We start from the raw sequence: 42222 nt of genomic DNA on the forward strand, positions 1-42222 counted from the left end.
CTCCCGAATCCCCGCCCCTCGCTGTCAAGCCTTGCCCGGCTCGCCCCCCGCCGCTACCCTGCCCGGGCATCGCTCTGGTTCCGCATGTCCACTTCCCGCTTCGCCCATCTGCACATCCACACCGAGTTCTCGCTGGCGGATTCGACCATCCGTGTGCCCGAGAAACCGGATCAGGCCGACCCGAAGAAAGCCAAGCAGGCCAACCTGCTCAGCCGCGCGGTGGAGTTGGACCTGCCCGCGCTGGCGGTCACCGACCTCAACAACCTGTTCGCGCTGGTCAAGTTCTACAAGGCCGCCGAGGGCGTGGGCATCAAGCCGATCGCTGGCGCCGACCTGCTGATCGCCGACGGCACCCAGGCGCCGTGGCGGCTGACCGTGCTGTGCCGCAATCGCGACGGCTACCTGAGCCTGTCGCGGCTGCTGACCCGCGCCTGGCTGGAAGGCCACCGCAGCGAAGGCGGCGTGGCGCTGCGCCCGGAATGGCTGCAGACCGGCAGCGACAACCTGTTCGCGCTGGCCGGCCGCGAGAGCCTGGCCGGGCGCCTGGCCAGCGAAGGCCGCCACGACCTGGCCGAGCAGCAACTGGCCGACTGGCAGCGCATCTTCGGCGACGGCCTGCACCTGGAACTGACCCGCACCGGCCGCGATGGCGAGGAGGCGTTCAACCAGTTCGCCCTGCACGCCGCCGGCACCCGCGGCCTGCCGGTGATCGCCAGCAACGACGTGCGCTTTCTGTACGCCAGCGACTTCGCCGCGCACGAGGCGCGCGTGTGCATCTCCTCCGGCCGCGTGCTCGACGATCCCAAGCGCCCGCGCGACTACAGCGACCAGCAGTACCTGAAGTCGGCCGAGGAAATGGCCGCGCTGTTCGCCGACATCCCCGACGCGATCGACAACACCCTGGCGCTGGCGCAACGCTGCAACATCGAGATGCAGCTGGGCACCTACTTCCTGCCCGCCTATCCGGTACCCGACGACGAGACGCTGGACAGCTGGATCCGCAGCCAGTCGCGCGACGGCCTGGCCGCGCGCCTGGAGAAGAACCCGCTGGCGCCCGGCAAGACCCGCCAGGACTACGTGGACCGGCTCGAGTTCGAGCTGGACACCATCATCAAGATGGGCTTCCCCGGCTACTTCCTGATCGTGGCCGACTTCATCCAGTGGGGCAAGAACCAGGGCATCCCGATCGGCCCAGGCCGCGGTTCCGGCGCCGGTTCGCTGGTGGCGTGGGCGCTGCAGATCACCGACCTGGATCCGCTGCCGTACAACCTGCTGTTCGAGCGCTTCCTCAACCCGGAACGCGTGTCGATGCCCGACTTCGACATCGACTTCTGCATGGATCGCCGCGACGAGGTGATCGACTACGTGGCGCGCAAGTACGGCCGCGACCGGGTCAGCCAGATCATCACCTACGGCACCATGGCGGCCAAGGCGGTGGTGCGCGACTGCGGCCGCGTGCTCGGCTTCCCGTACGGCCTGGTCGACGGCGTCGCCAAGCTGATCCCCAACATCCTCGGCATCACGCTGAAGGATGCGATGGGCGAAGGCAAGGACAGCGAGATGGCCTCGCCGGAGCTGATCCAGCGCTACCAGGCCGAGGACGACGTCCGCGACCTGATGGACCTGGCGCGGCAGCTCGAGGACCTGACCCGCAACGCCGGCAAGCACGCCGGCGGCGTGGTGATCGCACCGACGCCGCTGTCCGACTTCTGCCCGCTGTTCGCCGAACACGACGTCGACAATTTCGGCAAGAACCCGGTCACCCAGTTCGACAAGGACGATGTCGAGCAGGTCGGCCTGGTCAAGTTCGACTTCCTCGGCCTGCGCACCCTGACCATCATCGACTGGGCGGTGAAGGCGATCAACGTGCGCCACGCGCGCGCCGGCATCCCGCCGGTGGAGATCGCCGCGATCCCGCTCGACGACGCGCCGACCTACAAGGGCATCTTCGCCTCGGGCAACACCGGTGCGGTGTTCCAGTTCGAATCCTCGGGCATGCGCCGGCTGCTGAAGGACGCCCGCCCCGACCGCTTCGAGGACCTCATCGCGCTGGTCTCGCTGTACCGCCCCGGCCCGATGGACCTGATCCCCTCGTTCAACGCGCGCAAGCACGGGCAGGAGGAGATCGTCTATCCCGATCCGCGCACCGAAGCGATCCTGAAGGACACCTACGGCATCATGGTGTACCAGGAGCAGGTGATGCAGATGGCGCAGATCGTCGGCGGCTACTCGCTGGGCGGCGCCGACCTGCTACGCCGCGCGATGGGCAAGAAGGTGCCGGCGGAAATGGCCAAGCACCGCGAGATCTTCCGCGAGGGTGCGGCCAAGGGCGGCGTCGGCGAGGCCAAGGCCGACGAAATCTTCGACCTGATGGAGAAGTTCGCCGGCTACGGCTTCAACAAGTCGCACGCCGCCGCCTACGCGCTGGTCAGCTACCAGACCGCGTGGCTGAAACGCCATTACCCGGCCGAGTTCATGGCGGCCACGCTGTCCTCGGACATGGACAACACCGACAAGGTGGTCGGCTTCCTCGACGAGGTGCGCAACCTCGGCCTGACCGTGCTGCCGCCGCGCATCAACGCCTCGGCCTACATGTTCGAGGCGGCCACCCCGGACACCATCCAGTACGGCCTGGGCGCGATCAAAGGCGTGGGCCGCGGCGCCTGCGAGGCGATCGTGGCCGAGCGCGAGCGTGGCGGCGAGTACGCCTCGCTGCTGGATTTCTGCACCCGCGTGGAATCGGCCAAGCTCAACAAGCGCACCCTCGAGGCGATGATCAACGCCGGCGCGATGGACGGGCTGGGCGCCAACCGCGCCACGCTGATGCTGCAGCTGCCGGAGGTGATGAAGGCCACCGAGCAGATGGCGCGCGAGCGCGCCTCCGGGCAGAACTCGCTGTTCGGCGGCGCCGACACCAGCGCCCCGGCGCTGCGCCTGGACCTGCCGGAGAGCAAGGAATGGCCGCTGGGCCAGTTGCTGGCCGGCGAGCGCGAGACGCTGGGCTTCTACCTCAGCGGCCATCCGTTCGATCCGTACCGCGACGAAGTGCGCGAACTGGTCGGCTGCGACCTGAGCGCGCTGGAGAAGATCTGCGCGCAATCCGGCGGCGGCCGCGGTGGTGGCGGCGATGGCGAGAAGCGCGCCTGGCGCCCGGAGGTCAGCGCGATCCTCGCCGGCCAGGTGGTCGGCGTGCGCCGCAAGGGCGACAGCCAGGTGTTCGTGCAACTGGAGGACGGCCGCGGCCGCATCGAGTGCAGCGCGTTCTCCGACGCCATCGCCGAGTTCGGCCACCTGCTGACCCGCGACCGCATCCTGATCGTCAAGGGCGGTGTGCGCGAGGACGAATTCAACGGCGGCTACGCGATGCGCATCCGCCAGTGCTGGGACTACGAACAGATCTGCACGCACCACGCGCAGCGCCTGTCGCTGCGCCTGGACCTGCGCCAGCGCAGCGCCTGGCCGCGCATCGATGGCCTGCTCGCCCGCCACCGCCCGGGCAAGACCCCCCTGCGCCTGGACCTGCTGCTGCAGTCGGCGCAGGGCGGCATCGCCGGCATGCTCGACCTCAACGGCAGCCATTCGGTGCGCGTGGACCCGCAGCTGCTGGACGCCCTGCGCGGCGACCCGGCGGTGCGCGCGGTGAAGGTCAAATACAACCCGCCATGGGCGAACTGAGCCTGGCGCGCAGCGCGGCGCGCCCGTTGCACATGGCCGAAGGAAGGAGGCCGCGATGAAGACCGTGCTGTTCCCATTCGCTGCCGCGCTCGTGCTGGCGGCGTGTTCCTCGTCCAAGGTCGACTTCCAGATCGACAACCCCACCGCCGCGCCGCTGTCGATCACGCTCGACGGCAAGACCCTGCAGGTGCCGGCGCAGCAGGCGCAGCCGGTGACGTTGGCGGCCGGCGAGCACCACCTGCGCAGCGAACGCCTGGGCGATGTGCGCTTCATCGTCTACGCCGATACCAGGGGCGGGCTGATCAATCCGACCCTGAGCGAGTACGTGACCGCGAACGCGATCTACCTCACCGGCCCGGACAAGGCGAAGAACTTCGGTTCGATCAACGCGCGGATCGAACTGAACGGCGTCACCTTCGAAGGCCCCTTCAAACAGACCCACGACCTGTTCATCGACAAGGACTGGACCTTCGGCGTGCGCGAGCCGTTCCCGGACGAGCAGGTCGTCGCGCATGTCGATGCCAGCGGCGGCAAGATCGACCGCAAGATCTTCACTGCGCCGGACTTCATCGCCTACGTCGAGACCGGCATGGGCCAGCCCGGCGCGTTCGAGCGCGCGCGGCCGGGCCGTTACGTGACGCCGCGCTTCGCGCTGGAGAAGGCCCCGGCGACGTTGCCGCCGCTGGACCCGGCCTACGAGGCCCATGCCGGCCCGCTGCGCGCGCTCTACGCGCGCCACCTGCGCGCGACCGGCGCCGACGCGCAGCGGGCCCTGCGCAAGGAAGCCTTCCAGGCGCAGATGGCGTTCACCGCCGCGACCGCGACGCTGGGCGCCTCGCTGCCGCCCTCGGCCAACGAGGCCTACAACACCTTCGTGCACGCCTTCGGCGAGCTGACCGGGCGCAGTGCGCTGGTCGTTCCCTGAACCGCCGCCGCCCTCGGCCAGCCGCGCCCCGCCGGCCTTTCCACACCGGAGCGTACGGGCAGTTGCCGTACATTCGGCTAAGCTTCCCCACCTTTGATCCATCCGACGGCTTCCAATGAACCCGAACTACCTCGACTTCGAGCAACCCATCGCCGATCTGGAAGCCAAGATCCAGGAACTGCGCAACGCCAGCACCGGCCCGGCGGTCAACGTCGATGCCGAGGTCAGCGCGCTGGAAGACAAGCTGCGGGTGCGCACGGCGCAGATCTTCCGCGACCTGTCCTCGTGGCAGATCTCGCAGTTGGCGCGGCATCCGCAGCGCCCGTACACGCTGGACTACATCAACGTGTTCTGCGACGAGTTCCAGGAACTGGCCGGCGACCGCGCGTTCGCCGACGACAAGGCCATCGTCGGCGGCCTCGGCCGCATCGATGGCCGCGCGGTGGTGATCATCGGCCACCAGAAGGGCCGCGACACCAAGAGCAAGATCGCGCGCAATTTCGGCATGCCGCGCCCGGAGGGCTACCGCAAGGCGCTGCGCCTGATGAAGCTGGCCGAGCGCTTCAAGCTGCCGCTGCTGACCTTCATCGACACCCCCGGCGCCTACCCCGGCATCGGCGCCGAGGAGCGCGGCCAGAGCGAGGCGATCGCGCGCAACCTGCTGGAAATGGCCGAACTGAAGGTGCCGGTGATCTGCACCGTGATCGGCGAAGGCGGCTCCGGCGGCGCACTGGCGATCGGCGTGGGCGACCGCACCCTGATGCTGGAATACGGCACCTATTCGGTGATCTCGCCGGAAGGCTGCGCCTCGATCCTGTGGAAGGACGCCTCCAAGGCCAAGGATGCCGCCGAACAGCTCGGCCTGACCGCCAAGCGCCTGTCCGCGCTGGGCCTGGTCGACAAGGTGATCCGCGAACCGATCGGCGGCGCCCACCGCAACCCCACGCAGATGGCCAAGCGCCTGAAGGCGGTCCTGCTCAACGAACTGCATGCCCTGGAACAGCAGCCGATCGAGCAGTTGCTGGAGAAGCGCTACGCGCGCCTGCGCAGCTACGGGGCGTACGAAGCGGCCTGATCGCGACACAAGGAAGCGTTGTCCATGAATCCCATCGTCCTGCTGTCGCTGGCCTTGCAGTTGGCCTGCTGCGTGCACGTGGTGCGCAGCGGCCGCCCGCTGTATTGGATCTTCATCCTGCTGATCTTTTCGTATCTGGGGATCCTGATCTACGTGATCGCCGAACTGCTGCCGGAGTGGCGCAACGATCCGCGCGCGCGCCGCCACCTGCGCAAGGTCGGTGCCACGCTCGATCCGAACCGCGACAAGCGCACCGCCGGCAATCGCCTGGAACTGGCCGACACCGTGGACAACCGCCGGCAACTGGCCGAGGTGCACCTGGATAACGGCGAGTACGCGCAGGCGGCCGAGGTGTTCGAGAGCGGCTTGCGCGGCATCCACCGCGACGACCCCGGACTACTGCTCGGACTGGCCAAGGCGCAGTTCGGCCTGGACCAGCCGGCCGCGGTGAAAGCCACGCTGGACCGGCTGATCGCCGCCAACCCGCAGTTCCGCTCGCAAGACGGCCACCTGCTATACGCGCGCGCCACCGAGGCGCTGGGCCAGACCGACGCGGCGCTGGAGGAATACGCCGCGCTCGCCGACGACTACCCCGGCGAAGAAGCGCGCGTGCGCTACGCGCAACTGCTTCAGCGCGCGGGCCAGCCGCAGCGCGCCGGCGAAGTGTTCAACGAAGTACTGAAGCGCTCCAGCCTGGCCCCACGCTACTACCAGCGCGACCAACGCCAGTGGATCGACCTGGCCCGCAGCGAACTGAAGCAACTCGACAGCCGCAACGCCTAGCTGCTGGCGCAAGCCCGGAAAGGGTCGGAAACGGGGACTTTCGAATCCCCAATCCCCAATCCCCAATCCCCGCTCAAAACGGCTTGGCCAGCACCAGCCAGATCACCACCAGCAGCGCGAGCACCGGCAGCTCGTTGAACAGGCGCAGCGCGCGCGAGGATGGCAGGGGCTGCGTCTGCCCCACGCGCTTGAGCCAGCGGCCGGTGAAGATGTAGTAGGCCAGCATCAGCGCCACCAGGCCGAGCTTGGCGTGCAGCCAGCCGCTGTGGCCGGGCGCGACCATGGTCGGGAAGTCCGGCAGCACCTTGTAGCCCAGCCACAACGCCAGCCCCAGCAGCAGCGCCAGGCCGAACATCATGTGGCCGAAGCGGTACAGGCGCCGGCCCATCAGCGCCAGGCGCTCCTGCACCTGCGGCTGGCCCGCGCTCTCGGCGACGTTGACCAGGATCCGCGGCAGGTAGAACACCGCCGCCATCCATGCGATCACGAACAGCAGATGCAGGGACTTGATCCACAGGTAGAGTTGCATGCGCTGGCTCCGTGTCGCTGGCGTAGGATGTGCGGCCATTTTCGCCGATTCGTCCGGCGCCCGCACGGACCACACGCCCGCATGGACAAACAGTACGACGCCGACTACTTCCAGCGCTGGTATCGCCGCGACGGCATCGGCGATGCCTCGCGCCTGGCGCGCAAGGTCGCGCTCGCCGTGGCCCAGGCCGAGTACTACCTGGAACGGCCGATCCGCAGCGTGCTCGACATCGGCTGCGGCGAAGGCGCCTGGCGCGCGCCGCTGCTGAAGCTGCGGCCGAAACTGCGCTACCTCGGCTTCGACAGCAGCGATTACGCGGTCGCCCGCTACGGCCGCCACCGCAACCTGCACCCGGCGCGCTTCGGCGATTTCGCCTGGCTGCGGCCGTGCGCGCCGGTGGACCTGCTGGTGTGCTCGGACGTGCTGCACTACGTGCCCAGCCGCGAACTGCGCCAGGGCCTGCCCGGCCTGGTGGAGCTGTGCGGCGGCGTGGCGTTCCTGGAGACCTTCGCCGCCGAGGACGATTTCGACGGCGACCACGCCGGCTTCCAGCCCCGCGCGGCGCGCTGGTACCGGCGCCAGTTCGGTGCGCTCGGGCTGCGCCCGGTCGGCAGTCATTGCTGGCTGGCGCCAGCGCTGGCGGGGGATGCGGCGGCCCTGGAGACGATTGGTCTGGTGCCCCATTAAGGTGCAAACCGCGCGGATGCGTTATGCTGCACGGCAGCATACGCTCAGGATGGAAACACCGGCATGCTCTACCAGTGGCACGAACTGACCCGTAACCTGCTCGCCCCCTGGGTGCACCAGGCCGAAGCCAACGCCAAGATCTTCTCCGACCCCAACAGCCTGTGGTCGACGCTGCCCGGCGCCGAGCGCCTGGCCGCCAGCAACGAGTTGATGCACCGCCTGGGCAAGGACTACGAGAAGCCGGCCTGGGCGCTGGACCATGTCGAGGTCGACGGCCACGCCCTGCCGATCGTCGAGCAGGAAGTGCTGCGCAAGCCGTTCTGCCGCCTGCTGCGCTTCAAGCGCTTCAGCGACGACGCCAAGGTCGTGGACGGACTCAAGAAGCAGCCGGCCGTGCTGGTGGTGGCGCCGCTGTCCGGCCACCACGCCACGCTGCTGCGCGACACCGTGCGCACCCTGCTGCGCGACCACAAGGTCTACGTCACCGACTGGATCGACGCGCGCATGGTGCCGCAGTCCGAAGGCGACTTCGGCCTGGACGACTACGTGCGCTACGTGCAGGACTTCATCCGCCACATCGGCGCCGAATCGCTGCACGTGATGAGCGTGTGCCAGCCGACCGTGCCGGTGCTGGCGGCAGTCTCGCTGATGGCCGGACGTGGCGAGACCACGCCGCGCTCGCTGGTGATGATGGGTGGCCCGATCGATGCGCGCCGCAGCCCCACCGAAGTCAACAACCTGGCCACGCGCAATCCGCTGTCCTGGTTCGAGCACAACGTCATCCATACCGTGCCGCCGGCCTATCCCGGCCACGGCCGCGCCGTCTATCCGGGCTTCCTGCAGCACATCGGCTTCCTGGCGATGAACCCGAGCCGGCACTTCATGTCGCACTGGGATTTCTACGCCAACCTGGTCAAGGGCGACCTGCAGGACGCCGAGGCGCACCGCCGCTTCTACGACGAGTACAACGCGGTGCTGGACATGCCGGCCACCTACTACCTGGACACCATCCGCGTGGTGTTCCAGGAATTCCTGCTGCCGCGCGGCGAATGGGTGATCGACGGCGAACGCGTCGACCCGGCCGCGATCCGCGACACCGCGCTGCTCAGCATCGAAGGCGAACTGGACGACATCTCCGGCCTGGGCCAGACCGCCGCCGCGCAGGACCTGTGCACCGGCATTCCCGCGGCGCGGCGCCAGCACCTGGAAGTGCAAGGCGCCGGCCATTACGGCATCTTCAGCGGCCGTCGCTGGCGCGACATCGTGTATCCGCAGGTGCGCAGTTTCATCGCCGCCAACGCCGGCGCCAGCCGCGCGCCGGCAGCCGGCAACGTCACCCCGCTCAAGCGCCGCGGCAGCCGCAAGGCGGGCTGAGCGGCATCTCGCCCGCGGCGACCACGCCGCGGGCGATCGTGTATCAGGACATCAGAGCGCCTCGCTGCGCACCAGCAGGTGCTTGGCCAGCAGGCCATGCGCCTTGCCGAAGCCGCGCGACAGGTGCAGCGTGACGAAGAACAGCGCCGCGCCCAGCACGCTGGCCAGCAGCAACGGCAGCCACGCCTCGCTGCCGATCCAGTGCAGCGGACCGACATGAACGGTCAGATCAGCGACGTCCGGGGCAAACAGCGCGGCAGGCGCCAGCAGCATCAGCAGCGACGTACTCAGCAAGGCCGCGAATACCGTGAAGTAGAAGATGCCCAGCGGCAGCATCAGCAGGAAGTACAGCATCGTGGTCCAGGTGCGCGCATCGGTGAACATCTGCCCGATGCGCTGCAGCCACGGCTGTTCGGGCGCGCTGTACAGCGGCCGCCGCGGCATGCGCTCGCCCAGCAGCACTTCCACCACGCGCCCTTCCACCAGCGACAGCAGCCGCACCGACCCGAAGAACAGCACCAGCAGCGGCACCCCGACGATCAGGATCAGCAAGCCCGCCGACACGCTGACGCCGGTGACCAGCCAGGTGAAGTAGAAGATGCCGGTGACCAGCGACAGCAGCATGTAGAACAGGCTGCCGTAGGCGCGCGGGTCGGCGACCACGCCAAAGAAGCGGCCGGGCAACGATTTGCGCTTGGGCGGCGCCGGCGGCTTCAGCGCGCGGTTCACCGTCACTTCGGTCTCGCGGTAGATCTCGGCCACCTCGTCCGGCGCACCGTAGCTGCCGGCCACGCCGGCGATGACCTCGGCCTCGCTCTTGCCCGGCTGCTCGGCCAGCTCCGAGCGCAGGTATTCCTCCGCGTCGTACAGCGCGTCCTGGATCAGCGCCGGGTCGGCGCCGCCCAATGCCGCACGCAGTTGCGCCAGGTAGTCGGGAATGGTGGTCGGCAAGGGCCGCGGTGCGGTGTGTGCGCTGCTCATTCTGAAATCCCCTTCAGCACGGAATCGACGGAATCGCGGGTGGCGCGCCACGCCGCGGCCCATTGCCGCAGCGTGGAAAGACCCGCCGCGGTGATGCGGTAGTAACGCCGTGGCGGCCCCGCCACCGACGGCTCGACATGGCTGGACAGCAGGCCGGCAGCCTCCAGGTTGCGCAGCACCGGATACAGCGCACTCTGCTTGCCGCTGAGCACGCCCTCGCCCACCTGCTCCAGGCGCTTGGCGATGAGGTAGCCGTACAGCGGCGCCTCGGCCGCGGCCAAGACCGCCAGCAGGGCCAGCGACACGGTGCCGGCACTCAGCTCCTTCTGGAATTTCTTCAGCTGCGCATCCGGCTCGACCATGGCGCCCTCGCTAGGTTGAGCTAGATACTAGTAACGAGTTCGACATAGTGATCGTGCCATTGGTCATGCACGCCGCCCAAGCGCCGCGATTGCCGCGGCAAACGTTTCGACAACGTCGCGCGCCCTACACTCGTGACGGTTCCGTTCCACATGCATTCCAGGAGGTATCGCATGAGCCCGTCCCCCACCGAACAGCAACCCGGCCAGGCCACCGACCCGAGCTTCGCCAGTTCCGGCAACCAATACTCCGCTGGCCCGATCAAGCGGGATCCGAACGCTGGCGCAGGCTCGCTCGAGTACAGCCGTACGGTCACCGAAGCCAGGCGTGGCCCACTGGAGTACGCCTTGGTGCAGACCGGCAAGGTCGGCGCCGGCAGCAAACAGGAAGACGGCAAGACCGTGTTCAACGTGGAGATGGAGTTCACCCAGGGCCATCGCATCGAGGGCGCATTCAAGGCCGGGCGCCTGGCCGTCGACGGCAGCCTGACCCAGGCGGTCGGCGAGCGCGGCCGTTACGAGGTGCGCCTGCCCGGCGAGGCCAAGGCCGAAGCCGCTGCCCAGGTGAATCCGTTCGACCCGCAGACCATCCCGGTGGACGGTAGCGTCAAGCTCGATGGCCAGGCCTTCGCCAAGACCTCGATGGAGGCGACGTTTCGCGGCTTGGCCACCTCCAGCGAGCGCACCGATGCGGCCGGCATGAGCTACGCCGTGCAGCGCGTGGACGAGCACAGCGTGCGCGTGGCGGTCGGCCCGACCCAGGCGCTGGAGCGGCTGGAGGCGGTCGGATTCAAGACCGACATCGCCCAGGCCATGCTCGGCCGCCAGGACGCGCTCGGCCAGGCGAACATGCGCACCGCCACCTTCGACCTGCGCGAGCCGCAGGCGCAAGCCGCCTATCGCGACTTCCTGGTCAGCGGCAAGCTCGCCGCCAACGTACCCGGCGTCAGCGACGTACAGAAGGTCGAAAGCCTCACGATGAGTTCGGAAACCCGTGCCCAACTCGGGGTAGGCCCGTTCAAGGCCGAGCTGGGCGGCCAGCGCAACACCGGGGAGAACGTGCGCACCACCTATGCCGACGGCAGCTACAGCCTGGTCGGCAAGGTGCAGTACGCCGGCAACGTGCCGATGACCATGACCCGCCAGTTCGACGCCGCGAACAACGAGCGCGTGGACGAACGCAGCTACCAGTTCAAGTTCGACAAGGTCGACGAGAACCAGGCGCAACTGCTCAACTCGGTGCTCGCCGGCAAGGCCGGTGCCGCGGGTCCGGCGAAGGCCGGCCAGGACCTCACCCTGCACTTCTCCGAGCGGCAGATGGATGCGCTGCGTCAGCAGTACCAGCGCGCAGCGCAGGCCAGCCCGATGACCGCGCACGAGGCGGCGCAGTACGCCAAGCAAAGTCCGCAGGACTTCGCGATCGGCCTGGCGCGCAACCTTGGCAATTCCCAGTACGGCCTGAGCGAGCGCCTGTTCCGCGTGGCCGACAGCGCCGGCGGCACGCCGGGCGGCGATCTGCAACGCATCGACGCCAAGGCCGAAACGCCAGAGCAGAAGTCGCCGACGGCGCCGACACGCGCCACCGGCAGCGGGCCGGAGCCGCACGCCGCTGCCGCCGCCGACCCGCGGCAACAGGCGATGCAGCAGGCGATCGAGCACAAGCTCACCCCGTACGATGCCAACGTCGCCAGCAACTTGCTGCTGGCAGCCAGGCGCGATGGCCTGACCCAGGTCGATCACGTGCTGCGCAACGACAACGGCCGCGTGTTCGCGGTGCAGGGCGACCCCGGCGCCGGCGACAAGCGGGTGGCCTACGTGGACGCCGCGCAGGCGGCCACCATCCCGGCGGCGGAAAGCGCCAGGCAACTGGCCGCGCTGCCGCCGCTGCCGAACCAGGCGCCAGTGCAGGACACACAGGAACCGCAGAAGCGCGCGCTGTCGTAGACAGCGCTGTCGGCGGCACGGCGGTCGCGCCATGCCGCCGGCACATTGGCAGCGGCCGCCGCTTCGGTGAGAATCGGGCGCTCACCGACCGGGCCGCCCTCATGCCGCTGCGCACTTCCCTGCTCGCCCTCGCGTTGTCGCTGTCCACCTTCGCCGCGTCGGCCGGGGCACCGCCGCCGGCCGTGCCCTACCGCAGCCCGCAACAGATCCTGGACGCATCCAAGCCCAGCGACTGGCGCACGCTGGATCCGGCCAACACGCTGTACCTGGAGCTGGACACCGGCCGGGTGATCATCGAACTGGCACCGGCGTTCGCGCCGCAGCACGTCGGCAACATCCGCACCCTGGCCCACGAGCACTTCTGGGACGGCCTGAGCATCTACCGCGCGCAGGACAATTTCGTGGTGCAGTTCGGCGACCCCGACGGCGAGGAGCCGGGCAAGGCCAGGTCGCTGGGCAGTGCCAAGACCCACCTGCCCGCCGAATTCCAGCGCCCGGCCGCGGGCCTGGCGTTCCAGCCCCTGCCCGACCGCGACGGCTGGGCGCCGCAGGTCGGCTTCGTCGACGGCTTTCCGGTGGCGCGCGATCCCAAGGCCGGCACCGCCTGGCTGGCGCATTGCTACGGCACGCTCGGCGCCGGCCGCAACAACGACGAGGACAGCAGCATCGGCGCCGAACTGTACGTGGTCACCGGGCAATCGCCGCGGCAACTGGACCGCAACATCACCGTGGTCGGCCGCGTGGTCAAGGGCATGGAACTGCTCAGCGTGATCCCGCGCGGACCTGACCCGATGGGCTTCTACGAAAAACCCGAACAACGCACCCCGATCCGCGCCATCCGCCTAGCCAGCGACGTGCCGGAGAACGAGCGCACCCCGCTGCAATTGCTGCGCACGGATACGCGCACCTTCCGCGAGGTGGTCGAGGCGCGACGCAACCGCCGCGACGCGTTCTACAAGCGGCCTGCCGGGCACATCGACCTGTGCAATGTGCCGCTGCCGGTGCGTACGCCGCCGAAGTGACGCGTCATGCGCGCGCCGGACGGTGCGCGCTCAGGCGCCGCCGACGCTGCGCCGCTGCGGTTGCTGCGCGTGCAGGAAGCGGGTGAACAGTTCGCGCGGCTGCTCCACGCCGCACTCGGTCAGCAGCATGGCGATGTTGCCGCGGTGGAAAGCGCCATGCGCGAGCACGTGGAACAGCATTTCCTCTCGGCGCATGCGGCCGGCATCGCCATCGGTGAAATGGAACGCCAGTGTCTGCTGCAAGGCGGGCGCGTCGATCCGGGCGACATAGTCGGCATACCACCGGTCCGATTCGGCCATCGCCGCACCCAGCGCCTCCAGTTCCGGCGTCTGCGGCGTATTGCTCGCGGTGAACGCATGCGTGCCGCCCTCCAGGTGCGCAGCGAAGATCCGGTCCACCACGTAGGTATGGTTCAACAGCCGGATCGCGCGCTGCCGCTGCGCCGGAAACGCCGCACCATCGATCTGCGCCAACGCCTGCAGCAGTTCGGCGTTGGCCCAGGCCTTGAAGGCGAACTGCGATGCGAGCAGGGAATCGGTCATTGCGTCGTTCTCAGGCAAAGGGGGGACACGGAATTTGCGGCGCGCCGACGTCCTCGCGCACGCCTGCCAGTTGCGCCGCTACCGCGCGCGCTGGCTGAAGGCGACGCTGCCCAGGATCAGCATGCCGGCCAGCAACATGGTCCAGGTCAGCGGCTCGCCGAGGATCGCCCAGGCCAGCAGCGCGCCGAACACCGGCACCAGATAGGTCACCGTCGACGCGCGCGCCGGGCCGATGCGCTGGATCAACCGGTAGTACAACAGGAACGCCAGGCCGGTGCAGAGCACGCCCAGGCCGCCGGCGCAGGCCCAGGCCACCGCCGGCACCGGTGCGGCCGGCCAGTGCGTCCAGGCCAGCGGCGCCAGCAGCAACGCGCTGCACCCCAGCGTCGACGCCGCCGCCGCGGCTGGCGGCAGATCGCTCATGTGCCGCTTCACCAGGCTGTAGCCGATGCCGTACAGCAGGGAGGCAGTGGTGCCGGCCAGCGCGGCGGGGCCCACGCTGATGCCGGCCGACTTGCCGGTGGCGAGCACCACGATGCCGGCGAAGCCGATCAACAGCGCCAGCGCGCGGCGCGTGCCGATCTTCTCGCCGAAGAACAGGAAGGCGATCAAGGCGGTGAACAGCACGGTCATCGCGTTGCAGATCGCGCCGATCGCCGCCGGCGCATGCTGCGCGCCCCAGGCGAAGAGCAGGAACGGCAGCGCCGAGTTGAGCATGCCGATCGCCGCCAGGGTCGGCCAGCGCCGCAACGGGAAGCGCGCCCGCGCCAGCCACAGGAACGGCAGCAGCACCGCCGCGCCCAGCGCCAGGCGCAGTTCCACCAGCGCGTAGGCGCCGAACTGCGGCGCGGCCACGCGCATGAACAGGAACGAGCAGCCCCAGACGACGCCGAGGAAACCCAGTTCCAGCGGCGTGCGCCAGTCGCGGGCGGGCGCGCCGTCGGATGCGGAGGCAGCAGCGGCGGAGGCGATGGCCGGCTGCAGGGAAGGATCGGAGGTGGGCATGGAAGAGGCTCGCGGTCGATCGGACACGCGCCGCAGCGGTCGTGCGACGCCACCCATCCGCTGCCGGCTGAGGACGCCGGGCGGCGCATCCGCGCCGACGCCGCATCACCGCTGCCCGCCGCGCATGTCGTGTTCGGCTGCCAGCATCGCCCTGCGCCACGGGGCTGACAAGCGCGTAGTATCGTCGCGAGCCACAAATCTGCCGCGTGCCTGCTCATGCAACTGCGCCCGTCCCTGCTGCCCGCACTCGGCGTGTTCGCCGCCGCGGCGCGCCACCAGAACTTCGCCCATGCCGCGGAGGAACTGCATCTCACCGCCAGCGCGGTCAGCCACCATGTGCGGCGCCTGGAAGCCCTGCTCGGCGCCACGCTGTTCCAGCGCCACGCGCGCGGGGTCAAGCTGACCGCCGAGGGCCGGCAACTGGCCGATGCCGCCAGCGCGGCGCTGGCCGACATCGCCGCGGTCGCCGGCAACCTGCATCCGCAGGCCGACACCGCGCCGCTGCGCCTCACCACGCTGCGCTCGCTCTCGTACTGCTGGCTGCTGCCGCGCCTGCCGCGCTTCTGCCAGGCCTATCCGCACGTGCGGCTGGACATCCAGACCGATGCGGCGTTCTCGCGCTTCGAGGAGGGCGGCCCGGATCTGGGCATCCGCTACGGCCAGGGCGCCTGGCCGGGCCTGACCTCGCACCATCTGATGGACGACGAACTGTTCCCGGTGGCCTCGCCGGCTCTGCCGCAACTGCCGACGCTGCGCCGGCCCGAGCAGATCGCGCAACTGCCGCTGCTCACCGACATGTCGCCGCAGGGCTGGCGCGACTGGTTCCGCGCCGCCGGCGTGCGCGGCGTGGCGCTGCCGCCGATGCACACCTTCAACGACAGCACCGATGCGATGCGCGCGGCGGTGTACGGCGTGGGCGCGGTGCTGGCACGCAAGCACATCGCCCAGCCCTACCTGCAGCGTTACGAACTGGTGCGCCTGCCCGGCCCGGCGCTGACCGCGCGCTATTCCTACTACATCGTGCATCCGACCCACCGCCTGCTCAGCCCGGCCGCCAGCCACTTCGTCGACTGGCTCAAGCGCGAGGCGCTGGACGAGCGCACCCCGATGCCGGCGCTGCCGGCGGAACTGCTCGGGTTGCCGCCGAAGGCGGGTTAGCGCCCCTCTCCGCACGCATTCGCAGGCGCGGCCTCCGCCGCGACGGACGCGACGGAGAGCGCCTTGCGACGACGCAGTCGTACGGCGACGAAGCCGAACGCAGCGCGCGTCAGGGCGACGTTCCTGCGGCTCCTGCGACCTGCGCCGCACGTGCGCCCGGCTGCAGGCGCGGCAACGGCCGGATGCGCACGCGGTGGGCACAGACGTCCACATCCGGATACAGCATCGAACGTCCGTTGCGAAAGGTGAAGCGGAGGTCGTAGCGGCATGCGGCGCCTGCGAGCGGGAAGGTCGCTGCGTCGCCGCCACCCCGCAACGGCGCACCGAGCGCGACGTCACGAAAAGCATGGCTGCCTGGCGCAGCGACCGCCAGCGCCGTCAGCGCGTCGTAGGCGCGGTTGCTCAATTCCAGATAGCGAACCGGCTCGGCAGCGGCCGCCGCTGCGGTCGCGACGGACAGGGAAAGGGTCAAGGCAAGGACACGAATCGAGGGCATGACAGAGCTCCGATAGGAAGGATTCGCCAGCCGCGAGGAAACAGATTCCTTTGGTGCTGACGTGCCCATCAGGCCGCGTGGCCGCGTGGCTGCAAATCGATTCGGGACGAATCGTCGTTCTCGCGCTCCCAATCGTAGTGCGCGCGCATCGGCGCTTTCCATGGCGTGTCGCTGCGCCTAGGATGCGCCCGTCACCCCTCGGCCATCGCTGGATGAACGTCCGACTCGGCAGTACCGAAATCAGCCTATGGCGCTATGTCGCGCTGTGGACGCTGGTGGCCATGGTGTTCATGCTCCAGAACATCATCAACAACGGTGCGTCTGCCGGCAGGTGGCCTCTGGAGGTGCTCATCCGGTGGTCGCTGATCCAGTGGTACAGCTGGGCCCTCCTGGCGCCCACCGTCTTCCGGCTCGCCGAACATTTCCCTGTCCGCGGCGCCCAGCGCTTCCACGGGCTTGGCGCGCAGGCAGCCGCAAGCCTGTGCGTGACGTTCGCCACGATGGTCATCGGCGCGCTGGTCTCCACCCTGTTCGAGCCCAGCGGCTTCGCTGAACAACTGGGGTATTTCCTGGAGCAGCACTTCGCCATCGGGTTGCTGACCTACTGGACCTTGTTCGCGATCCAGCAAGCGCTGCACTTCCACGCCGAGAAGGCCCGGCGCGAGGTGGAAGCCAGCCGTCTGGCCGCCGAACTCGCGCAGTCGCGCCTGCAAGCGCTCAAGAGCCAGCTGCAACCGCATTTCCTGTTCAACACGCTGCATGCCATCGTCACCCTGCTGGACGAAGACACCGTCGCCGCCGAGGACATGCTGCTGCGGTTGAGCGAACTGCTGCGCGCCTTCCTGGAAGACTACGACGGCCAGGAAATCACCCTGGAACGCGAACTGGCCCTGCTCGACCTGTATCTCGGCATCCAGCGCAAGCGCTATGGCGAGCGCCTGAGCACGAAGCTCTATGTCGCGCCCGGCACGCTGCACTGCGCAGTGCCCAGCCTGCTGCTGCAACCGCTGGTGGAAAATGCGATCCGCCATGGCATCGGCCAACATGTCGGCAGCGACCGCATCGAGATCGAGTGCCGACGCGAAGGCGAAACGCTGTCCATCGAAGTGCGCAACGGCAACAGCACGCTGCAGGACAACAGCAGTGCGGGCGGACACGGCATCGGTTTCTCCAATAGCCGCCTGCGACTGAAGGAACTCTACGGCGACAACGCCGACATCCGGCTCGACATGCTCTATCCGCAAGGCGTTGCCTGCCGTATCCGGCTGCCGTTCCGCAAACTGGACGCCGAGGACGCCCCGGAGCACGTCGCAGCATGAGCATCACGGCGCTGGTCATCGACGACGAACCGATCGCGCGCCACGCCATCGTGCGACTGCTGCGTGCCGATCCGGCCATCGCGCTGCTGGGCGAATGCGGCGATGGCGCCTCTGCGGTGATCGCGATCCGCAGCCAGTCGCCCGACCTGGTGTTCCTGGACATCCAGATGCCGGCCATGACCGGCATGGACGTCGTCGCCACGATCGGCGCGGCCAACATGCCGGCGACGATCTTCGTCACCGCCTACGAGCAGTACGCGGTCCGTGCGTTCGAGGCCAATGCGGTGGACTATCTGGTCAAGCCCTTCAGCCGCGAACGCTTCGCCGAGACGTTGCAACGCGCCAAACGACGAATGTCCTTCAGCAGCGGCGCGGGTTCCCTTGTCGAGACGCGCATTCTGCAGACCCTGGATGCGCTGCGCCAACGCGAAGACTATCTGCAACGGATTCCGGTACGCGTCGACGAAGCGGTGGTGCTGGTCGCCGTCGAGGACATCGTCTGGATCAAGGCCAGTCGCAACACGGCGCTGATCCACCTGGCCGACCGCACCCATGAACTGCGCGAGACCATGGCCACGCTGGCCGCACGGCTGGACCCGCGCCACTTCGCCCGCGTGCATCGATCGGCGATCGTCAACCTGCGTCGGGTGAGGGCGATCCACCCCTGGTTCAACGGTCACCACGTGGTCACCATGGAGACGGGGCAGCAACTGCGCATGAGCCGCTACCAGCACGAAGCCTTCCTGCGCCTGGTGACGACGCACAAGGAAGGTTGACGAACGGGGGGCTGCGCCCGTCACCTCTTCAACACAGCGGCTCTTCTCATGCATGGCGAACCTCCTTGGGGGAAACCGCGTCACCGCGTCGATTCGACACTTGACATAGACAAGGCAACACGTCATTAATTAACTAATTCGTTAATTAGCTAATCCCCGATGTCCATCGACCGCGTCTTCGAAGCCCTCGCCTCGCGCCCGCGCCGCGAGATCCTGGCCTACCTGTCGGCACAGGAACTCACGGCCGGCGAGATCGCGCAGCGCTTCGCGATGAGCGCGCCGGCGATCTCGCGGCACCTGTCGGTGCTGGAAGCGGCGGGGCTGGTGGCGAGCGAGCGTCGCGGCCAGTTCGTGGTCTACCGGCTCACCCCCGACAACCTGGTCAACACCCTCAGCGGTTTCGCCTTCGAGATCTGCCCCAGCGCCGGCCCGCTCAAACGCGAGTCGCGCAAGCGAGCCAAGCGCACCGCCTGATCCTTCCGCCACGGCAACAGGAGTCCGCCGATGACCGCCGCACCGCTCAGCGAACACGCCGCCGCGCAAACCGGATTCCCCTCGGTGCGCCTGCCGTCCTACAGCGGCGGCCTGCCGGTGGAGGTCATCCTGATCGCCCAGCTCGGCGTCGGCGCCGGCGATCCGCTGATCGCCCAGGCCTGCCTGCGCCAGCGCGCGCATCCTCAGTTCCGCGATGCGCTGGACGAACCCTCGGCGCGCCTGGCCGGCACCGATTTCGGCAACGGCGAGTCGACCGCGCTGTATTCGTTCGCGGTCGGCAGCGGCGGCCATCCGTTCCATTGCCATGCCGGGCATCGTATGTTCACCGCGATCACCGGCAGCGGCGGCGCGCTGCTGCGTTTCAGCACCGCCTCGCCGACGCAGCTGGCGCAGGATCCGCAGCATTTCCTCGCCGCGCTGCGCCATGTCGAATTGCCCGCCGACTGCTTGTTCAGCGTGCGCTTCGGCGGGGGCACCTGGCACCAGTTCGCGCCGCTGCGTGCGCAGTCCGGGCATCCGGCGTTCTTCGCCCTGTCCTGCCACAGCGACGAAGCAGGCGGCGCGCTTACCGAGGACGTACGCGCGCAGGTTTTGGCCGGCACTGCCGATATCGCCACGCTCACCGAATTGCTGCCGGCGCCGGTCGCGACCCTGCTGGCGTCGCCGCAGGCGCAGGGGCTGGCCGTACCGACCGTGCGATTGTCGCTGGCGGCCTCGCCGGGCAGCCGGCGCCTGGCCTGGTGTGCCGGCCTGCGCGCCCTCAGCGGTCGCCTGCGGCAGCGGCTGGGTGCCTGGCGGCATCCGGCCGGCTTCGCGGCACTGGCGCCGCGCCTGTCGCGGGCGCGGGTGACGCCGCAGTTGCTGCCCGGCTCGCTGCTCGAACCGCAGCTGCCCGCGCACCATCACCAGGACAGCGTGCGGCTGACGGTGCCGGCGCAGGCGCTGCGGCGGCTGGGTGCGCATGCGCTGATGACGGCGTTGCTGGACGGTTTCCTGCAGCACCCGCCGCGCGGCGTGACCTGGCTGATGCGCCTGCGCAACGTGCTGGTGGCGCCGCTGCGGCTGCGCACCTCGCCGCTGGGCTGCCCGGTGTCCTCGCTGCTGTCGCCGCAGCGCGATCAACTGTTTGCCGGGCGGTTCCCGGTGCTGGCGCAGGCCTCCACCGCGCAGGCGCGGCGCGTGCAGGTGCTGCTCGGTGCCGACGATCGCCACCTGGTGTTCCGCAGTTGCGTCGGGGTGACGCTGCGCGACGACGGCAGCGCCGAACTGAGCCTGGAAACGCGGGTGGCCTGCCGCAACCGCTTCGGGCACCTGTACATGGCGCTGATCGCCGCCGCGCATCGCCGCTACATTGCCCCGACGCTGCTGCGCGCGGCCGCCGAGGCGCTGCTGCTGCCCGTGGCCGAACATGCCGGGCCGGATGCGGTCGCGCCGATGCATTGAGCGCGTCATCACCCCGCCTTAGCCGATGCCTGCCTAGCCTGCGCCTTCCCCCCAAGAGGAAGGCCCATGCCCCAGCTCCGCATCCGCATCACCGGTAGCGAGGACGATGCCCGCGCCATCATCAACCTGCTGTCGAGCCTGGACGGCATCGAACACGTCGAGGAAATCGACGACCTGATGCCGCACATGGACGACGACGATTCCAGTTCCGCCGGCCTGCCCGACGACCAGGGACCGGGCACCCACGAAGTGGAAGTGGAGGCCGGCAACGCCGCCACCGCCCAGAAGGTGCGCGAGGCCGTGGAAGCCCTGGCGTTCGAACTGGACGTGGTCGTGGAGTTCGAACAGGACGAAGGCTGAGGGCCTGCATCCAGGACGTTGCGCCGCATGGCGCAGCGTCCTTGCGTGCCCATGGGCAGCATCCTTGCTTTCCAGCGGCGCCAGCCGTGCCTCAGGTACCCGACTTCAAGGCGTCGGGACTGAAGTCCCTCCCACAGTGCTCCCAGCCAATGTATCGCGAGCCCCGGCAGGAGTCGTTTTGCTGTTGCTCAAGCTTGAGTGTCAGACGAGAAGAACGGTAGCAGCCGCTTCAGCCGCGACCCGCCACCCATCGTCGTTCACGGCTGCTGGATGACATGCCACCGTTCCGTCGGCAACGCGTGGCAACACCGCGCGCGCTCACCTCCATCCGCTCCCGCCCGATTTCATCGGACGGGAACCGCGCCTGTCTCCTAGGCCGAACGACGCCGCCGTCGGCGCCAGGCGATCAGCCGCCAGAACGCATAGCCGAGCAGCACGAACGGGGCCAACCCCACCACCGCGCGGATCGCCCAGGCGATCGATCCGGCGAAGATTTCGCCGCTGTCGTGCAGCGCCTCGCCGATGTCGCTGCGGCTCCGCTCGGCGGTCGGCGCCGAGAACGTCAGCGTCACCCGCTGCGTATCCAGGCGCCGGCGCTGCTGTGCGGCTTCCTGGCTGGTGGCGAGCAATTGCGTCTCCACGGCGGCCAGTTTCTCCGACAGCGCGATCATGTCGGCCACGCTGAGATCGCGGCGCTGCTGGAACTCCTGCAGGCGCCGCTGCTCGGCCTGTAGGCGCTGGCGCTGCGCGTCGTTGTCCTGCACCGCCTGCGCCAGGTCCTCGGCATGGGTGGTGCGGCTTTCGATCTGGCCATCCTGGCCCGCCTGCGCGATCAACGGCTCGACCCCGGCCGGCGCGATCCGCACGCTGAGCTCACCGCGCGGCTGCTCGCCGCCGCGCTGCTCGACCTGCAACACGGTGCATGCGCCGAAACTGGATTTCAGGCAGCTTTCCTGGAGTTGCTTGAGGCGTGCGGGAATCTGCGCCACCGGCAATGCCACATCGACCTCGTGCTCATAGGCCAGGGACGGCATGGCGAAAGCGCCGGGACTCGGCGGCGGCGCTGCGACGGCTGCCTCTGCCGCCTGCGCTGCGGCCTCGGCGGCACCGGCCGCGCTACTGGCGGCATCGGCGGAATAGAGATGAGCGGCCGGCAGCGCCGCGCTCTCGCCGCCGCGGCTGCAGGCAGCGATCGACACCGCCAGCGCCAGGGAAGCGCCCCAGCGACACCAGCGCCCACGCGCAGGCGCTACGACATCGAGCGTGCCAGCCGCTGCTGCGACGCCATCCGGATCGAACGCGGTGTCGCGTACGACATGGCCACGATGGCGACGTCCCTTGTCCTGCATTGCAGTGCTCCTGAATGGCGAAAGCCTTCAGGGTAATCCAATGGCAGGGGCGCCGGCAGCCACAGCGGCGCTACCCTGACAGATCGACCCACTCCAGGAACCCCGATGCGCAAGCACCTGCTCGCCGCCGCCCTGCTCGCCGCCCTCGCCGGCTGCCAGAAACCCGCCGACGCGCCCGCCGCCAGCAACGCAGCCCCCGGCCAGGCCGCGGCCGCGCCCGATGCAGCCGCTGACGCCAGCTTCGCCGCGCTCTCCAAGCGCGCCGTCGACACCTGGATGCAACTGTCCCCGGTCGGCGCCACCCAGACCGGCGATCACCGCTACGACAGCGAGCTGGACGACCTCAGCGCCGCCGGCCGGCAGAAGAGCCTGGACGCGAGCAAGCAGTTGCTGGCCGAACTGGACAAGCTCGACACCACCAAGCTCTCGCGCGAGAACCAGGTGGACGCGGCGATCCTGCGCAACCAGTTGCAGTCGGACATCTGGAACAGCGAGGTCGCACAAGGCTGGGCGACCGACCCGCAGGTCTACAACGGCCTGGCCGGCGGCGCGATCTACGGGCTGATGGCGCGCGAGTTCGCGCCGCTGCCGGAGCGGCTGAAGTCTGCCACTGCGCGCATGGAGAAGATCCCGGCGCTGTTCGCGCAGGCGCGCGCCAACCTCGACCCGGCCCGCGTGTCGGAGATCAGCGCCAAGACCGTGGCCAAGCAGAACCGCGGCATCCTCAGCATCGTCGACAGTTTCATCGTCCCGCACATCCAGGAACTGCCGCAGGCCGACGCACAGCGCCTGCAGGCGGCGATCGAGGGCCTGAAGAAGGCCGTGGCCGAACAGCAGACCTGGCTGGACCAGACCCTGGTGCCCAACGCCAAGGGCGACTTCCGCCTCGGCGCGGAGAAGTACGACCAGAAGCTGAAGTTCGCGCTCAACTCATCGCTGTCGCGCGCCGAGATCAAGCAGCGCGCCGAGGCCGAGCTCTCGCGCGTGCGCCAGGACATGTACGGCATCGCCCGCACCGTGCTCAAGGACAAACCCGGCGCGCCGGCCCTGGTCGATGCGCCCAGCGACGAACAGCAGCAGAAGGCGATCGAGGCGGCGCTGGAGCTGGCCTATGCGCAGCATCCTGCGCGCGACAAGGTGGTCGAGGCCGCCAAGGCCTCGCTGGCCGATGCCACCGACTTCGTGCGCAAGAAGGATCTGGTGACCCTGCCCGACGCGCCGGTGGACATCATCCTGATGCCCGAGTTCCAGCGCGGCGTGGCGGTGGCGTACTGCGATTCGCCCGGTCCGCTGGACAAGAACCTGAAGACCTTCTACGCGGTGTCGCCGATTCCCGACGACTGGACCACGCAGCAGGCCGACTCGTTCCTGCGCGAATACAACAGCCGCATGATCCACCTGCTGAGCATCCACGAGGGCGTGCCCGGGCATTACGTGGAAGGCTGGCATTCGGCCAAGTTCCCCTCCACCCTGCGCGGCGTGCTGCGCTCGGGCGTGTTCGCCGAAGGCTGGGCGGTGTACACCGAGCGAATGATGCAGGAGCAGGGTTATCTGGACAACGATCCGCTGTTCCACCTGGTGCAGCTGAAGTTCTACCTGCGCAGCATCGCCAACGCACTGCTCGACCAAGGCGTGCACGTGGACGGCTGGAGCAAGGAACAGGCGCTGCACCTGATGGTCCACGACACCTTCCAGCAGCAGAGCGAGGCCGAGGGCAAGTGGGTGCGCGCACAGCTGACCTCGGCGCAGCTGCCCACCTACTTCGTCGGCGTGCAGGAACACCTGGACCTGCGCAAGGCGATGCAGGACAAGCTCGGCGACAAGTTCAACCTCAAGGCCTACCACGACCAGGTGCTGTCCTACGGCGCCCCGCCGGTACGGTTCGTGCGCGAACTGATGCTGGACGAGCCGATCAAGTAGTCGGGATTGGGGGGTCGGGATGACGGGCCTGCGGCCGTGGTGAAGCTCTTGAGGATTGGCAAGAACGTCTGGCCCCTGCTGCTGCATGGTCGTTGATACGGGCGCGATACCGTGTCTGCGCGATGCGGGGTTGATGGGCTGTCGCTGCGCGCTGCCTCACCCCAACCCCTCTCCCGGAGGGAGGGGGGTTTTGGCCTCTCCCTTCCCCCCTCGGGAGAAGGTGCCCCGAAGGAGCGGATGAGGGTACGGGCGCCGCCTCGTGCAATCACACGGGTACAGGCTGGTTTCGCGACGCTTCGCGGTGGCTTGCATTTTGTGCAGCGGCAGGCCAGAGGTGAGGCGCGAGGTCATGCACCGCCAGCGCGACGACGCCTGCTCATCGGTGCGCGGCGCACGCGTCGTCGATGCGTTCACCGACTGGGCGTAACAACGCCACCATCTTCGCCAACGCGTTCGATCGACGGCCGCCACGACCGCACGACCTCACGCGGGTCAGCCCACGCGGTCTGCCGGCGTCTCGCTGCTCCACAGCAGCATCGCGTCGCCGTAGCTGAAGAAGCGGTAGCGCTGGGCGATGGCGTGGCGATAGGCGGCGAAGATGCGCTCGCGGCCGGCGAAGGCCGAGACCATCATCAGCAGCGTGCTTTCCGGCAGATGGAAGTTGGTCACCATCGCGTCGACGCTGCGGATGCGGTAGCCCGGCAGGATGAAGATCTGCGTCTCGCCGGCGAACGGATGCAGTTCGCCGTCCTTGGAGGCGCTCTCCAGCGCGCGCACCACCGTGGTCCCCACCGCAATCACGCGCCCGCCTGCCGCGCGCGTGCGCCGCACCTGCTCGACCAGGCTGGCGCCGACGTTGAGCCACTCGCGATGCATCTGGTGCTGCTCCAGCGCTTCCACCCGCACCGGCTGGAAGGTGCCGGCACCGACGTGCAGGGTCACATGCCCGACCTCGACCCCGCGCTGCTGCAGCGCCTGCAGCAGCGGCGCGTCGAAATGCAGCCCGGCGGTCGGTGCGGCGACCGCACCGGCCTCGCGCGCGAACACGGTCTGGTAGCGCTCGCGATCGTCCAGGCCCGGCTCGCGGCGGATGTACGGCGGCAACGGCAAGCGTCCGGCCTGCTGCAGCCAGTGCTCCAGCGCGCTGTCCACATGGAACTGCAACTGGTAGAACTCGCCGTCGCGGCCCAGCACCTCGGCCTCGCCGCCGGCATCCAGAGCGATGCGTGCGCCGGCCTTGGGCGACTTGCTCACGCCCAGTTGCGCCCGCGCGCGCTGGCCGCCGAGCAGCCGTTCGATCAGGATCTCGACCCGCCCGCCGGTGCTCTTCTGCCCGAACAGCCGCGCCGGGATCACCCGCGTGTCGTTGAAGATCAGCAGATCGCCGGCACGCAGCAGTTCCGGCAGATCGCGCACGTGCCGATCGGCGAAGGCCGCCGGCGCCGGCGGTACCATCAGCAGCCGGCTGGCCGAGCGCTCGGCCAGCGGCTCCTGCGCGATCAGGTCTTCAGGCAGGTCGTAGTGGAAATCGGACTTTTTCAAGGCGCCGGGGGAGATCGGGAATGGGCCGGCCATTGTAGCGGCGCCGGGATTGGGCATTCTGGAGTGGGGATTCGTTGAAGCAAAGCGGGATCGCGCTCTTGCGAAGCCCCACTCCCTAGTTCCCGATTCCGGCCTCTCACCGCTCGAACTTGGTGGACAGGATGATCGACGAAGTGGTGCGCTCCACCCCGTCCAGCGCGCCGATGCGGTCGGTCAGTTCGTCCATGTCGTTGACGCCCGGTACCACGCCGAGCGCGATCAGGTCGAAAGAGCCGCTGACCGAATGCAGCACGCGCACCGCATCGATCTCGCGCAGTGCCTTGACCACCGAGGTCATCTTCTTCGGCAGCACGGTGATCAGGATGTGCGCGCGGATATGGCCCTGTTCGTAGTCGTCGCGGGTGCGCACGGTATAGCCGCAGATCACGCCCTCGCGCTCCAGGCGCTCGATCCGGCTCTGCACGGTGGTCCGCGACACGCCCAGGCGACGGGCGATCTGGGCGGTGGAGGCGCGCGCGTCCTCGCGCAGCAGCGACAGCAGGGCGTCGTCGGAGGCGGTGATCTTCATGACCACCGATTTTCGTCGAATCGACGAAAATGCGTCAATTCCTGCACGGATTCACGCTGCCATTCGACGATCCTGTCCCGATAATAGACAGGATCGTCGCCAGACAGCCCGCCTTCAGGAGATCTCCATGACCGTACTCGGCCCCCTCGCCCCGCTCCGTGCCCACGCCGGCGATCGCCTGACCCAGGGCCTGGACGACGCCAGCATCGAGCGCCTGGCGGCCTCGCATCCGTCGCTGCGCGCGGCGATCGACGCGGCCGGTGCGGACTACGCGCGCATCGCCGCGGAGTTCGGCGACCTGCTCGACCTCGACGAGGCCGAGCAGATCCGGCGCCTGCAGGCCGGGTTCGTCAATTTCTACGCCGACGACGCGGTGACCCCGTACGTGGCGTTGAGCGCGCGCGGCCCGTGGGTGGTCACGCTGAAGGGCGCGGTGCTGTACGACGCCGGCGGCTACGGCATGCTCGGCTTCGGCCACACCCCGGAGGCGGTGCTGGAGGCGATGGCGCGGCCGCAGGTGATGGCCAACGTGATGACCCCCAACCTGTCGCAGCTGCGCTTCGAGCGCGCGCTGCGTGCGGAGATCGGACACCGCCGCGGCGGCTGTCCGTACGCCCGCTTCATGTGCCTCAATTCCGGTTCCGAATCGGTGGGCCTGGCCGCGCGCATCGTCGACATCAACGCCAAGCTGCAGACCGATCCGGGCGCACGCCACGCCGGCGCCAGGATCAAGCGCCTGGTGGTCAAGGGCAGCTTCCACGGCCGCACCGACCGGCCCGGCATGTACTCCGACTCCAGCCGCAAGACCTATCTGCAGCACCTGGCCAGCTACCGCGGCGACGATGGGCTGATCGCCATCGCGCCCTACGACGTGGACGCGCTGCGCCGCGCCTTCGCCGAGGCCGAGCAGCACGGCTGGTTCATCGAGGCGGTGTTCCTGGAGCCGGTGATGGGCGAAGGCGACCCCGGCCGCGCGCTGCCGCCGGCGTTCTATGCCACCGCGCGCGAACTGACCCGCACCCACGGCAGCCTGCTGCTGGTCGACTCGATCCAGGCCGGCCTGCGCGCGCACGGCGTGCTGTCGGTGGTGGACTACCCCGGCTTCGAGCAGCTCGACCCGCCGGACCTGGAAACCTATTCGAAGGCGCTCAATGCCGCGCAGTACCCGCTGTCGGTGCTGGCAGTGACCGAGCACGCGGCGCAGGTGTATCGCAAGGGCACCTACGGCAACACCATGACCAGCAACCCGCGCGCGCTCGACGTCGCCACCGCGACCCTGGCGCAGTTGACCCCGCAGGTGCGCGCCAACATCCGCGAGCGCGGCGCCGAGGCGGTGCAGAAGCTGGAGAAGCTCAAGGCCGAACTCGGCGGCGCCATCACCCAGGTGCAGGGCACCGGCCTGCTGTTCTCCTGCGCGCTGGCCCCGCAGTACAAGTGCTACGGCGCCGGCTCCACCGAGGAGTGGCTGCGCCAGCACGGCGTCAACGTGATCCACGGCGGCGAGAACTCGCTGCGCTTCACCCCGCACTTCGCGATGGACAGCGAAGAGCTGGATCTGCTGGTCGGGCTCATCGGCCGCGCCCTGCGCGAAGGCCCGCGCGTGGCACAGGCCGCGGCGGCCTGAACCCCGCTGCTTGCGGTGCCGCGGGACGGCGCCGCAAGCGGCCAACCCCGACAGCATTGGCGCGTGCGGCCCTTGCACAGAGGGCGAGTACCGGCCTGGCTTCGTGGTCCGCCGACACTGGCGACGCTCATGGCGACACGCGATCCGGCACTGCCACACCCGCTCCTTCGGCATACCTCGAAACGCACCTGGTGCGACGATCCGGCAGCGACCCTGCGCCGTCGGTACCGCGCCATCTCCAGGCAGCATCGGCTGCCTGACACCGGCTTGCCTCTCTACCGCCCCTAGTTCGGACTTCCACGTACCCGCAGCGCCCGTCTGGTCGGCGCTGGCGTCGCGCGCCCGCATGGACGGGCCCCAAACCACTCAGTGCCGGGTCCTTTGGCCGATTGCGCGCCTCGGTCGATGGTCCGCATTTTCTGGCGAGTCCGGCTATCCGAACCGCGGCGGACCGGCACCGATGACAAAGAGATTGCAAACAATTCGCATTTGCATGGAAAATGAATGCACTGCCTGCATCGCATGCGCGGCAGGCACCGTTTCGCCCAGCCGCCCGATCTCGCCGCCGCGGCCGCTCCCACTGGGGGGACGGCCGCTGTCCGCGATCGGGGTGCCGTCCCTCCTGCAAACCGAACCGCCCATGACCTCTCCGATCAAGCGCCGCAAACACGCCGTGACCCGCCAGGCCGCCGCACCGACCCTCACCACCGCCGTGCTGCTCGGCGGGCTGAGCCTGCTTTCCCCCGCGCATGCGGACACCGGCGACCAGCCCACCACCCTGGACAAGGTCGACGTGCAGGCCCAGCGCGCCAAGCGCTACCTGGTGGAAGTGCCGGACTCGCCGAAGTTCACCCAGCCGCTGATCGATACCCCGCAGACCCTCACCATCATCGGCAAGGACCTGTTCAACGAGCAGGGCGCCACCACCCTCACCGAAGCGCTGCGCAACAGCCCGGGCGTGGGCACGTTCTATGTGGGCGAGAACGGCAACACCAGCACCGGCGATGCGATCTACATGCGCGGCTTCGACAGTTCCAGCAGCATCTTCGTCGACGGGTTGCGCGACCTCGGCTCGATCTCGCGCGACGTGTTCAACATCGAGCAGATCGAGGTCGAGAAAGGCCCGGCCGGCACCGACAACGGCCGCAGCGCGCCGACCGGCGCGATCAACCTGGTCAGCAAGCAGGCGCACCTGGACAACGCCAGCAGCGCCACGCTGTCCGGCGGCGACCATGGCCAGCGCCGCGCCACCGCGGACTGGAACCAGGCGCTGGGCGCCAGCAGCGCGCTGCGGTTGAACGTGATGGGCCAGGACAGCGACGCCATCGGCCGCGACCATGTCGTCAACAAGCGCTGGGGCCTGGCCTCGTCGCTGGCGTTCGGCCTGGGCACCGACACGCGCTACCTGCTCGACCTGCTGTACGTGAAGCAGGGCAACGTGCCCGACGGCGGCGTGCCGACGATCGGCCTGCCCGGCTACAGCTCGCCCGACCCCGCACGGCCGTGGCTCGGCGGCGCGGCGCGCGTGGACAGCAGCAACTTCTACGGCACCCGCGACGACCACGACGACGTGACCGCGAAGATGGCGACGTTCCGCATCGAGCACGACGTGTCCGACACGGTCAAGCTGACCAATACCGCGCGCTGGGGCCGCAACGAGCAGGACTACCTGCTGTTCGCGTTCATGCCCAACGCCGCCAACCTGCGCACGCCGAATCCGGCGGATCCTGCGACCTGGACGGTGCTGCGCAGCCTGCCGACCTTCAAGGACCAGCAGTACACCACCCTCGCCGACCAGTTGAACCTGCGCGTGGACTTCGCCACCGGCGCGGTGCAGCACAACCTCAGCACCGGCGTGGAAGCCTCGCGCGAGGAACTGCGCAGCTGGGGCCACAACATCGTCGACCGCGCCGCCTGGCTGGCGGCCAATCCGGCCAACCTCTATGCGCCGGACTGGAACACCACGCCGCTGCGCACCGCGCGCAACGGCGCGCGCAGCCATGGCACCACCACCACCTACTCGGCCTATGCCTTCGACACGCTGAAGTTCGGCGACAGCTTCCTGGTCACGGCCGGAGTGCGCGCGGATCGCTACAAGACCGACTTCGACAGCCTGGTGTGCAGTTCCGCCACCGCCACCGCCGCGCCCTGCACCACCGTGGTCGGCCTGGACACCGACATCGCCGACACGCTGTTCAGCTGGAAGCTCGGCGCGGTCTACAAGGCCAACGAGGACGTGAGCGTGTACGCCAACTTCGCCACCTCGCAGCAACCACCAGGCGGCAGCACGCTGGAACTGAGCGCCTCGGCCAACAATGCCAACAATCCGCGCTTCGATCCGCAGAAGGCCAAGACCGCCGAGGTCGGCACGAAATGGAACTTCCTCGACGATGCGCTGTTCGCGACGCTGGCGCTGTTCCGTACCGACGTGAACAACGAGATCGTGCAGGGCAGCGACGGGCTGTACTACCAGAGCGGCGCAAAGCGCGTGCAGGGCATCGAACTGTCGGCGGTGGGCAAGCTGACCGAGCGCTGGTCGCTGTCCAGCGGCTACACCAAGCTGGATGCGCGGGTGAGGCAAGGCACGACGGTCTCGCAGGACGGCAGCCAGGACCTGGCCTATACCCCAGACAGCGCGTTCACCGCCTGGACCACCTACACCTTGCCGTTCGGGCTGACCGTCGGCGGCGGCGTGCGCTACTCGGGCGAGATGAAGCGCGGCCGCGACGGCGCGGTCGGCACGCCGGCGTTCGTGAACTCGTACACCGTGTGGGACGCGGTGCTGAGCTACCCGGTCAACGACCACGTGGCGCTGCGCCTGAACGCCTACAACCTGTTCGACAAGGACTACGTCGCCGCGATCAACAAGAGCGGCTTCCGCTACACGCCCGGCGCGCCGCGCTCGGTGCTGCTGACTGCCGAGGTCCGGTTCTGAGCGACCGCGCCTGCCAACGCGCGGTGGACGCCCTATCCTGGGCGTCCACCGCCGGAGCGCCCCATGCTGCTGCACATTCCCGACATCCTCAGCGCCGATGAGGTCGCGCGGTTTCGCCAGGCATTGGAGACCGCCGACTGGGTGGACGGCCGCGAAACCGTCGGCGCGCGGGGCGCGCAGGTCAAGCGCAACCTGCAACTGGCCGACGCCTCGCCGCTGAAGCAGGACCTCGGCCAGGCGGTGCTCAGCGCACTGGCGCGCAGCCCGCTGTACTTCGCCGCGGCGCTGCCGTTGCGCACCGTCCCGCCGCGCTTCAACCGCTACAGCGGCGGCGGCAGCTACGGCCTGCACGTCGACGGCGCCGTGATGACCCAGGCTGCCACCGCCGCGCAGCCGGCGCTGACCGTGCGCAGCGACCTGTCCTGCACGCTGTTCCTGAGTGCGCCGGAGGAGTACGACGGCGGCGAACTGCTGATCCACGACACCTACGGCGAGCACGAGGTCAAGCTGCCCGCCGGCGATCTGATCCTGTATCCGTCCAGCAGCCTGCACCGGGTCGCGCCGGTGACCCGCGGCGCACGCATGGCATCGTTCTTCTGGGTGCAGAGCCTGGTGCGCGACGCCGGCCGGCGGCAGACCCTGTTCGACCTGGACACCGCGATCCAGGCGCTGACCGCCAGCGGCGCGGACGCGGCGGCGCTGCTGCGCCTGACCAACGTCTACCACAACCTGCTGCGCGACTGGTCGGAGACATGAGCGGGCGTGGCGACCTGAACGCCGAACATGCCGCCGGCACACAGTCGCGCAGCGTAGGGCACCTGCGCGCTGCCGTTGTACGGTCGCGCTGCGTCGACGCGTGAGTCGCCCCGCTTCACCGACCGCAGTCCGCGCCAGCGCCGGCATCGCCACGCTGCACGGCAGCAGCATGGGCACGCGCTGGAGCACCAGGCTGCTGCCGCCCCAACACAGCGACCTGCACGCATTGCGCGATGCGATCCAGGCGCAGCTCGATCTGGTCGTCGCGCAGATGAGCACGTGGGACGCGCAATCGGATCTCAGCCGCTACAACCGCGCCGACGCGGATACCTGGCACGCCTTGCCTGACGCGTTCGACACGGTGCTGCGCTGCGCGCTGGAGGTGGCGCATCGCAGCGGCGGCGCCTTCGATCCCACGATCGGCGCCGTGGTCGGCGCGTGGGGTTTCGGTGCCACCGCCGGGGATCGGCGGGTGCCGGAGCCCGCCGCACTGCAACAGGCCCGCGCCGCGGGCGACTCGCGCCGACTGACCGTCGACGACGCGGGCCGCTGGCACCAGCCGGGCGGGCTGCATCTGGATCTGTCGGCGATCGCCAAGGGCTACGGCGTCGACCTGGCGGCGACGGCGCTGCGTGCGCATGGCGTGGAAAGCGCACTGGTCGAGGTCGGCGGCGATCTCTATGGCTACGGTCGCAAGCCGGACGCGCAGCCGTGGCGGGTGTTGATCGAGGCCGCTGCGGACGAGCAGGTGCATGGCGACGCATCGCCGCGCGCGCTCGCGGTCGACGGCCTGGCGGTGGCCACCTCCGGCGACCGCTGGCACCACTTCGAACAGGACGGACGACGCTATGGACACCTGCTGGATCCGCGTAGCGGCCGACCGATCGCCGCGACGCTGGCCGCGGTGACGGTGGTGGCCGCCGATGCCATGCGTGCCGATGCCTGGGCCACTGCCCTGAGCGTGCTCGGTGTGGAGGCCGGGCTGGCCTGCGCCGACCGCGAAGGACTGGCGGTGCGCTTCCTGGTGCGCCAGGACGGCGCAGTGCAGGAACGGCTCAGCAGCGGCTTCGCGGCGTTAGCACGGGGCTGAGCTGAGCGCGGCACGCTGCTCGATGAGCCGCGGCCAGGGAGAGCACCACAGCACCGCGTGAGACGACGCGCCGGCGTGTTCCGGACACCGCGCCGCGACCCCGACCGCCACTGCTACGGTTGCGGCTTCGGCCGCGGCGACGCCAGCAACGCCACGCCGTCGCGCCATCAGCGCGACGCCGGCAACCCCATGCGCTGCAGCTCGAACACATAGCCCTTGCCGCGTACCGTGCGGATCCATTGCGGCACCAGCGGGTCGTCGCCGAGCTTCTGGCGCAGCCGCGAGACCTGCAGATCGATGCCGCGGCTGCCCGCAGGCATGCTGGCCTCGCCGTCGCCCAGCGCGGTGCGCAGCGTCTCGCGCGTGAGCACCTCGCCCGGCTGCTCCAGGAACACCGCCATCAGCCGCAGTTCGCCGGGCGACAGCGGGATCGTCCGCCCGTCCGGCGCCACCGCCTGGTGGCGCGCGGCATCGACCTGCCAGCCGCCATGCGCCGCTGCCGGCGGCTGGGTCGCGCGCACCCGACGCAGCACCGCGTTGAGCCGCGCCACCAGTTCGCGCAGGTCGGGCGGCCGCACCAGGAAGTCGTCCGCGCCCAGATCCAGCCCGATCACCCGGTCCACCGGCTCGGCGCGGTCGGCCATCATCACGATGGCGATATCGCCGCGGTCGCGCAGTTGCCGGCACAGGCGCAGGCCCTCAGCACCGTCGAGGCCGGCATCGAGCACCACCGCGTCGTAATGCCCGGCCGCCAGTTGCGCCTGCAGGTGCGGCGCACTGTCCGCGTCGTGGGCCTGCAGGTTGAAACACGCCAGGTAATCGCGAATCCGGTCGCGCAAGACCGCGTCCGCGTCCGCCACCAGAATTTTCGCCAACCACCTGTTGTCCGAGAGCACCTGTCGGCTTCCGCTGTACGGCCCGGATGGCCGCGTTCGCGCATTGGACGCGGTCGGCGTCGACGCTGCAAGAGCCGCGCGCGTGGTGCAGCGGGCTCAGTCCGCGGGCGTCGGCAGGGCCTCGATGCGCATCGCCAACACCTCCCCACCCCCGCTCAAAGCAAAGCGGCGCCTGGCATCGGCGGCCAACCAGGCACTGTCGCCGGCCGCCAATGGCGGCAGTCCGCTGGCCGCATCGAACTGCGCTTGCCCTGCCAGAAGATGAACGGCCCAGGCGACACCGGGTTCGGCGAAGAACAGCATCGGCCCGACCAGCGGCCGGTGCAGCAGCTGCGTGCGCAGCCGGTCGCGTCGCCACATGAGGTTGAAATCGTGGGTCGGCCCGTCCAGCAACTCGCCACGCAGCGGCCGCTCGCCGGCGAAGCGCAGGCGCGCGCAAGGATCCTGCAGCACTTGTTCCTCGCCGTCGTCGAAACGCAGGCGCACGCCGTTGCCGCGCAGCAGGACCAGTTCGCGGTCGATCCCGGGGAAAGCTGAAAAGGCGGCATCCTGCTCGATCTCGGCGATGGACAGGCGCAGCAGCCAGTCGTCGCCGACCGCCGGCAGACGCAGGATCTCCCGGGTCCAGCCCAGGCCGTTGCGCCAGCGTTCGCGGCGATACTCATTGGCGGGGATCACCCGCGCGGGCAGCGTGCACCAGTCCATGCGCGCATTCTGCACGATCAGGGCAAGCGGCCTGTCCTTGGCCAGCCCGAATATGCGACGCAGGAGGCGCCATGGCGCCCAAAAAAACATCGCCCGGCTGCACGTCACTGTGCAACGCCGGGCGACGATGTACCTCCCTGTCGGCTTCCTGCCTTCCCCCTTCGCATCCTGCTCAGTGAGGCTGCGGCCGCGCGTCCAGCGCCGGCCCTATCCTTTCGTTGCAAATCCCTTTAACGCCTTTCCACCGGCTTGGCAGCTGCCTGCTTGGCGGCTGTCGGTGCGGGTGCCTTCGTGGCGCCCACATCGATCCGGTCGCGGTTCCGCTCGACCGTCTTGAGTCCGATGCCTTTCACCAGTGCCAGTTCCTCGGCGCTCTTGAAAGGTCCGTGCGCCTGCCGGTAGTCGACGATCGCCTGGGCCTTGGAGGCCCCCACGTTCACCAACACCTGGTCGATTTCCTCCGCTCCAGCGGAGTTGATGTTGACCTTGTCCGCGGCGAGCGCGGAACCGGACAGCATCAGGGCAACGACCAGCGACTTCAGGACCACGATAAAAGACTGCATGGCAACGCTCCTTGTGACTTGGATGGGGACTTCGCCGGCCTTTCCTGCCGGCGTTGTCAGCATCGCTCGCCACATGGGTACAGCCTATCGTCGGAACGCGTCACAAACAGCAGGTAAACGGCGCGTCGCCGTGTAGGAAAAACCCTACACGGGCACCGGGGCGTAGAATGGCTGCACACGTGTGCAATCACTTCGGAGCTTTTCATGGACAGTGCCAAGATCGACCGTTTCCTGAGCGAAAAGTGGGATGACGACATCGTCCCGCAACTGGTCGATTACATCCGCATCCCCAACAAATCGCCGATGTTCGACGCCGATTGGGTCGCGCATGGCTACATGGCCGATGCGGTGGCGCTGATGGAGCGCTGGGCGCGCGCGCAGGCGATCCCCGGCTTGCAGGTGGAGGTGGTGCAACTGGAAGGCCGCACCCCGTTGATCTACCTGGAGGTGCCGGCCAGCAGCGACGCGACCGGCGAGGACACCGTGCTGTTGTACGGGCACCTGGACAAGCAGCCGGAAATGACCGGCTGGGACGCCGACCTGGGCCCATGGACGCCGGTGCTCAAGGGCGACCGCCTGTACGGCCGCGGCGGCGCCGACGACGGCTACGCCCTGTTCGGTTCGCTGGCGGCGATCCAGGCGCTGCAGGACCAGGGCATTCCGCACGCGCGCTGCGTGGTGCTGATCGAGGCCTGCGAGGAATCGGGCAGCTACGACCTGCCCGCCTACGTCGACCATCTGGCGGCGCGGATCGGCAAGCCCTCGCTGGTGGTGTGCCTGGATTCGGGCTGCGGCAACTACGAGCAGCTGTGGTGCACGACCTCGCTGCGCGGCCTGGCCGGCGGCAACTTCAGCGTCAAGGTGCTCAGCGAAGGCGTGCATTCGGGCGACGCCTCCGGCGTGGTGCCGTCGAGCTTCCGCGTGCTGCGCGACCTGCTGTCGCGGCTGGAGGACGAGGCCACCGGCAAGATCAAGGTCGACGGCCTGTACGCCGACATCCCCGAGGAGCGGCTGGCGCAGGCGCGCAAGGTCGCCGAGGTGCTGGGCGACGAGGTCTACAGCAAGTTCCCGTTCCTGCCCGGCATGCAGCCGATGCACGAGGACCTGTCCGAGCTGGTGCTCAACCGCACCTGGCGCCCGGCACTGTCGGTGACCGGCGCCGACGGCCTGCCGCCGCTGGCCTCGGCCGGCAATGTGCTGCGCCCCGAGACCGCGGTGAAGCTGTCGCTGCGCCTGCCGCCGACGCTGGACGGCAAGCACGCCGGCGAACTGCTCAAGGACGTGTTGCTGCGCGATCCGCCGTACGGCGCCGAGGTGTCGCTGGCGCTGGAGAAGTCCTCCTCCGGCTGGAACGCCCCGGCGCAGTCGCCGTGGCTGACCGATGCGATCGAAGCGGCCTCGCAGGCGGCGTTCGGCAAGCCGGCGATGTACATGGGCGAAGGCGGCTCGATCCCGTTCATGGGCATGCTCGGCGAGAAGTTCCCCGGCGCGCAGTTCATGATCACCGGCGTGCTCGGCCCGCATTCCAACGCGCACGGCCCCAACGAGTTCCTGCACATCCCGATGGGCAAGCGGGTGACTGCCTGCGTGTCGCGGGTGATCGCCGCCCACCATGCCGCCAGCCTGCGCGGCGAGACCACCGGCAGCGCGGCGGTGGCCGGCGGCGAGCAGCATGGCGGGCATGGGTGCTGTTGATGGGGCCGGGATGGCGGGAGTCGGGATTCGGGATTGGCGAAGCCGGCTTCCTGATTACCTGACTACCCGGGTTACTGCTGGAGAGGCGTCGATCCAGATGCGACGCCTCTCCGTGGCGTGATCGCTGGGTAACGTGAGCGGCCAGCCTCGAGGGCTGGGCCGCCTGAGCTGCACACGCAAGCATCGACGCCATCACAGTCGATCTGGCACGATCCGACGCTGATCCCCCTCCGCGTCCGGAACGCTTCCCATGCACACTCTGTTCGGCAGCGACAGCTGGCTCTACATCATCCTGGTGGGCTTCGTGGTCGGCCTGCTGGCGCGTTTCCTCGGCCCCAGCAGCGGACGCTCCGGCTGTCTGTTCACCGTGTTGCTGGGTATCGCCGGCGCGCTGCTGGCCGGCTGGTTCGGCCACTACATGGGCTGGTACAGCCGTGGCGAGCCGGCGGGCTTCCTCGGTGCGCTGCTCGGCGCCATCGCCCTGCTCGCGCTGTTGCGGCTGTTCTCCAGCAAGCGTTGAGGCACGGCGCGCCGCTCGCCACAGCGGCGGCGCCCGTTTACGCTGTGCGGCTCGTTTCCGCCGCAGCCTGCCGATGAGCGCCAGCCCGATGGTTCCCGATGTTCTTGCGGCACGCGCCGCGCAACGCCTGGCCTGGGCGCGCACGGCCCTGGACGACGCACAGGCGACGCTGCAGCGCGCCTCGGTGGACGCCGGCCAGCGCAGCTACTGGCGCAGCCACGGCCACGGCGTCAGCCGCATCGTGATGGATTCGCCGCCGGACCTGGAAGACGTGCGGCCGTGGCTGCGCATGCACGCGCTGCTGCGCGGCGGCGGCGTGCGGGTCCCGGAAATCCTGGCGCAGGACGCGGAGGCCGGCTTCCTGCTGCTGGAAGACCTGGGCCAACCGACCCTGGCGCAATGCCTGGACACGAGCACGGCGGACGCGCACTTCGACGCCGCGCTCGGCCAGTTGCTGCGGCTGCAGGCGATCGCGCCGCCGCCGGGCATGGGCGTGTTCGGCGAGGCACTGCTGCAACGCGACGCGGGCCTGTTCGAGGAGTGGTTCCTGCAACGCCACCTGGGCATCACCCTGGATGCCGACGAACGCGCGGCCCTGCACGGCGTGCAGCGCAAGCTCATGGACAACGCGCTGACCCAGCCGCAGGTACTGGTGCACCGCGACTTCATGCCGCGCAACCTGATGCCGGCGGCCGACGGTCCCGCCGTGCTGGATTTCCAGGACTGCGTGACCGGACCGGTGGCCTACGACCCGGTCAGCCTGTTCAAGGACACCACGGTCAGCTGGCCTTTGGCGCAGGTCGACGCGTGGCTCGCCAGCTATCACGCGCGTGCGCTGCAGGCCGGGATTCCGGTGCCGCCGCTGGCGCAATTCCTGCGCGACGCCGAGTGGATGGGCGTGCAGCGCCACCTGAAGAACCTGGGCATCTTCGCACGGCTGAACTACCGCGACGGCAAGGCCTGGTACCTGGATAACGTGCCGCGCTTCATCGCCTACCTCGACGAAGCATTGCCGCGGCACCCGACCCTGCAGCCGCTGGCGCAACTGCTGCAGACGCGGATCAAGCCGGCCCTGGCGCGGCGCGCGGCGGCCGGCGCATGAAGGCGCTGATCTTCGCCGCCGGCCTCGGCGAGCGCATGCGTCCGTTGACCGCGCACACGCCCAAGCCGCTGCTGGCGGTGGGTGGCACGCCGCTGATCGTCTGGCACCTGCGCAAGCTCGCCGCGCTGGGGGTACGCGAGGTGGTGATCAACACCTCGTGGCTGGCCGAACAGTTCCCGCAGACGCTCGGCGACGGCAGCGCGTTCGGGCTGCGCATCGCCTATTCCTACGAAGGCGCCACACCGCTGGAAACCGGTGGCGGCATGCTGCACGCGCTGCCGCTGCTCGGCGAGGCGCCGTTCCTGCTGGTCAACGGCGACATCTGGACCGACTTCGATTTCGCCCGACTGGCGCCCGAGCCGCCGGGCCTGGCGCAACTGGTGCTGGTGGATCCGCCGGCCTACGCCGCGCATGGCGATTTCGCCCTGCAGGACGACGGGCACGTGCACAATGCCGGCGACCGGTTGCTGACCTACGCCGGCATCGGCATGTACCGCCCCGCCCTGCTGCGCGACTGGCAGACCATCGCCGCCCCGGCGCCGACCGCGCCGGGCGTGCCGCCCCGCTTCTCGGTGGTGCCGCTGCTGCGTGCGCAGGCCGAACGAGGCCAGCTGCACGGCCTGCACCACCCTGGCCGCTGGACCGACGTGGGGACGCCGCAGCGGCTGGCGGAGTTGGATGAGGTGCTGGGAATGGGGAAACGGGAATCGGGAATCGGGAAAAGCTGATTTCCCGCGAGCTTCGGCAGCCTCAACCACGGCATACGTCGTCGCCCATCATAGGTCGTAGGTTCAAATCCTGCCCCCGCAACCATCTTTGTCTGCAGCGGCAACCAGTGCATCGATTGCAAGCTACTTTTTGTTCTTCTGGCTTCTACGTACTGCTTCAGTCCTCGCGCTTCAGCTTTTCCCCATTCCCGATTCCCCATTCCCGATTCCCACCCTACGCAAAAACGGCACCGTCACCCGCCGCTGCGCCGCCAGCGATTCGCGGTCCAGGCGCTCCAGCAGGCCGATCAGGCCGGCCAGGTCGCGTCCGGCGTGGGTCAGCAGCCAGTCGATCGCCGCGTCTTCCAGCACCAGGCCGCGGCGCTGGGCGCGCTCGCGCAGCACCGCGGCGCGGCCGGCGTCGTCCAGTGGCGCCAGGGCGATGCGGGTGCACTGCGACAGCCGCGAGCGCAGATCCGGCAGGCTGAGCGCCAGGCCGTCGGGCATGGCCTGCGCGGTGTACAGCAGGGTCACCCCGGCGCTGCGCGCACGGTTGTGAAAATCGAACAGCGCCACCTCGTCCTCGCGCTGCCCGGCGATCGCTTCCAGGCCGTCGAGGGCGACCAGATCGCGGCCCTCCAATGCTTCCAACGCATCGCGCAGGCGGCCGGCGGCGGCCTGCAGCGGCAGGTAGGCGGCGCTGCGCCCGGCCTGCTCGGTGGCCGCGCACAGCGCCAGGGCCAGGTGGGTCTTGCCGGTGCCGGCAGGGCCAGACAGGTACACCCAGTCGTCGGCGGCGCCGTCGGCGACCGCCTGCAGCTGCGCCAGCAACCCGTCCGGCGCGCCCAGATAGCGGTCCAGGCGCTGTTCCGGCGGATAGCGCAGGGCCAACGGCAGTTGCGGCACGCTCACGGCTGGTCGGGGCTGCGCGGCGGCAGTTCGATGATGGTGGTGCGCTCGGTGACCGTATCCAGCAGGATCGCCGACTTCTCGCCCGCGTACAGGTCGCTCTGCCGGTACTGCTCGTGCAGGTAGTGCAGCAGCACGTTGGCCACCGCCGCCACCGGCAGCGCCAGCAGCATGCCGAGGAAACCGAACAGCTGGCCGCCGGCCATCACCGCGAAGATCACCGCCACCGGATGCAGGCCGATCTTGTCGCCGACGATGCGCGGGGTCAGCACGTAGCTTTCCAGCAACTGGCCGACGGTGAACACCACGCCGACCAGGATCAGCAACTGCAGGTCGAAGCCCTTGGCCTGCACCAGTGCGGCCAGCACCGCCAGCAGGATGCCGGTGGTCGCGCCCAGGTACGGGATGAAGCTGATCAGGCCGGCGACGATGCCGATCAACAGGCCGAGCTTGAGGCCAACCAGGGTCAGGCCGCCGGCGTAGATCACGCCCAGCGCCAGCATCACCAGGAACTGGCCGCGGATGAACGCACCCAGCACCTCGTTGGACTGCTGCGCCAGGCGGGTGATGGTGCCGACGTGGTTGCGCGGGATGGTGGCGGCCACGCGCGCAACCAGCAGGTCCCAGTCGCGCAGGAAGTAGAAGGTCAGGATCGGCAGCAGCACCAGGTTGACCACCCAGGTCACCATCGCGAAGCCCGAGCGCGACAGGTAGCCGAAGAAGGTCGCGGCGACGCCGCCGGCCTGCTGCCAGTGCCCGCGGATCCAGTCGATCAGCCGCTCCGGATCCAGCCAGCCCATCAGCTCCAGCCCGGTCTTCTGCTCGGCCCACGGGATCGCGGTGCCGATGAACCAGTCGCGCGCCTGCGGCAGCACGTCGATGAAGGTGACGATCTGCCGCTCCAGCATCGGCACCAGGATCACCAGCGCCAGCACCAGCAGCAACACCATCAGCACGAACACCAGGGTCACCGCCATGTTGCGCGAGCGCCCGGCGCGCTCCAGGCGGTCCACCAGCGGGTCGCCGAGCCAGCCGAGCAGCAGCGCCAGCACGAACGGGGTCAGGATCGGCGCCAGCAGCCACACCACCCACAGCACGCCGACGATCACCGCCGTCCATTTCAGGCGGCGCAGGAACAGCGCGATCTCGGCTTCGGGCGACAACGTCATTTCAGGCGGTACTCCGTCGGCTCGCTGTTGAGGATCACCGGACCGTCGACCGGCGCGACCACCGGCTGCAGCGCGCCGTCCGGGCCGAGCATGCGGTTCAGACCGGACACGCCGCTGAGCAGGTCCAGGTCCAGTTCCAGGCGATCGCCGTCGGCGCGGACCGGCACGATGCGCCGCACCACCGAAGCGTTCTGCAGCGCGGCGGAGGCGCGCAGGTAATCGTCGGCGCTGCGGATACCGGTGATCACCACCCGGTAGATCCCGGCCGGGCCGGCGCTGACCGCCTTGGCGTAGCGCTTGACCAGGGCATCGGCGGCGCCGTCGGCACCGCTGGCCATGGCGCGGCGCGCGTCGGCGTCGCTGGACGACCAGGTCGACAGCACCTTGCCGCTATCGACGAAGGTCCAGTCCGCGGTCCAGCCGCCGGCCTTGCCGCGGTACAGCTTGCCGATCAGCTGCATCGGCGGGCTGTAGCGCGACGAGGCGCTGGCCACCGCCGCGGTGTCCTGGCGCCAGATCGCACCGGCCAGGGCCTGCTCGGCGGCGTTGCCGGTGGGTAGGCCGAGGCGGAAGCCACGCTCGATCGCACGATCGAGCAGGCTGCGCGCGGCGTTGGACTGCTGCACGCCGACCAGGCGCGGGCCGCTGCCGTCGTCGATGGCCAGCCACACCACCGGCTTGGGCCGCGGCTGCGGCCACACCGGCAGGCCTAGGGCCGCCGCCAGGCCGTCCACGTCCTGCGGGCGGAAGCGCGCCACCAGGATGGTGCGGAAGGTCGGCGCGCCGCTCGGCGAGGTGCCCTGGTCCTGGCGGTAGTCGAAGGTGTCGACCAGGTTCTTGGCGTTGCGCAGCGCCTGGGTCACCCCGGGCCGCGACATCACCCCCTTGTCGCCGGAGATCTTGCCCAGCACCACGCCGAGCGCGCGGGACAGGGCACCGTTGCGGTCGGCCTCGCTCTGGCTGTTGACCGGCACCTCGGCATCGTAGGGGCCGGTGGCGCCGGCCACGTCGCCCTCAGTGCGCAGCTCGGCCTGGGCCAGGGCGGTCGCGGCGGGCAGGCACAGCGCGAAAGACAGGAGGAAGGCAAGGCTGCGGCGCATGAAGGGTCCAGTACTCGGCGTATCCGGGGCGAATTGTTGCCCGAATGCGGGCCTAGCGCCAATGCGGCCTGTTAAAATCGCCGCCTTTCCGCCGACCCCGCCGCCCGTGACCACTTCCCAGCC

Annotated in this window: 38 protein-coding genes; 23 read left to right on the forward strand and 15 right to left on the reverse strand. The window is 69.3% G+C overall.

The window, feature by feature from the left end; genetic code table 11:
* Positions 1-84: 84 nt before the first annotated feature.
* The 4 genes from dnaE to CEK69_RS17415 all read left to right on the forward strand — a co-directional run bounded on the left by dnaE (position 85) and on the right by CEK69_RS17415 (position 6458).
* Positions 85-3675, forward strand: a complete 3591-nt coding sequence (gene dnaE / locus CEK69_RS17400; RefSeq protein WP_152246988.1) for a DNA polymerase III subunit alpha — start codon at positions 85-87, stop codon at positions 3673-3675.
* A gap of 55 nt (positions 3676-3730) precedes the next feature.
* Positions 3731-4600 carry a hypothetical protein gene (locus tag CEK69_RS17405; RefSeq protein WP_152246990.1) on the forward strand — a complete coding sequence of 290 codons (870 nt, stop codon included), beginning with the start codon at positions 3731-3733 and terminating at the stop codon, positions 4598-4600.
* Between the two features lie 115 nt (positions 4601-4715).
* Positions 4716-5675, forward strand: a complete 960-nt coding sequence (locus CEK69_RS17410; RefSeq protein WP_152246992.1) for an acetyl-CoA carboxylase carboxyltransferase subunit alpha — start codon at positions 4716-4718, stop codon at positions 5673-5675.
* A gap of 24 nt (positions 5676-5699) precedes the next feature.
* Positions 5700-6458, forward strand: coding sequence for a tetratricopeptide repeat protein (locus CEK69_RS17415; RefSeq protein ID WP_017908799.1), 759 nt, complete (start codon positions 5700-5702; stop codon positions 6456-6458).
* A gap of 73 nt (positions 6459-6531) precedes the next feature.
* On the opposite strand, the gene CEK69_RS17420 is transcribed toward CEK69_RS17415, so the two are convergent.
* Positions 6532-6987: a CopD family protein gene (locus CEK69_RS17420; protein WP_152246994.1), complete on the reverse strand. Its 456-nt coding sequence runs from the start codon at positions 6985-6987 to the stop codon at positions 6532-6534.
* Between the two features lie 81 nt (positions 6988-7068).
* Between CEK69_RS17420 and CEK69_RS17425 the strand changes: the two genes are divergently transcribed.
* Both CEK69_RS17425 and phaZ read left to right on the forward strand, forming a co-directional pair.
* The gene (locus CEK69_RS17425; protein ID WP_152246996.1) at positions 7069-7674 is read left to right on the forward strand and encodes a class I SAM-dependent methyltransferase; all 606 of its coding nucleotides are present in this window, start codon (positions 7069-7071) and stop codon (positions 7672-7674) included.
* 63 nt (positions 7675-7737) lie between these two features.
* Positions 7738-9048 (forward strand): polyhydroxyalkanoate depolymerase, encoded by a 1311-nt coding sequence (phaZ, locus tag CEK69_RS17430; protein WP_043092494.1) that lies wholly within the window; start codon positions 7738-7740, stop codon positions 9046-9048.
* Between the two features lie 51 nt (positions 9049-9099).
* Here the strand turns inward: phaZ and CEK69_RS17435 are convergent, their stop codons facing one another.
* Together CEK69_RS17435 and CEK69_RS17440 are read right to left on the reverse strand one after the other, a co-directional pair.
* Positions 9100-10029, reverse strand: coding sequence for a sensor domain-containing protein (locus tag CEK69_RS17435; protein ID WP_152246998.1), 930 nt, complete (start codon positions 10027-10029; stop codon positions 9100-9102).
* Positions 10026-10391: a PadR family transcriptional regulator gene (locus CEK69_RS17440; RefSeq protein WP_017908804.1), complete on the reverse strand. Its 366-nt coding sequence runs from the start codon at positions 10389-10391 to the stop codon at positions 10026-10028. Before CEK69_RS17440 ends, CEK69_RS17435 begins: the two co-directional genes overlap by 4 nt.
* 171 nt (positions 10392-10562) lie before the next feature.
* On the opposite strand from CEK69_RS17440, the gene CEK69_RS17445 reads away from it, so the two are divergent.
* Positions 10563-12332 carry an XVIPCD domain-containing protein gene (locus CEK69_RS17445; protein WP_152247000.1) on the forward strand — a complete coding sequence of 590 codons (1770 nt, stop codon included), beginning with the start codon at positions 10563-10565 and terminating at the stop codon, positions 12330-12332.
* Positions 12333-12433: 101 nt separating this feature from the next.
* The gene (locus CEK69_RS17450) at positions 12434-13354 is read left to right on the forward strand and encodes a peptidylprolyl isomerase (protein ID WP_148829574.1); all 921 of its coding nucleotides are present in this window, start codon (positions 12434-12436) and stop codon (positions 13352-13354) included.
* A 30-nt stretch (positions 13355-13384) separates the two neighbouring features.
* Here the strand turns inward: CEK69_RS17450 and CEK69_RS17455 are convergent, their stop codons facing one another.
* A complete protein-coding gene (locus tag CEK69_RS17455) occupies positions 13385-13897 on the reverse strand; it encodes a DinB family protein (RefSeq protein WP_152247002.1) in 513 nt (170 codons plus the stop codon).
* Positions 13898-13975: 78 nt separating this feature from the next.
* The gene (locus CEK69_RS17460; RefSeq protein ID WP_226975210.1) at positions 13976-14902 is read right to left on the reverse strand and encodes a DMT family transporter; all 927 of its coding nucleotides are present in this window, start codon (positions 14900-14902) and stop codon (positions 13976-13978) included.
* A gap of 216 nt (positions 14903-15118) precedes the next feature.
* Between CEK69_RS17460 and CEK69_RS17465 the strand changes: the two genes are divergently transcribed.
* Positions 15119-16060, forward strand: coding sequence for a LysR substrate-binding domain-containing protein (locus tag CEK69_RS17465; RefSeq protein ID WP_152247004.1), 942 nt, complete (start codon positions 15119-15121; stop codon positions 16058-16060).
* A 109-nt stretch (positions 16061-16169) separates the two neighbouring features.
* On the opposite strand, the gene CEK69_RS17470 is transcribed toward CEK69_RS17465, so the two are convergent.
* On the reverse strand, positions 16170-16556 hold the full coding sequence (locus CEK69_RS17470; protein WP_152247006.1) for a hypothetical protein: 387 nt from the start codon (positions 16554-16556) through the stop codon (positions 16170-16172).
* Positions 16557-16633: 77 nt separating this feature from the next.
* Between CEK69_RS17470 and CEK69_RS17475 the strand changes: the two genes are divergently transcribed.
* The 5 genes from CEK69_RS17475 (at position 16634) to CEK69_RS17495 (ending at position 20949) form a co-directional block, all read left to right on the forward strand.
* Entirely contained in the window at positions 16634-17875 is a 1242-nt protein-coding gene (locus CEK69_RS17475; protein ID WP_226975211.1) for a histidine kinase, read from the forward strand.
* On the forward strand, positions 17872-18651 hold the full coding sequence (locus CEK69_RS17480; protein WP_152247008.1) for a LytTR family DNA-binding domain-containing protein: 780 nt from the start codon (positions 17872-17874) through the stop codon (positions 18649-18651). The genes CEK69_RS17475 and CEK69_RS17480 overlap by 4 nt, the downstream gene beginning before the upstream one ends.
* A 159-nt stretch (positions 18652-18810) precedes the next feature.
* On the forward strand, positions 18811-19125 hold the full coding sequence (locus CEK69_RS17485; RefSeq protein ID WP_152247010.1) for a metalloregulator ArsR/SmtB family transcription factor: 315 nt from the start codon (positions 18811-18813) through the stop codon (positions 19123-19125).
* Positions 19126-19155: 30 nt separating this feature from the next.
* Complete coding sequence (locus CEK69_RS17490) at positions 19156-20589, forward strand: DUF2867 domain-containing protein (RefSeq protein WP_152247012.1); 1434 nt, start codon at positions 19156-19158, stop codon at positions 20587-20589.
* 66 nt (positions 20590-20655) lie between these two features.
* Positions 20656-20949, forward strand: a complete 294-nt coding sequence (locus CEK69_RS17495) for a hypothetical protein (RefSeq protein WP_017909065.1) — start codon at positions 20656-20658, stop codon at positions 20947-20949.
* Between the two features lie 371 nt (positions 20950-21320).
* Here the strand turns inward: CEK69_RS17495 and CEK69_RS17500 are convergent, their stop codons facing one another.
* On the reverse strand, positions 21321-22148 hold the full coding sequence (locus CEK69_RS17500; RefSeq protein WP_152247032.1) for a DUF4349 domain-containing protein: 828 nt from the start codon (positions 22146-22148) through the stop codon (positions 21321-21323).
* Positions 22149-22403: 255 nt separating this feature from the next.
* Between CEK69_RS17500 and CEK69_RS17505 the strand changes: the two genes are divergently transcribed.
* Positions 22404-24218 (forward strand): DUF885 domain-containing protein, encoded by a 1815-nt coding sequence (locus tag CEK69_RS17505; protein ID WP_152247014.1) that lies wholly within the window; start codon positions 22404-22406, stop codon positions 24216-24218.
* A gap of 492 nt (positions 24219-24710) precedes the next feature.
* Here the strand turns inward: CEK69_RS17505 and queA are convergent, their stop codons facing one another.
* Complete coding sequence (gene queA / locus CEK69_RS17510) at positions 24711-25793, reverse strand: tRNA preQ1(34) S-adenosylmethionine ribosyltransferase-isomerase QueA (RefSeq protein WP_226975212.1); 1083 nt, start codon at positions 25791-25793, stop codon at positions 24711-24713.
* A 103-nt stretch (positions 25794-25896) separates the two neighbouring features.
* Entirely contained in the window at positions 25897-26328 is a 432-nt protein-coding gene (locus CEK69_RS17515; RefSeq protein ID WP_017909210.1) for an Lrp/AsnC family transcriptional regulator, read from the reverse strand.
* A gap of 127 nt (positions 26329-26455) precedes the next feature.
* Here CEK69_RS17515 and CEK69_RS17520 point away from each other — a divergent pair, with 127 nt between their 5' ends.
* The 4 genes from CEK69_RS17520 to CEK69_RS17535 all read left to right on the forward strand — a co-directional run bounded on the left by CEK69_RS17520 (position 26456) and on the right by CEK69_RS17535 (position 32733).
* Positions 26456-27952, forward strand: a complete 1497-nt coding sequence (locus CEK69_RS17520; RefSeq protein ID WP_152247016.1) for an aminotransferase class III-fold pyridoxal phosphate-dependent enzyme — start codon at positions 26456-26458, stop codon at positions 27950-27952.
* 640 nt (positions 27953-28592) lie between these two features.
* A complete protein-coding gene (locus CEK69_RS17525; RefSeq protein ID WP_152247018.1) occupies positions 28593-30887 on the forward strand; it encodes a catecholate siderophore receptor Fiu in 2295 nt (764 codons plus the stop codon).
* A gap of 63 nt (positions 30888-30950) precedes the next feature.
* Entirely contained in the window at positions 30951-31643 is a 693-nt protein-coding gene (locus CEK69_RS17530; RefSeq protein WP_152247020.1) for a Fe2+-dependent dioxygenase, read from the forward strand.
* A gap of 169 nt (positions 31644-31812) precedes the next feature.
* Positions 31813-32733 (forward strand): FAD:protein FMN transferase, encoded by a 921-nt coding sequence (locus tag CEK69_RS17535; RefSeq protein ID WP_152247036.1) that lies wholly within the window; start codon positions 31813-31815, stop codon positions 32731-32733.
* A 167-nt stretch (positions 32734-32900) separates the two neighbouring features.
* On the opposite strand, the gene CEK69_RS17540 is transcribed toward CEK69_RS17535, so the two are convergent.
* The 3 genes from CEK69_RS17540 to CEK69_RS17550 form a co-directional block, all read right to left on the reverse strand.
* A complete protein-coding gene (locus CEK69_RS17540) occupies positions 32901-33593 on the reverse strand; it encodes a response regulator transcription factor (RefSeq protein ID WP_017913796.1) in 693 nt (230 codons plus the stop codon).
* A gap of 132 nt (positions 33594-33725) precedes the next feature.
* Positions 33726-34334: a HutD family protein gene (locus CEK69_RS17545; protein ID WP_026144407.1), complete on the reverse strand. Its 609-nt coding sequence runs from the start codon at positions 34332-34334 to the stop codon at positions 33726-33728.
* 230 nt (positions 34335-34564) lie between these two features.
* On the reverse strand, positions 34565-34897 hold the full coding sequence (locus CEK69_RS17550) for a ComEA family DNA-binding protein (protein ID WP_017909203.1): 333 nt from the start codon (positions 34895-34897) through the stop codon (positions 34565-34567).
* 204 nt (positions 34898-35101) lie between these two features.
* On the opposite strand from CEK69_RS17550, the gene CEK69_RS17555 reads away from it, so the two are divergent.
* The 4 genes from CEK69_RS17555 to murU all read left to right on the forward strand — a co-directional run bounded on the left by CEK69_RS17555 (position 35102) and on the right by murU (position 38942).
* Positions 35102-36592 (forward strand): M20 family metallopeptidase, encoded by a 1491-nt coding sequence (locus CEK69_RS17555; protein ID WP_152247022.1) that lies wholly within the window; start codon positions 35102-35104, stop codon positions 36590-36592.
* 250 nt (positions 36593-36842) lie between these two features.
* Positions 36843-37112 carry a GlsB/YeaQ/YmgE family stress response membrane protein gene (locus CEK69_RS17560; protein ID WP_010344083.1) on the forward strand — a complete coding sequence of 90 codons (270 nt, stop codon included), beginning with the start codon at positions 36843-36845 and terminating at the stop codon, positions 37110-37112.
* A 73-nt stretch (positions 37113-37185) separates the two neighbouring features.
* A complete protein-coding gene (locus CEK69_RS17565) occupies positions 37186-38214 on the forward strand; it encodes a phosphotransferase (RefSeq protein ID WP_152247024.1) in 1029 nt (342 codons plus the stop codon).
* Positions 38211-38942 carry an N-acetylmuramate alpha-1-phosphate uridylyltransferase MurU gene (gene murU, locus CEK69_RS17570; RefSeq protein ID WP_152247026.1) on the forward strand — a complete coding sequence of 244 codons (732 nt, stop codon included), beginning with the start codon at positions 38211-38213 and terminating at the stop codon, positions 38940-38942. Before CEK69_RS17565 ends, murU begins: the two co-directional genes overlap by 4 nt.
* A 171-nt stretch (positions 38943-39113) precedes the next feature.
* Here the strand turns inward: murU and hda are convergent, their stop codons facing one another.
* From hda to CEK69_RS17585, 3 genes are read right to left on the reverse strand one after another with little or no spacing between them, the layout of a single operon-like run.
* Positions 39114-39833 carry a DnaA regulatory inactivator Hda gene (gene hda / locus CEK69_RS17575; RefSeq protein ID WP_010344086.1) on the reverse strand — a complete coding sequence of 240 codons (720 nt, stop codon included), beginning with the start codon at positions 39831-39833 and terminating at the stop codon, positions 39114-39116.
* Positions 39830-40999, reverse strand: a complete 1170-nt coding sequence (locus tag CEK69_RS17580) for an AI-2E family transporter (RefSeq protein WP_017909199.1) — start codon at positions 40997-40999, stop codon at positions 39830-39832. Before CEK69_RS17580 ends, hda begins: the two co-directional genes overlap by 4 nt.
* Positions 40996-42099 carry a DUF2066 domain-containing protein gene (locus CEK69_RS17585; RefSeq protein WP_017913803.1) on the reverse strand — a complete coding sequence of 368 codons (1104 nt, stop codon included), beginning with the start codon at positions 42097-42099 and terminating at the stop codon, positions 40996-40998. The genes CEK69_RS17580 and CEK69_RS17585 overlap by 4 nt, the downstream gene beginning before the upstream one ends.
* Between the last annotated feature and the right edge of the window lie 123 nt (positions 42100-42222).

This window comes from Xanthomonas sp. LMG 12462, from assembly GCF_009192885.1.
GTDB classification, from domain to species: Bacteria; Pseudomonadota; Gammaproteobacteria; order Xanthomonadales; family Xanthomonadaceae; genus Xanthomonas_A; species Xanthomonas_A sontii.

Bases quoted from the DNA above. Each gene is read 5' to 3' on its own strand.
- CEK69_RS17410 (WP_152246992.1), top strand. From the start codon at position 4,716: ATGAACCCGAACTACCTCGACTTCGAGCAACCCATCGCCGATCTGGAA.
- phaZ (WP_043092494.1), top strand. From the start codon at position 7,738: ATGCTCTACCAGTGGCACGAACTGACCCGTAACCTGCTCGCCCCCTGG.
- CEK69_RS17465 (WP_152247004.1), top strand. From the start codon at position 15,119: ATGCAACTGCGCCCGTCCCTGCTGCCCGCACTCGGCGTGTTCGCCGCC.
- CEK69_RS17470 (WP_152247006.1), bottom strand. From the start codon at position 16,556: ATGCCCTCGATTCGTGTCCTTGCCTTGACCCTTTCCCTGTCCGTCGCG.
- CEK69_RS17495 (WP_017909065.1), top strand. From the start codon at position 20,656: ATGCCCCAGCTCCGCATCCGCATCACCGGTAGCGAGGACGATGCCCGC.
- CEK69_RS17490 (WP_152247012.1), top strand. From the start codon at position 19,156: ATGACCGCCGCACCGCTCAGCGAACACGCCGCCGCGCAAACCGGATTC.
- queA (WP_226975212.1), bottom strand. From the start codon at position 25,793: ATGGCCGGCCCATTCCCGATCTCCCCCGGCGCCTTGAAAAAGTCCGAT.
- CEK69_RS17405 (WP_152246990.1), top strand. From the start codon at position 3,731: ATGAAGACCGTGCTGTTCCCATTCGCTGCCGCGCTCGTGCTGGCGGCG.
- CEK69_RS17545 (WP_026144407.1), bottom strand. From the start codon at position 34,334: ATGGACTGGTGCACGCTGCCCGCGCGGGTGATCCCCGCCAATGAGTAT.
- CEK69_RS17505 (WP_152247014.1), top strand. From the start codon at position 22,404: ATGCGCAAGCACCTGCTCGCCGCCGCCCTGCTCGCCGCCCTCGCCGGC.
- CEK69_RS17425 (WP_152246996.1), top strand. From the start codon at position 7,069: ATGGACAAACAGTACGACGCCGACTACTTCCAGCGCTGGTATCGCCGC.
- CEK69_RS17530 (WP_152247020.1), top strand. From the start codon at position 30,951: ATGCTGCTGCACATTCCCGACATCCTCAGCGCCGATGAGGTCGCGCGG.
- CEK69_RS17460 (WP_226975210.1), bottom strand. From the start codon at position 14,902: ATGCCCACCTCCGATCCTTCCCTGCAGCCGGCCATCGCCTCCGCCGCT.
- CEK69_RS17445 (WP_152247000.1), top strand. From the start codon at position 10,563: ATGAGCCCGTCCCCCACCGAACAGCAACCCGGCCAGGCCACCGACCCG.
- CEK69_RS17535 (WP_152247036.1), top strand. From the start codon at position 31,813: ATGGGCACGCGCTGGAGCACCAGGCTGCTGCCGCCCCAACACAGCGAC.
- CEK69_RS17560 (WP_010344083.1), top strand. From the start codon at position 36,843: ATGCACACTCTGTTCGGCAGCGACAGCTGGCTCTACATCATCCTGGTG.
- CEK69_RS17520 (WP_152247016.1), top strand. From the start codon at position 26,456: ATGACCGTACTCGGCCCCCTCGCCCCGCTCCGTGCCCACGCCGGCGAT.
- CEK69_RS17565 (WP_152247024.1), top strand. From the start codon at position 37,186: ATGAGCGCCAGCCCGATGGTTCCCGATGTTCTTGCGGCACGCGCCGCG.
- CEK69_RS17450 (WP_148829574.1), top strand. From the start codon at position 12,434: ATGCCGCTGCGCACTTCCCTGCTCGCCCTCGCGTTGTCGCTGTCCACC.
- CEK69_RS17480 (WP_152247008.1), top strand. From the start codon at position 17,872: ATGAGCATCACGGCGCTGGTCATCGACGACGAACCGATCGCGCGCCAC.
- CEK69_RS17455 (WP_152247002.1), bottom strand. From the start codon at position 13,897: ATGACCGATTCCCTGCTCGCATCGCAGTTCGCCTTCAAGGCCTGGGCC.
- CEK69_RS17485 (WP_152247010.1), top strand. From the start codon at position 18,811: ATGTCCATCGACCGCGTCTTCGAAGCCCTCGCCTCGCGCCCGCGCCGC.
- CEK69_RS17585 (WP_017913803.1), bottom strand. From the start codon at position 42,099: ATGCGCCGCAGCCTTGCCTTCCTCCTGTCTTTCGCGCTGTGCCTGCCC.
- CEK69_RS17525 (WP_152247018.1), top strand. From the start codon at position 28,593: ATGACCTCTCCGATCAAGCGCCGCAAACACGCCGTGACCCGCCAGGCC.
- CEK69_RS17415 (WP_017908799.1), top strand. From the start codon at position 5,700: ATGAATCCCATCGTCCTGCTGTCGCTGGCCTTGCAGTTGGCCTGCTGC.
- CEK69_RS17550 (WP_017909203.1), bottom strand. From the start codon at position 34,897: ATGCAGTCTTTTATCGTGGTCCTGAAGTCGCTGGTCGTTGCCCTGATG.
- CEK69_RS17435 (WP_152246998.1), bottom strand. From the start codon at position 10,029: ATGAGCAGCGCACACACCGCACCGCGGCCCTTGCCGACCACCATTCCC.
- CEK69_RS17440 (WP_017908804.1), bottom strand. From the start codon at position 10,391: ATGGTCGAGCCGGATGCGCAGCTGAAGAAATTCCAGAAGGAGCTGAGT.
- CEK69_RS17580 (WP_017909199.1), bottom strand. From the start codon at position 40,999: ATGACGTTGTCGCCCGAAGCCGAGATCGCGCTGTTCCTGCGCCGCCTG.
- CEK69_RS17515 (WP_017909210.1), bottom strand. From the start codon at position 26,328: ATGAAGATCACCGCCTCCGACGACGCCCTGCTGTCGCTGCTGCGCGAG.
- dnaE (WP_152246988.1), top strand. From the start codon at position 85: ATGTCCACTTCCCGCTTCGCCCATCTGCACATCCACACCGAGTTCTCG.
- murU (WP_152247026.1), top strand. From the start codon at position 38,211: ATGAAGGCGCTGATCTTCGCCGCCGGCCTCGGCGAGCGCATGCGTCCG.
- CEK69_RS17555 (WP_152247022.1), top strand. From the start codon at position 35,102: ATGGACAGTGCCAAGATCGACCGTTTCCTGAGCGAAAAGTGGGATGAC.
- CEK69_RS17420 (WP_152246994.1), bottom strand. From the start codon at position 6,987: ATGCAACTCTACCTGTGGATCAAGTCCCTGCATCTGCTGTTCGTGATC.